Genomic DNA, 57,671 nt, shown 5'->3' with positions numbered 1-57,671 from the left:
CGATCTCGTCTACGTGGAACCCGCCAAAGCGCGAATGACCCACGCAGACAGAACATATCAGATTTTACCACTAAGTCTCAGCATTATTACCACAGTTTCCCTAGTGCTTTTCAGGGTTCTTTAAGCCTGCATTTATTGCCTAATAATAAACATCCTTTCTAATGGAAGAAAAAGGAAGTGGACTGTTCACTGGTAACCAGGACGGTCAGCAGAAGAAATTTAATCTTCGTGCTTACATTTTCAGGTATTTCAAATATTGGTACCTGTTTGTACTATTTATCCCGTTGTGCCTCGCCGGCGCTTACTACTATCTCCTCTCTACGCAGCCGGTTTTTATCTCATCAACCACGTTGCTCATTAAAGACGACGCGGAAGCGAGTGGCGGCAAAGCAATCATGGATGAAATGGTGAAGCTGAACGGGAACAAGTCGCTTGAAAATGAAATGGGCATTCTCCGTTCCAAGCTGCTGATGGGGCTTGTGGCCAAGCAACTGGGGCTAGATGTTGCGTATGAAACCGAGGATGGTTTCAGGACAGTAGACCTGTATGCACAAAGCCCGATCCGCGTGAATGCGGAAATTATCTCAGAATACGCGTTTTCGAACCCCTTAATTATACATACAACCGACAGCTCCGGGTTCACGATCAACGACTTGCCGCAACGGTATCAGTTTGGTCAGAAACTCAGGACGCAGTGGGGGCTATTTTCAGTGGAACGTGGGGTTGCTTCGCCTTACAGGGATATTTCTCTGCGTTTTCACAACCTGCCTGCCCTTACCGCAGGTATGCTGCACCGCCTGAATGTAAAGGTCCTTTATCCCGAAAGTACGCTCCTCGAACTAACCTTTGAGGATACCTCCACACAGCGCGCAAAGGATATCCTGAACAAACTGCTGGATGTATATGTGCAAAGTTCGATCAGTGATAAAAACGGCGAGGCTTCCAATACGCTTAAATTCATTGAAAGTCGTCTTAACCTGATCACAGGCGAACTGGGCGACGTGGAGAAGCATGTGGAAACGTATAAGAAAACGAGAGGATTGACCGATATCAGTGCTGAGTCGCAGCTTTATCTGTCCAATATCAAGGAAAATGACGTCAAGCTGAATGAGATCAATACCAAGATCAATATCCTGGAAAGCGTGGACAGCTACGTTGAAAATCTGAAGGGTGGTACGCCGCCACCTGCCACTTACATGATCGACGACCCGATCCTGATCCTCTTGCTAACCAAATACAATGAGCTCGATCTGCAACGCGAGCGATATGCGCAGACTACCCAGGAAGACAACCCGCTGGTGGAAACGATCTCTACCCAAATGGCGCAGACCAGACAGTCTATACGGGAGAATGTGCAAAACCTGCGCCGGGGAATGGACGTTACAAAACGCAATCTTGAAACCATTAACACCCGGTTTTCGTCAGGGCTGCGCGGAATTCCTCAGAAGGAAAGGGAATATCTTGGAATAAAAAGGCAACAGACCATTAAAGAGAACCTATACCTCTACCTGCTTCAAAAAAGAGAGGAAACTGCGCTGGCTTATGCCTCCACAGTTACCGACAGCCGCCTCATCGATGCACCCATTTCTTCCTACCAGCCGATCAGACCACGACATTCCACCATTTGGGCGGGTGCCGGAATGGCCGGAGTGGTGATCCCATTGATTCTGATCAACCTCATTTTACTGCTCAATACAAGAGTCCAGAGCAGACAAGAAATAGAAGATCTCACCCAGGCTGCCATATTGGGCGAGGTGGGAACAATGAAGAAAAAGAAGGGGCAGCGCACGTCCGAGTCGGTGTTCAAAATCGGCAGCCGGAGCAAGGTATCCGAGCAGTTCAGGGCTTTGCGTACCAACCTGCAATACCTTGGAAGCGGGAATTGCCGCATTATCATGATCACTTCTTCTATCAGTAATGAAGGAAAAAGCTTTGTCAGCGTAAACCTGGCGGCAAGTCTGGCATATACCGACAGAAAGGTAATTCTTCTCGGACTTGACCTGCGCAAGCCTTCCGTTCACGAATACCTGGAAGTGACCAACAATGTAGGTGTTACCAATTATCTGATCGGCCAGATGAATGCGCAGGACCTGATTAAGAAAACCTGGCTGCATCCCAAATTTGACATTATCCCAAGTGGTCCGCTTCCTCCGAATCCGTCCGAGCTGCTCAGCAATGGGCGGCTGGGCGAGTTGATCCGCGAGTTGCGCGCTGAATATGACTATGTTCTGATCGATACACCGCCTACTGGCCTGGTAACCGACAGCGCATTGATCGCCGAGTATGTAGAAGCCAGTCTTTACGTGGTGCGTGACAACTATACTTTGCAGGACCATCTGAAAAGTATAGCCGAACTCAAATTCTCGAAAAGATTTCCAAACCTCAGCCTCGTCTATAATGGCGTGAATTACGGCGCCGACTACGGTTACGGAAACGGACAGGGGTATTTCGATGAATCCAATGTCAAATCAGAAGCTGAGCTGGCAACCGGAAGGCAGCTGAACTAGGGCGTATAATCCTGTTTGATTGTTCGCGTATATCATCAAGCGTCAGGCTTAATCTACTCCGCCATTTAAGATCAGGCGAGAAATAATGATGAGGAAAAAATCCATAATACTACAAGTACCTGCTGTGTATGCGAGACTCATTCACCTGGCCAGGCTGGCGGCTGTGACTGCCATGTCGCAGGCGACTATTCAGGCACTGGGCTTGCTGACGGGCTTTCTGATTATCCATCTGCTGCCCGTAAAGGAGTATGCTTATTACACCATTGCCAATACGGTACTGGGCACCATGGCGCTGCTTTCTGACAGTGGTATTAACAATGGAGTAATGGCGCAGGGCGGGCGCGTGTGGGAGGATCGTGCGCAGCTGGGTGCGATTCTGGCCGCAGGATTGACGTTAAGAAAGCGATTTTCGGCGATCAACCTCTGCATTTCTATTCCGATCCTGTTGTTCCTTTTACTAAGGCAGGGAGCTGGCTGGCCCGCGAGTCTGCTGATTGTCCTCGCGTTGGTTCCGGCCTTTGTAGCCACACTTACGGACTCTATTCTCGAAATTCCATTCAAGCTCCAACAGGAAGTAAGGAGCTTGCAGGTCAATCAATTGGTGGTTGGTGCCGGCCGTTTTTTGCTGAGCGCAGGCTTGCTGCTGCTTTTTCCGTTAACAGCGGTCTCGCTCCTTGCAAACGGCATTCCCCGGGTTTACGGCAATTCGAAATTGAGGCAGCGCATGCATTCCATTGCAGACTTATCTGCGCTGCCTGATCCGGCTGCCGGGAAGGAGCTCTTGAAAACGGTCCGTCGCGTGTTGCCGCTGACTGTCTACTATGCTTATTCAAGTCAGATCGCGGTCTGGATTGTGTCCCTGTCCGGTTCGGCCTTCGCGGTTGCGCAACTCGGGGCGCTGGGCAGGATCTCCATGATTCTGAGCTTGTTCAGTATCCTTTTTGCCACGATGATCACGCCCCGCTTTGCCCGGATGAAGGCGAACAGATCTGACTTGCTGAGACGTTTTTTGCAAATATTATTGCTGCTGCTCGTGTTGATAGCAATCATCCTGTCTGCGGCATTCCTGTTTTCCGGCCAGGTATTACAGCTCCTCGGACCAAAATACACGGGGCTGGATGCTGCATTAATACTGAGCCTTGCCGCGGCTTCCATTAACCTGCTGAGCGGGGCCGTGTACGGGCTTTATTCCAGTCGCAGCTGGACGATGCAGCCGATGATTTCAATCGGCCTCAATCTAAGCTGTGTATTGATCTGCATGCTTTTGCTCGATGTTTCCACGCTGCGCGGCGTGTTGTGGTTCAATGTCTGCTGTGCATTGGTGCAGATGCTGATCGCATTGGTTTTCTGTACTTACAAAATCGCCAAAATGCCCGTGACGGGGAATACAATATGATTTACGAACTCACTTTGTTCTGCATCACATTGATTTGCTTCCTGGGCATTTACAATCTGCTGCTTTACATTTTGCCAGTCAGGAACATGTATTACGATGATATCGAAAGGGCGGAAGCTTATGTTTTTTCAAGATGTGCGTTTGACCACGTATTTGTCGGCTCGGGGCTGATCGGGCACATTGATCCGCGGATTTCGGGAAAATCGTTCAACCTGTATTTTCCCTATTACGGAAGCTGTACCGGCGTACAGGTCATTGCATTATCCAATAAGATCCCAAAGGTCCTTTTCGTCGAAACGAATTTTATATGCAAAGGCACCAATGAGCAGGTAATTGCAAATCTGTTCTCAACGCGTTATTTAAGGATCAAAAAAGTATTGCCTTTAATTCTGAGAAAAAACAATCCATTGAAGCTGATCAAACAAGTGCTGCGTGCTTTCAAATTGGAAAATGGATTTAATTCAACAGTAAAATCGAACACTGCACAGGTAGAAATAGAGGTATTAATCGAGCTTTTCAATAGAACACCTGATCTGCAAAAGCTGAGATCCGATATTGCCTGTTTGAAAAAGAATGTAGATATACTTTCAGAAAAAGGCTGCAAAGTAATCTTTCTCGAAATACCCATTGATCCCATTCTTTCAAATGCCAGGCTATTTCAGGTTCAATATGCAGAATTAAAGAAAACATTCCGGGAGAAACCTTATCGCTGGATACCGGATCACAAAGGCCACTACTTTCAGACGGAAGACGGACTGCATCTGACCTCGGACAGCCTGCAAGTTTTCAAGGCGCATTTACATACCGAGATTAACAAGCTGGATATACAAACCACCTCTTATTAACGATCATGAATTCAGTAGTTTGTACACTTTTCGAGGGTCACTATCATTACGGACTTGCCGCATTGATCAACTCACTTTATAAACATGGTTTCAAAGGTGATTTCTATGCAGGTTACCGTGGTGAACTTCCGGTTTGGGTTAAGTCAGCCAAGAAAGAGCGGATTTTTAACTGGGATAATTGCACGACCATTTCCGTGGCGAAAGACCAGCATATTCACTTTATTCCATTGCATGTTGACTATCATTTTTGCAATTACAAGCCCGACTTTGTAATTGAATTGAGCAGCAATTTAAATCAGGAATCAGCCGGGATATTCTATTTTGATCCTGATATTGTTATCAAATGCCGCTGGTCTTTTTACGAAGAGTGGCTGAGCCTCGGTGTGCCTGTTGTGCATGAAATCACGAACAACGATATGCCGCAATCACATCCGATTCGGCAGATCTGGACCAATGTAATCAGGAACAATGGGCTGGAAGTCAAAACCAATATTTGTTCATACCTCAATTCAGGTTTTTTCGCAGTTAAAAAAGCAGACTTAGGATTTGCGTATCTGTTCAAAAAGTTCGTCGAGGTCTCGCAGCAGGATTATAAAATGGATCTGACGGATTTCACCTTCGAACTGGACCGCAGTAATCCTTTTTTCGCCAAAGATCAGGATGCATTTAATATCGCAGCAATGTGCACCGACGCGGCGATCAGCGAGTACGGGCCTGAGGGAATGGACCTTACCTCCGGAGGGAAATTAATGTCCCACGCAATAGGAACGCCAAAACCCTGGAAGAAGAAATATTTCAGACATTTTCTCAAAGGTTCGCCACCCACAATGGCCGACAGGGAATATTGGAACAATGTAAATGATGCTATCAAACTGTATTCTGCACCGCGTCTTAAAATGGCCAGAATGGAATTGCAGCTCGCATCTTTTTTAGGAAGATTTTACAGGAAATATTAGCCCGACTCTTGAAAATGGACATTCAGTTTAAAAAAGGCCACATTCATTCACTGGACGGAATCAGGGGAATTGCGATCCTGCTGGTACTTTCCTTCCATTGCTTTGACAAAATAGACGCTTTTCCTTTTACGCTTCTTTCGGAGATCGGTTGGGTAGGCGTGGATCTGTTTTTCGTACTGTCCGGATTTTTGATCACCGGAATTCTTGTCGATACCAAGGGAAATCACAACTACCTGAAATCCTTTTTCGCTAAAAGAGCATTGCGGATTTTTCCACTTTATTATCTGACATTGCTGCTGGTATTTCTTGCATTAATAAGTCCTGGCGCGTCGGACTTCAATCCGATATTGGATATAAGACATTTAAAGAGCAGTATTTATTACCTGACGTTTACCCAGAATCTGTTATTTGCATTTAGTCACTGGGGAGTAACTGATCTACTCAATCATTTCTGGTCACTGGCTATCGAGGAGCAATTTTATTTGTTCTGGCCATTTGTGAACCTTTATCTGGGCACCTCCAAAGTACTTGTTGTGTGCGGATTATTGATCATACTGGCCATTATTATAAGGAACCTGAATTTGAATAGTGATTTCAGTTACGTGTTTACCTTGTCAAGGGTTGACGCGCTTGGAATAGGAGGGATGCTCGCAATCTTAATCCGTCAGTACACTTATTTTCTGGGCAAAGTTGTAGTTCCCGTATTTTTCGGATGCCTGGTTTTATTAATTATGTTATCCTTTTATTCTCCCAACCTGAGTTTCAGAAATCCGGCATTCATTAAGATAGGATATACTTTATTCGCGCTGCTGTTTGCTACGATCATTGTATTTGTGTACGATACCAAGAGAACAGGTGCGATAGTCAACCGCGTTCTTTCCTGGGGAGTTCTCCGGTTTTTTGGTACTTACTCTTATGGTATTTATGTTTATCACTGGCTTCTATATCGTGGTATTTATACGCCTTTGCGCAACAAATACCTTTTTTCAAAAGCTTACATTATCCCGTTTCTTATAGTTGTGGTGCTGGTAAGTGTCGTGAGTTTTCATGTGGTTGAAAAATTCTTTTTGCGATTTAAACCGGCATTCGATTCTAGTCCGCAGCAGCGTAAAGCAGCACTTTCGAAGGTTCCGGAAATGTCCTGAGCTGGTATTTCGCTTTGTAATTAGCAATTTAAATAGAACCAAATGAGGCGATTTCTGGCAGAACTCAGGTTGTATTTCTGTAATCATTGGATTGCCTCGCTGCCAATTACCAGGCTTCGTATGTGGTATTACAGACACATGATGCAATTTGATATTCAAAAGGGGACGAATGTATTTATGGGCTGTACATTCGATTGCACACGGCTATTGCAGATTGGTGCCAATTCGGTGATCAATGCGAGATGCAGGATTGACACGCGGGGGGGCATTTCAATCGGAGATAATGTTTCAATTTCCAGCGACGTAACAATTCTGACGGCAGATCATGATATGGAAACGATGAACCTGGAAGGAAGAACCCGCTCCGTGACGATTGAAGATTATGTCTGGATTGGCACGAGGGCGATGATTATGCCCGGGGTTTTTATCGGAACAGGCGCGATAATCGGGGCTGGCTCCGTCGTAACCAGAAATGTACTGCCTTACGATGTAGTAGCGGGTGTTCCTGCAAAAGTGATCAAAAAGCGGCCGAAAATCAGTGACTATACCTACCATTCTTCTTTCAAAAGATTGTTTCAATGAAGAAGATATTTCAGCAACTCTGTTTCATGATCCGCTGTAAATGGTTAGGAAACCCGGCTGGCGTTTTTCGAAAAAACTACTACCGGATGCAGGGAATGCGCATTGGACGCAATACAAAGTTGCCACGCATTTTTGTCACCTGGCCGCACCAGGTATATCTGGGTAATGAATGCAAACTGGAACGCAATATTTCTTTTAAATACGATGGGATCTGGAAGCCGGGAAGCGCGATTGTAATTCAGGATCAGGTCTTTGTCGGAAAGGATTGCGAGTTTAATATCAGTCAGGGAATCAGAATCGGGAAGTTCAGTAATGTGGCTTCGGGCTGCAAGTTTATAGATCACGATCACGGAATTGAGCTGGGTTCGCGGATCGGGCCGCAGCCGTCGATAGCCGCGGCGATAGAGCTGGGGGAGGATGTGTGGCTCGGTTGCAATGTAATTGTCTTGAAAGGAGTGCATATAGGGAACGGGGCGGTCGTAGCCGCAGGTGCGGTGGTTACAAAATCCATCCCGCCAAATGAAATCTGGGCGGGTGTGCCGGCGAGGCGAATTTCAGAAAGGACGAGTTATGGAAAACAGGAAGACCATATTGCACATTTCGGAAGTTGATATTGCTCTCACCGGCGGAATGGGGCGCGTAACGCATTACTGGAAAACTGCCTTTGAAAGCGCAGGTTACAACTTCATTCACGTGGGACCAGCGCAGATCGGGAAGGTCGCGCATAAGTCGCTGTTTGGCTGGAAAGCGTACCGGTACATGCAGCGGAACCGCATTAAAGCGGCTGCGATTATCGTGCACGAGCCTGCCGCACTATTTTTCGTGAGCCAGCCAATTCCTGTCTTCGTCGAAAGTCACGGGATTGAAAGCAGGAACTGGGAGCGTGAGCTGAAAAGCGGAATGCACGATCATGTATCTTTCAAAACGAGGCTACTCTATCCCGTTTGGCGGCTGCTGCCCTGCCGGATCGGTTTGAAATCGGCTACCAAGCTGCTGCTCATCAATAATGAAGACAAGCTGTATGCGAAAAGTAAATTCAGGAGGCGGGAAGAAGATATATACGTGTTTAGAAACGGCGCGGATGCTGCCGGACCGAGCGCGCAGCCTGAGCGTTTTACGGTACTTTTTAATGGCAGCTGGATCAAAAGGAAAGGTTACGAGGTACTGGTCGAATCGGCCAGGTTGCTGCTCGGGCGCGGTATACTCGTGCATTACCTGCTGATCGGGACGGGCAAGCAGGCGGAAGAGGTACTGGGCGACTGGCCCACCATCCTCAGGCAGTTTGTCCGGGTGGTGCCCGCATTTGCCCGGGATATGGAAGCTCAGTTTCTCAATGATGCATCGGTGGTTGTACTGCCGAGCAATTTTGAAGGCCAGCCGCTCAGCATTTTACAAGCCATGGCGGCCGGCAAATGCTGCATTACCACGGATTGCTGCGGGCAGAAGGATTTTATCGAAAACGGGAAAACCGGTTTTTTGTTCGAACCGGCAAATGCAGAGGCGCTGGCCGGGCTTATTGCAGGCTGTTTCGCAGACGAGCAGTTGACGCAGCGCGTTGGTGCAGCGGCGAAAGCGGCAGTGGCCGACAGGACGTGGGAACGGGTGTCCTCTGAGGTTGTACAATACGTCACAGATCATATCTGATATTTTATGAAAGTGCTTTTTATATGTTCGTCTGTAGAGCCGGGCCGCGACGGCGTCGGTGATTATACGCGCCGCCTCGCTGCGGAGCTCATCAGGCAGGGACATAGTGCATTGGTAATCGGTTTGCATGACAAACACCTGATCCCTGCCAGCCTGAAAGAACCTCAGCTGGATGGAGAACGAGAGGTAGAGGTGCTCAGGTTTTCAAGTTCGCTGGCCTGGGAAAAGCGCCTGGCGGCCGCAGCGCATTTTGTAGCGTCCGTCGATCCCGACTGGATCAGTCTGCAATATGTCTCCTACGGCTTCGACAGTCAGGGGCTTCCGTGGCGATTGCCGTGGCGTATCCGGCGGCTGTCCGAGCAGCGCAGGCTGCACGTTATGTTTCACGAGCTCTGGCTCGACAAGCCCGTGAACCTGAAAGAGCGGTTGCTTGCCAAACTGCAGAAATCGGCCATTTTGCAAAGTATCCGGCAAATGCAGCCGGAAGTCATTAATGTCACCATTCCTTTTAACCGCAGGCGACTGAAAGGGCTCAACTATACCGCTGCTCCGCTGGGCTTGTTCGGGAATGTGCCCGTTTTATTAGCGGATCAAAATGGCGACAGGAGTTCTGCTTGTGAGGAAAAACACATTCTCTATTTTGGAACACCACCTAAGACGACATTCCTGAAAAAGCTGGTCGATGACCTCGCGGAATTTTGTGCTGCCAACCGCGTGCCGGTGCGTATCACGATTGTTAGCGGCTCTTCCGAGCAGACTAACCGTTTCATTGAACAACTTACAACACAGCTGGCCGGCTTTGAGCTTACAATCTCAGACCTCGGTTTTGCATCCCTCGAAAAGCTGAGCACTCTGATGCATACCTGCGATGTAGGAATATCAAGATCGGAGCCGCACCTGCTTGGGAAGAGCGGTACCGCCATTGCAATGCTGGAACACGGACTGCCCGTTTGGCTGCCTAAGTGGAGCGGTACGAAGGATATCCGTTTCGATTTCAGGAAAGAGCTGCTCTTTTCAGACCTGCGCAAAGCGCTGAACGCACAAATACGCTGCCCGCCGGATTCACTGCTTCCGAAAACCGCGCAAAATTTTATCGATCAACTGACCCAAGGCCGATAGTACCCATGAAAATCCTCATCCTATCCCATCAATTTTATCCCGAAGTCGGCGGCATTGAAGTGAACTCGGAAGTATTGTGCGACGCATTTCACAACTCCGGCCACCAGGTCCGGTTACTTACCAGGACCAAGGAAAAAGGCAGCAGGACATTCCCGTTCAAAGTGATCCGCAATCCGGGCAAGTACTCTTTGGTTCGCGAGCATTTATGGGCTGACATTGTTTTTGAAAACAACCTTTGCCTGCGTCTTTCCTGGCCGAGGCTGTTCATCAACCGGCCCGGGGTTGTGGCGATCAGGACGTGGATCAGCCGGGTAGACGGCAGGATGGGCTGGCAGGACAGATTGAAGTTTGAGTGGCTAAAACATGCATCTGCGGTTATTGCGGTAAGTAGTGCCATTAAAAACAGCTGCTGGGACAAAGCGGTTGTGATCGGCAATCCATATCGTTCCACGCTTTTTCAAATACAAACCGAACAAGGCAGCAGGGAGCTGGACTTCGTTTTTATGGGTCGGCTGGTTTCAGATAAAGGCGTACATCTCGCTATTAAGGCACTCCGAAAATTCATCAATCAGAAAAAGGAAGTCTCTGCTGATTTCCAAACCTCATTGACCATCATCGGCGACGGACCGGAGGCGGAGGATCTCAAAATGCTCGTCCGCGAGCTGCAATTAGAACATATGGTATTTTTTACCGGCGTTTTGCGGGGGAAGGAGCTGGTTCGCCGCCTGAATGAGCACCGCTTTTTACTGGTACCCTCGGTATGGAACGAACCGTTTGGCAACGTGGCACTGGAAGGAATGGCGTGCGGGCTGATCCCCATTGTTTCGAGCGGTGGAGGATTGCCCGACGCTGTGGGAGATGCCGGACTGGTGTTTAAATCCGGCAATATCGACAGCCTGGTAGAGCACATGACGAGCATTTACGAAGATCCGCTGCGGCAGTATTCCATGCACATGAATGCGAGAAATCACCTCACCAATCACCACCCGGAAGTAGTGGCCGACAGGTACCTGGAAGTTCTTCAAACCGCTGTAAGGTCATGAAAGTGGTTTTTTCTCACCCAACCGGCAATGCGAATGTCCGGGCAATTCTCTCGGGACTTCACCAACGTGACGGTCTACATCGTTTTTACACAACTCTTGCTATGTTCCCGGGCGGTTTCTGGGACAAAGTGGGCGCACTGGGTCCATTTGGTGAATTGAGGCGGCGCAATTATGATCTTTTGTTAAAATCTAAAACAAGGATCTGGCCGCTTCGGGAAGCCGGCAGGATACTGTCTTCCAAAGCCGGGTGGGGTAGTCTTACCCGGCAGGAGAATGCGCTGTTTAGTGTCGACTCGGTTTACCGGAGTTTGGATAAAAAAGTTGCTTCAAGCTTGTATAGAGCACAAAAAGAGGGTGTCAGCGCAGTTTACGCTTATGAAGACGGCGCATTGGAATCATTCCGCAGAGCGAAGGAATTGGGTATGACCTGCGTGTATGATCTGCCGATCGCATATTGGGAAACAACACGAAAACTGATACAGGAAGAAGCCGAGAGGCTACCTGCCTGGGCTGGAACATTGGGTGGCGCAGCTACCGATTCCGAGCAAAAACTGGAAAGAAAAACGCGGGAGCTGGAATTGGCGGACCTGGTAGTAACTCCCAGCGATTTTGTGGCCGGATCAGTTCCGGTATCCCGCAGCCGGCAGGTTATCCGATCGCATTTCGGCTCGCCTACTTCGGGAGGTGAGCTCAGTAACAGGCGAGGAAATGGCGTCCCGCTCAGGGTATTGTTTGCCGGGAGTATGGGGCAGCGTAAAGGTCTGGCCGATTTGTTTGAAGCAGTAAAGCTGCTGAATACAAATGAGATAGAACTTGTAGTGCTGGGGAGCTTGCAGGAGAAGCTATCGTTTTACAAACAGCAGCTTCCATCCATGACCTACGAGGCGCCACGGCCGCATGCACAGGTACTGCAGTTGATGGCGGGATGTGACGTACTCTGCCTTCCGTCAATTATCGAGGGACGTGCCCTGGTGATGCAGGAAGCGATGAGCCAGGGAATGCCGGTGATCATCACGCCAAACACAGGTGGCGAGGATCTCGTGATTGAAGGAGAAACGGGATTTTTGGTACCTATCCGTTCACCGGAAGCGATTGCCGGCAGACTTCAATGGCTTTTGGACCACCGTGAAGCGGTACCCGACATGGGCCGCAGGGCGCAGGCGCATGCAGCCACCTACTCCTGGAACAACTACGCAAATTCGGTTATCGATCAGATTGAACAGCAAGTGAACAGCTATCAATTACAAATGTAGATATGACAACAACCTTACCTCCTCCATTTACATTGGAAAAGAGACTGATCTGGCTCTATTTCATCCTGATCATTCTTGAAGGCGCATTGCGTAAATGGGTCTTTCCGTCCCTGTCAACACCGCTCCTGGTTATCCGGGAACCGGTAGCGCTCGCATTGATCCTCACCAGCGTCCGAAACGGCATTTTTCCTCTTAATCCTTTTTTGTACGGGATGATACTGATTGGAATAGCAGGCTTTTTTGCTGCCATATTCGCCGGACATGGAAGTATGGCGGTGGCAATCTTTGGCTGTCGCGTTTTCCTTTTACATTTTCCGATCATCTTCATTATGGGCGCTGTTTTAACCCGCGAGGATGTTATTAATATGGGAAAGGTTACCCTTTCGATGGCGATCCCGATGGCAGTACTGCTGGTAATCCAGTTTTACAGTCCGCAGTCAGCCTGGGTCAACAGGGGGGTCGGAGGGGATATGCTGGGCGCCGGGTTCTCGGGAGCAATGGGCTACTACCGACCGCCTGGTACCTTTTCTTTCACCATTGGGACCACATTGTTTTTCGGTTTCGCAACGTGTTTTGTGTTTTACTTCTGGCTCAATCCGATGTACATCAGGAAGTCCGTGCTCTGGCTTTCCACCGCCGCGCTGATCGTCGCCATTCCTGTTTCCATCAGCAGGGGATTGTTTTTCCAGGTTGGCGTGGTAATGCTTTTTGCAATCATAGCCAGCGCAACGAGCTTGAAAAATACTGTCAAAATTCTGTCGTCGCTGCTGATTGTCGCCTTGTTGGTCGGCGTTTTGAGCCAGACGCCCGTTTTTCAAAATAGTACCGAAGCTTTCGTGGCCAGGTTTACCACGGCAAGCGCTACCGAAGGCGGTTTGGAAGGTACCCTGGTCGAGCGTTACCTCGGGGGAATGCTTGCTGCATTCACCGGTTCGCGGGAAATACCTTTCTGGGGATATGGGGCAGGTATGGGCAGCAACGTAGGCAGTATGCTCCTGACAGGCTCCGTTCAATACCTTGTAGCGGAAGGGGAGTGGGGCAGGATGGCCGGGGAGTTTGGGCCGATGCTGGGTTCGCTGATCATTTTTCTGCGCCTGGGGTTCGCCTGGAATCTGTCGGTCCGCAGCTACCGATCTATGAAGCGGAAAGACCTGCTGCCCTGGCTCCTTCTGGGATTTACATTGCTGATGCTGCCGCAGGGAAGCACGGCACAGCCTACTTCGCTCGGTTTTCTGGTCATGATTGCGGGACTGCTGCTTGCAGCGCTCAACAGCAAAATGCCTGCGCCCGCCGGAACTGCCGCCATTCGCTAGTATCTCGTCATCAACGAATCAAGTTAACCCTCTTCCCGTGAAAGATATCATATTCATCCATTCTCATGCAGCCCCGCATTTGGGTAGCTTTTACGCCGCTTTAACAGAAAAAGGATTGTGTGTAAAAATATGGGCCTGCACCTGCGGACATTCCTGGAAGCTGCTCTTCGGCGGCAGTTTTCTGGAACTGGTAAATCCCGGCTTAATTATAGAATTGTTCAGGATACCCAAGTCTTTGATTGTCGTTCAGGACTGGCGCTGCGTGACGCAATTTATGGTTTTGCTGCTGGCAAAAAGCTGTGGCCACGTGGTTTGTCTATGCAATGATATCGCCGGAACCTCAGCCAAAAGACAGGTTGGAATCGTTCAATTCATCACCAGCGGCACACTCAGGTACCTGCTTTTCCCGCGCGTGGACTACTTCCTGTACGCCAGTAATCACAGCCGCACTTTTTACAAACGACACGGCATTACCGCAAGAAAGCTCGTTTCATCTCCCTACCATTCATTGTTCGACAGACTTGGAAAAGTTAAAAAACGCCCTCGCAAATATGAAGATCATCGTGTTTACACATCCACCGTTTCTTGAACATAAAAGCATGCACCGGTATGCCCATATGCTCGGTGAAGGAATGAAAAAACGAGGGCATAAGGTCAGCTACTGGACAGCCAGTCCGCTGTTTTTCAAGATCCCCGTTTCAGGTGCATTGAAAAAGTGGCTCTCTTACGTGGATCAGTATATTGTTTTTCCATTGCTGCTGAAGTATCGCATGCGCCGTAATGATGAGCATACGCTGTACGTTTTTACCGATCACGCGCTCGGCCCGTGGATACCGGCTGTGGCCCACAAGCCGCACGTCGTCCATTGCCACGACTTCATGGCGCAGTTCTCGGCAGAAGGGAAATTCGTGGAAAATGCGGTGGGCTGGTCCGGAAGACAATTCCAATCGCTGATCCGGCGGGGTTTTAACAAGGGAAGGCATTTCATTTCTATTTCGGAAAAAACACAAAGCGACCTGCATTTTTTTCTGTCAGAGAAGGCGCCGATTACTTCCAAAATGATCCACAACGGACTCAATCCGATCTTTAAACCGCACAGTCAGCTCGATGCGCGCATAAGGCTCACTGTACGAACCGGCATTGATATGATGGACGGATATTTGCTCCACGTGGGGGGGAATCAATGGTATAAAAACCGGCAGGGCGTGATTGAAATTTACAATACCTGGCGCAAGTCAGCAAGGTGGCCGCTGCCCCTGCTGCTCTTCGGGAGCAAGCCCAATAAAGCGCTGTCGGATTGTTATGAGAAATCGCCTTACAAAAGGGATATCCATTTTATCTCAGGAATGCCCGATTGTGTCATCCATCTTGCTTACGCAGGTGCGAGCCTGCTGCTTTTTCCTTCCTACTCCGAAGGTTTTGGCTGGCCGGTAATTGAGGCAATGGGATCGGGCTGCATGGTGCTTACGACCGACGAGGAAACTTTGCGGGTAGTCTGTTCAGACGCCGCATTTTTGATCCCGGTGCGACCGCAGTTGCCCGAAGACATTGAACAATGGGCCGAATTCGCTGCCCATATTGTGAGCCGCGTCCTTGCTTTTTCAGATTCGGAAAGAACGCAGGTTATCGAGCGCGGTTTTGCCAACGTGAAAAGATTTGACGCCGAGGCCAAGCTGAATGAAATTGAAGAGATCTACAAAACAATCGTAAACATCCCAACAACGTGAAAATGCTCCATGTTACCGGCAGTATGCAGCCGGCCGTAGGTGGGCCCTGCCAGGGTATCCGCAACCTGATCCCTGAACTGGCCGTTCAGGGGATTTACAGTGAGGTAGTTTGTGTAGACGATGCAAACCAGTTCAGTTTTCCGGAGGATCCATTCACAGTGCATGTACTTGGGCCGGGTGTCACGCCCTGGCAATACACGGGTTTGCTCCAAGGTTGGCTGGAATATAATCTCGACCGGTTTGATATCGTCATCGTACATGGTAACTGGCTATATCCCGGGTTTGCGACCTATAAAGTCTGGAAGAAGCTTTCTGAAAGCAGCAATGGAGCCTCAAAGCAAATACGCTTGTACTATATGCCCCACGGGATGCTCGATCCTTATTTTCAGGTAGCGCCCGGGCGTTCATGGAAGGCGGTCAGAAACTGGCTGTACTGGAAATTTATCGAAAGCAAGCTGGTTAACCAGGCCGATGGTTTGTTGTTTACCTGCCATGAGGAGCTGACCCTCGCGCGATCCTCATTCAAACCTTATATGCCGAAAAGAGAACTGAATGCAGGTTTTGGCATTCCCGAACCACCGGCATACCATGCATCCATGCGGCAGGAGCTTGATTCGAAATTTCCCGAGCTGCGCGGACAGCAGTACTTTCTTTTTCTCAGTCGTATCACTGAAAAAAAGGGCGTGGAGCTGCTGCTGCAGGTATACCTGAGGTTGGTGGAGAGATATCCTAAACTTCCCAGGCTCGTGGTAGCTGGTCCGGGGCTGGACACGCCTTATGGTGAAAATGCCCGCCACTTCGTCTCTTCGCGCCTGTCTCTGCGCAGCAGTGTGACTTTCACCGGCATGCTCAGCGGCGATCTGAAATGGGCTGCATTCTACGGTTGTCAGGCGTTTGTACTACCGAGTCACCAAGAAAACTTTGGTATCGCGATCGTGGAGGCGCTGGCTTGCGGCAAGCCCGTTCTTATTTCAAATAAGGTCAACATCTGGCGGGAGGTGGCGGATGCAGCATGCGGCATTGTCAGCGCGGATACTTACCAGGGTACACTTGGTGCTTGGTCTGAATTTGTCGAAATGCCAGCCGCTGCAAAGAACACAATGGGCGTGAATGCAGAGAAAACTTTCCGGCATCAGTTTTCGGTAAAGAACGCAGTGCGTCAACTGATGAGCTGTCTGTCAATGGAGAAGGTTGTTCAGTGAGCTCACATCAGTCCGGAGCTTCAAACAGCTGCCCGTATTTGCAAAGGTTTTGTCCGTTACAGCAGCCATTTTGTCCATCTTATCGTCCTGATATTTGAATTGATTTCCGGCTTATGCATTTTTGATTACAGTATGATTTGAATCAAATCATCCGTCCTCTATCCATCCTGCTCCACACGTTTGCACCTGCAGACAGGTTGCGTATATGGTAAAACGTTATCACACTATTTCTTCAACATCCAGTCCAACCCACTGCAAAAATAGTCCCGCGCCAGTCTGGCGTGGAATACACGAGACTTTCACCCTCCAATCGTCCATTGAGATGAGTGTAACCAGTTACAGCAGAGAAAAATCTGATCTGCGAAAGCATATAGTGCTCGTAATCCTTTTCCTGACCGTATTTCCCGCCGTGGCGCAGCCGCTTGCAGGTTACGATTCGGTTAGGCTTGCAGATACCCGAGATGCTTACATTGACTTTGAAATGCTGGGTTCGTCTTCCAGGCGCCTGCCTTTCTGGCAATCCAGTAACCAATGGGGGACAGTACCTTCCTCCGCGCCTGCTGCGATGCTGGGAACCGGAATTGATTTCAGGAATGCGGTTGTACGTAAACCATCCGGGAAGGCCGTACTTACCTTTTTAGCAGGGGCAGAGGTGGTCGCCATTGCAAGCCGGAAACCGGAGATTTTGCTCCCTCAGGCTTATGCAGGCATTGCTTTCAAAGGGCTGGAACTGACGATAGGCCGGTGGAAGCAGTACGTGGGGCTGAGCGACTATTCGCTCGGAACAGGTTCTTACATCTGGGCTGGTAATGCATTGCCTCTTCCCAAAATACAGATCGGTTTTCGGAACTACACTGCGGTTCCGTTTACGCGCCAGTTCCTCGCTTTCAAGGGTTTTTATTCTGATGGAATTTTTGAAAACAACCGTGCGGTCACCAATAATCTGAAACTGCACAACAAGAGCTTTTATCTGCGGATCGGGCAACCGAAAAGTGTAATCAAGCTGCACGGAGGTTTTAACCACGCCGTGCAATGGGGCGGAAGAACACCTTATCATACTGAAAACGGACAAATGCCGCGCGGTTTTAAGAACTATGTCAATGTGGTAACCGGCTTGAAGCCGCACGGCCGCCTCGCCAATGCATCTGCATTTGACAATGGAAACCGGGTAGGGAATCATGTTGCCAGTGTGGATCTGGCAGCCGAGCTCGACCTGAAAAAAGTGCATGTTTTCCTGTATCGCCAGAACGTGGTTGAAGACGGGTCCCTGTTTTACCTCAACAACATCAAAGACGGGCTTAACGGAGTCAGTATCAGTATAAAAGATCAGCAGCGCAGCGGTTTTACAATACACAGAATAGTAGCCGAGTTTTTGTATACGAAAAGTCAGGGCGGTGACAAAATGGAGCCTGGCAGCCACATTCGCGGGAATGACGACTACTTCAATAACGGGCAGGTCAGGGACGGTTGGTCTTACCACGGTCGCGCGCTCGGTACACCTTTCATAACACCCGGCACCGACAATGACTGGGCGGCTTATGCGGATTTTTTTACAAATAATAACCGGGTCTGGGTGGCGCACATTGGCTTGCAGGGGAATGCAGGCGCTATTCTGTGGAGTTCGAAGCTTTCCTACTCTGATAATGACGGGAGCTATGCGGCGCCGTTTTCGGGACAGGTAAGTCAGTTTTCAGGCTTGCTTTCAGTGCAAAAATCGGTGAGCTGGTTTGGCAGCAGTATGCTGAAAGCATCCGTCTTCGCAGATAACGGGAAGCTGTTCAGAAATGCGGTTGGTGTCCAGCTGGGAATCAGAAAAAACGGCCTGATCAGGAAGCGGGATATGCCAGTACAATACGCCCGGGAGGCTAATCAGATCGCTTACCGATAGGTCGACATAGATTTTACTCAATGGTTCTTTATTCACTTTCCTTCACGAAGGGCTGCATCCGGCAATGAAGGCGCCTTGTTTTCCGCATGTCGCATTGCGATGTAAGGATTAGTCAAACCACAGGTTACCGCCGGTTTTTCCGGAAGCTGTTTTGGACTTATGCGTTCAGAGCGGTTTCCGGGAAGCCAGTCCGTCGGCTACGATCTCAACGCGAATCAATTAAACTTCTACCTCCAAAAAAATGGTCAACATTCTACTCATCTCATCTCAACCCAAATTAACAGACGTATCCATTCACATGATCGAACAGTCAGACGGCAACTTCCGGGTTTGCGACACTGTCTCTACTGTAAGGCAGGCGCGAACCTGGCTTTCCGAAAACAAAGTGCCTGATCTCATCATTTGCGACGTAGAGCTCGAAGACGGGCTTGGTTTCCAGATTTTCGGCGAGCTGGACATTGCGCCGCCTGTCATCTATTGCGCCGCAAGCCGCCAGTATGCAATGGAAGCATTTGCCAACAATGGGATCGACTACCTGTTGCAGCCTGTCTGCGAGGAAAGTGTCAGGAGAAGTCTTTCCAAATTTTCCAAGTTCAAGGAGTTTTTGTCATTTGAACAAACCATTGATGCATCCGCCGGAAGCAGACTTTACATTCCGCCAAATACCTATAAGAGCTTCCTGCTTTCGTATTACAAAGACAAAATCATCCCGGTAAGCCTCGAACAGGCCGAGTACCTTTATTACAACAACTGCGGCGTTACCATTCACACGGCAGATGCCAAATACGAGACGCGGGATACACTCAACAACATCATCGTAGCCCTCAATCCCAATGTATTTTTCAGGGCAAACAGGCAGTTTATCATTCACCGGAAAGCGGTGAAGAGCATCAGGCAGTATTTCGGGCGGAAACTGCTGATCGACACTAACATAGCGACACCCGAGCCGGTGATTATCAGTAAAGCCAATGCATCTGAATTTCTCCGCTGGGTGGAAGGAATTCATCACAATGCCATGCCAGTGCAATCGAGACGTTCCGCGTAAACCCTTCACCTTCTATCTTATGAGAATACTTATCTACGGGATCAACTACGATCCCGAGCTGACCGGAATTGGCAAGTATACAAGCCAGATGGCTGAGTGGCTGGCAGGGAGTAATCACGAAGTGAGCATGATCACAGGAATGCCGTATTATCCCGAATGGAAAGTAAATGAGGCTTACAGGGGGAAACTGTGGCATACCGAGCGAAAGGGCGGTGTGCGTATCTACCGTTCGCCGCTTTATGTGCCGAAGAAGATCAATACCCCGAAGAGGATTTTGCATGAATTCTCTTTCCTGCTCGGTTTGCTGCCGATCTGGCTTTTTACATTGTGCCAGCGGAAGTACGATATCGTGATGTACGTGTCGCCGCCCTTTCACCTGGGCATGTGGCCTTACCTGTACGCCAAACTCAGAGGGGCCAAGTTCGTGACGCACGTGCAGGATCCGCAGGTAGATGCTGCCAAAGACCTGGGGATGATCAAAAGCGCCGGTTTGCTTAAATGGATGTTCCGCATTGAAAACTTCATTCTGAAAAGCAGCGATGCTGTTTCTACGATCAGTCCGGGGATGTTGAAGAAGATCGAAAAGAAAGGGATACCCAGTTCGAAAATTTCGGTGATATTCAATTCGGTGGATACAAACAGCATTTTCCCGCTCCTGAAAGAGCAGTCGCTGGCCAGGGAGTTTGACCTTAGCCTGGATGATAAAGTGATTTTGTACTCCGGCAACATAGGCGAAAAGCAGGGGCTGGAATATTTGATAGAAGCCTCCAAACGCTTCCGTGACCGGCCTGAGGTAAAGTTTGTGATTGTGGGCTCGGGTGCGTTCAAGGAAAAGTTGCTTGCCTTGTCACAGCAGGAGCATTGCAGTAACGTGTTGTTCTTTCCTTTACAGCCTAACGAAAAACTGTCGGAACTGATGGCAATGGCCGATGTGCATCTCGTGTTGCAGAAGCAGCAGGCTTCCGACCTGCTGATGCCCTCCAAGCTGTCGACGATCCTTGCTGCCGGCGGCTGCCCGATCGTTTCTGCTGTTCCGGATACTTCTTTGTATAAGATCATCGACGAAAACCGGTTGGGTATCGTGGTTAAGCCTGAATGTGTCGATACGCTTTGCGAAGGAATTGAGACTGCGCTCACATCCGACCTGAAAGTGTACAAGCTCAATGCAAGAAGGTTTGCGGAAAACTACCTGCGCACCGAGGCGATCATGGATAAATTTGAAAATAATCTGATTAAAATTGTTCGATCTCCTGCGTCAATAAAACGCGAGCTTGTCGATGAAAATAATTTGGAGATTTCCAACTAGTTGGTAATCAAAACAAGGTATTGTGTAGCTGATACTATTGCGCCTGAATGCACCAAAATTCTCTTTCATTATTCATTATGAATCCACACCTATTTACCCCGGAATTTGAATCGGCGAACACACAGGATATTGCCGATGAACTGAAAAATGGAAGCGGTTACTACGTGTGCCGGGAAGCGGTTAATGCCGAAGTATTAACAGCGTTAATGAGCGGACTTCCGGCATTTGATTGTCTGGTTAACAACAATCATCTGGGATTCGTAAAGGCTTACAATAGTAATTACCTAGGACACACACTGGCTGTTTCCAGGCAGTGTTATCACATTGTTACATCCGAAAAGCTCCGTGCTATATGCCGGAGCTTTTTTGCTAATCCGCACAAATTATGTAACCAGCGCATTTATCAGACACATACGGCATCCCACCTGCCCTGGCATACGGACAATAACCTGCAATCCGGAAATCAGTTTGACGGAAAACACAATATGCCCGGACTGATGTTTATGGTTTATTTATCCGACGTAAATGAAACAAATCCATTTCAATTGATCCCATATTCTCAAAATTGGTCGCTGAGCAATAGAAATCAATTTTTCCAGGAGCAGTTTATTGAGCGGAATTACGGGAAAGATGTGGTAACCGTTCGCGCTCCGAAAGGTACCCTTATTATCTGCAGTACTAACATGGTTCACCGCGCAGAACCTTTTCATAAACAGGGATTTAAGCGATTGACTTTTCTGTTTCAGGTGGATGAGATTTCGGCGGAGCACGCCGGGCACGGAGAGAGCCTGCTGGTTAACCCCGCATTCATTACCGACAGAAATCCGGAGATCCTGAATTATCTTGGTTTTGGAATTCAATCGGATTATCCTGCATTTCCGGAGACTTCCGTTTCCACAATGCTTGTCAAAGACATTGTTTCTTTACAACGTACCATTCTGCCGAAAACCGTAAAAAGTCTCATGATTTCAGTAGCGAAGAAAGTACTACCGGGCGCGGTTTCGAATACCATCCGGATGAACCTGGCAAAAAGAAGGATACTCAAATCGGATCATGTATAGGATTATTCATGAAATTGATCTTAACTTGTAGTACTCACTCCTCTCATTTCCCCACTTCTTTATTGGATAGACGGGCCAGTTGATTCGAAAATACCGGTAGCTAAGAAAAATCGTCATTACGCGTGTTTTGGTACAGAATTTATAATTGTCGCGCGAATTGGCTGCATGTTACTTCAATGCTTTTATTTTATTATTTCGCATACCCAGATTTGGATAATTAAAGAATTTTAGTAAATTTTTTGTTCAGGAATCATTGTAGAATCCTCCGGTTTTGCGGCAGACCTGCTGTAAAAACCACAACTAATCCGTATGGATATCAGGAAACGATTGCAGGGCATCGTGCGGGTATGGCACGTTTTGAAAAATGATTATCAATTGGGTTACGGGATTTGTTTATCCCTTGTTATTTCACTGCTGGCACTCTCGGGAAGGCTGGTGGATTTGCCTGCAGGCAGTACCGCCGATCTGATCGGGTCCGAGCTGGCAATCTTGTTCTTGTGCCTTGGAACTTGGGTCGGTGTGCGCCACTTTTTACTTGTTACCAGGACCTGGCAAAAGTTTTTCACCATTGTCGCAGGTGTGGGCCTGAGCGGCGTTTTTTCGGCGTCTTTTTCCTTCCTTTTTGAAGATTACCCGCATGCAGGAGAGATGGACGACGTGCAGAAAGTAAGCTTATCCATGTACAGGGGTATTTTCATCAGCGTCGCCGGATTCTCGGCAGCGCTTTATGCCAACAAGATCATCAAGGAGCAGGAATATAAGTTGGAACATCAGCTCAGGGAAAATCTCTGGATCAACCTGCACCATCTCACCAAGGAGGTGAATCCGCATTTCCTGTATAATGCGCTTTCCGTGCTCAACTCGGGTTTGCGGGAAAAATGGGCGAAAGAGTTTGTACAAAAGCTGAGTGCATTTTACCGGCACATGATCAGTTACAGCAATAATTTGAATCCCGTAAGTGTGCAGAAGGAAATGGAGTTTACCCGCGCCTACATTTTGATTCTGAATGAACGCTTTAACCATTCTTTGAAGCTTGCAGAAAACATCAGTGAAGCTGGTAAAAAGTTGTTTGTCCCGCGCTGCGCTATTCAGCTGCTGGTTGAAAATGCAGTCAAGCACAACATGATGTCAGACCAGTTTCCCATTGATATACAAGTATTTGACGAAGATGAAATGCTCGTTGTAAAAAACAGCAAATCGTTTCAAAGGTCATCGTCGCCTGACCGGCAGGCGCACGGGATAGGGTTGCGGAATATCTATCTCAGATATAACCTGCTCACAAGCAGGCCCATTGTTATCCTGGAAAATGAAACTCACTTCATAGTTAAAATACCTCTGCTAAATGACCAGTATACTTCTTATTGAGGACGAAGTAGAAATTGCCTCAGACTTGAAAAAAATGATCGAGCACTTCGGAAACGGTTTCACGGTATGTGCAGTGCTCAGTTCAGTGCAGGAAGCGAAAAGGTGGCTGACAAGCAACAAATCTCCTCATCTGATCCTCTGCGACATTCAGCTTTCGGACGGATTGAGCTTCGCGATATTCGAGCACCTGCCGATCAAATGCCCGGTGATTTTTTGTACAGGTCATAATGACCACGCATTGGAGGCTTTTGAAAACAATGGAATCGATTACCTTTTGAAGCCTGTGGATGTGTTCAGTTTACACAAGAGCCTTGACAAGTTCAAGCGGTTCCGCGACTTTCTAAGCGAAGATTTCTCCCGTGATATGACAACGCTGCGGCGTGCTATGATGGCGCGTAATACATTCAGAAGCTCGGTTCTCGTGTATGTAAAAGACCAGATTATCCCCATTAACCTCGATAATATCGACTTTATCTACTACAACAATTACCAGGTGTCTGTGTATGCGGGCTGCACGCGGTACGAAACGCGGGATACCCTTAATAACATTCTCGAAACGCTCAATCCCAGGGACTTTTTCAGAGCCAACAGGCAGTATATCGTACACAGAAAGTCGGTGATCAACATTCAGCAATACTTTGGCCGCAAGCTGCTGATCGGCGTTTCCTGCACCACACCTGAGCCTTTGATCGTCAGCAAGGCCAATGCGAGCGACTTTCTGAAATGGATAGAAGGGCGGCATGTTGCCCAGCTCTTCCAATAGAATATACCTGCACTGCCCGCTCGAAAGCCTCATTTGTCCCTTTCGCCAACTGCCTGTTGGCGCTTCGATCTGCACCTTGCATTTTTGTAGAAATAGTAAGTTTGCCGCGTTCGCCTCATCCGAACCGGCAAGCTTACAATGGCAAACCTGCATTTACCAGGGGTAGAACTTAGCATTGTTTCTGATCGAAATACATGCAGCGTATATACATGTATGTTAGCTGTGTTTGTCGCAGGAATTTCAGGGTCGATCGAAGGATTTCAAAAGCATTCTGATTGTATATGATGGTTAATGTAGATACCCACACGGGCCCGTCTTTTTCATTTGGCAACCGGCTGGCCAGGCTAAGTTGGTCGGCTGCGGGTATTTTTTTCAAATGGTCGCCCCGTCCACTGCATTCGTGGCGGTCTTTTTTGCTCCGCTGCTTTGGCGCAAAGGTCGGCCGCGGCGTTCACATTTATCCTGGGGTCAAAATCTGGGCTCCCTGGAACCTGGTGCTCGAAGATGAATGCGGCGTGGCCAATGGAGTGATCCTGTATAGTCAGGAAAAAATTACGATCGGGCGACGGGCTGTCATTTCGCAGGGGACGCACGTTTGCACGGGTACCCACGATTATGAGCAAAAGGGTTTTCCATTGATTACAAAACCCATTTACATCGGCGATCAGGTCTGGATAGCAGCGGATGCATTCATTCATCCTGGCGTGCATATCGGCGAAGGCTGCGTGATAGGAGCACGGTCGGTGGTTAACCGGGATATGCCGGAATGGACGATTTGTTCCGGTCACCCCTGCAAACCTGTGAAGCCGCGGCTTGTTTGACAGTTAACAGTATTATTCAAAATGCATTAGCTATGGCGCTTGACCTGACTATTGTAATTCCGGTCCGGAATGAAGAAAGAAACCTGGCCGGCTGCTTGCGGGCGATCGGGAAAGACCTCGCGCAGAAGATCGTGGTGATCGACTCCATGAGCACAGACCGTACCCGCGAGATCGCCACCGATTTCGGAGCAGAAGTCCTTATTTTTGAATGGGATGGTCAGTTCCCGAAAAAGCGAAACTGGTTTTTGAGATATCATACACCCGAAACCAAATGGGTGATGTTCCTGGATGCGGACGAATACCTTACCGAATCCTTCAAGTCGGAACTGGCGCGGGCTATTTTACAGCCGGGAGATCTGGTAGGATACTGGCTCAAATACTCCATTTACTTTTTGGGTAAGGAACTCAAAGGCGGGTACCCGCTCAGAAAGCTGGCTCTGTTCAAGGTTGGATGCGGCGAGTACGAGCGGATCGAGGAAAATCAATGGAGCCACCTGGATATGGAAATCCATGAGCACCCGGTCTTGAATGGGAAAGCAGGGGTGATCGACAGTAAAATAGACCACCAGGATTTTCGCGGCGTGGCGCATTATATTGATAAGCACAATGCATACGCAAGCTGGGAAGCAGCGCGCTTCCTTAAATTATCTTCTGAAACTTTCGCACTCCAGCATTTTACATGGAAGCAGCGACTGAAATACAGGTTCTTCGCCACGCCACTGATCGGTCCGGCATTTTTCTTCGGGAGCTTCATACTTATGGGCGGCTTTCGCGACGGGGCCAGGGGATTTACATTCGCAATCCTCAAAACCGCCTACTTTGTTCAGGTCTATTGTAAAATCCGGGAACGTTCAGCTACGGACAATGAAATGCAGCCGATTGAGATCTGATTCTTCAATTGTTTGAATTTCGCAAGCATTGGTTTGAAGCGGACAAACACGCAGCCTGCCTTTGATGCCAACTTTGTGACAACAAAAAACACAAAGTTATGAGCACTCAAAAAGTATGGTTTATCACAGGCGCGTCCAAGGGACTTGGCCTTTCATTGGCAAAACAGCTCCTTGCACAAGGACAAAAAGTGGCAGCTACTTCCCGCAATCTGTCCGAGCTGAAAGACGCTGTCGGCGTTGATAGCAGCGATTTTCTTCCATTATCATTGAATCTGACCAACGAAGCTGATGTACAGCTGGCAGTAGCCAATACCATCACTGCTTTCGGGCGGATTGATGTGCTGGTAAACAATGCAGGTTACGGCCTGACGGGCGCTCTGGAAGAACTTTCGGATGCGGAAGCCAGAGCCAATTTCGATATCAACGTGTTCGGTGCATTGAATCTGATCCGTCAGGTGTTGCCTCAAATGCGTAACCAGCAGTCGGGCCACATTTTCAATATCTCTTCCATAGGCGGTTTCGCGGGTGGCTTTCCTGGCTTCGGTATCTATTGTGCAACGAAGTTCGCCGTGCATGGTTTTTCCGAATCGCTGTTTCACGAGGTGGCGCCTTTCGGAATTCATGTCACGCTGGTTATGCCGGGTTATTTCCGGACTAACTTCCTTGGCGCAGGTTCTTTGAACACGCCGCAGAAAGAAATGACGGAGTATACCAATGTACGCGAGTCACAGCAGGCGCACCAAAACAGCATTAATGCCAATCAGCCGGGCGATCCTGAAAAAGCGGCTGCTGTTTTCATTTCCGTCTCCGGGCAGGCTGCCCCGCCTTTTCATTTGTTCCTGGGCGAAGATGCATACGGACTTGCCGGGCAGAAGATCGCATTGGTGCAGCAGGAAATGGAAGCCCAGCGCGCACTTGCCACTGCTACCAACTTCTAAATCAGCCGGTACCTGCCAGCCGGCGGGTACCAATTTCATCAAACCAAAAATCACTTATGAAAACAGAAACAAGCTATATCGGAATGTGGCAGACTGCCGACGGACATATCAGGCAGCAGCTGCTCCCTGGCGGCCGCTACGACGAGGCACGCGGCAACCGGGAAAGTGCGTATACCGGCAGGTATGAAATTACGGGAGATTATATTTATTATTGGGACGATTCCGGCTTTGAAGCCGACGGCAATTTTACCGATGAAAATACGCTGCAACACGGCGGGTACACATTTTACCGCAAATGAGTTGCAGGTATATAACAATGCAAGATCATGGCAATTGAATCACTGGAAGAATTTTACCAGCACAAGTTCAACTGGATGCCCGAAAATCTGAAAAAGGACGTAGGGCATTTCAACGTGTTCAATCTGGAAGACTGGGACTGGGGATGTAATGCGCAGGTACAGTACAACCGCAGGGATTTTTACAAAATATCGATCATGCGCGGCAAGCACGTATACCATTACGCAGACAAATCGCTGGAAGTGGATGGTACCACGCTCATGTTCTTTAATCCCAGTGTGCCGTATAAGTACGAGAAGCTCACTGATAACAGCACGGGTTTCTTCTGCATTTTCAAAGAAGCATTTTTCAATGAGGTAATCCGCGGCGATATCAAGGAGCTCCCGATGTTTCAGATCGGCGCCAAGCCCGCTTACCTGCTGAATGAAGAGCAGGACAGGCAGGTTGACGCGATATTCAGAAAAATGATGGCCGAAATGGGCTCGGATTATACATTTAAGTTCGATCTCATTCGTAACTACATCATGGAGATCGTGCATACTGCTTTGAAAATGAATCCGTCGGAAAGTCTGTACCAGAATGCAGACGCCAACGCGCGGATCACAGCGGTTTTCTCAGATTTACTCGAAAGGCAATTTCCCATTGAAACACCCTCGCAACAACTCCGCCTGCGCTCTGCCGGTGATTATGCCGCGAGTCTTAACGTACATACCAATCACCTCAACCGGGCCGTGCGCCTGACTACCGGAAAAACAACTACCGCGCACATTGCAGAGCGGGTAGCTGCCGAGGCAAAAGCATTGCTGCTGCATACCGACTGGAACATTTCACAAATCAGTTTCTGTCTGGGATTTGACGAACCAGCCCATTTCAATCACTTCTTCAAGAAGCAAACCAGCACGACACCGGGCGCATTCCGGTTGTAGGAATTTTGCCAAAAAGCGTGGCGCATTTTATTCTGTGAGTAGCTTTGGATAAATTATCAGCATTTATCAGGGCTACTCACTCTCTTAATATAACTCCTGTTACTATGTACGTAAATCGTTACCTGTCTCCTGTAATCATCTACTTCTATTCGTGGCGGATGGTTTTATTCTCGCTCGCCACTGGATCTACCGCCATTTTTATTTATCAATACCTCGGCTGGCAGTGGGTGGCAGTTCCATGGCTGCCGGTGTCGCTGGTAGGTACGGCTACTGCTTTTTTTGTGGGTTTTAAAAACAACCAATCGTACGATCGCAGCTGGGAAGCACGCAAGATCTGGGGCGCGATCACAAACCACAGCCGGTCTTTCAGCGCGGCTGTCCGGGCATTTTCCCAAAGTAATTCGGATCATGAGACCGGTGCCGAAGTGAGAAAGATCATCTACCGGCACATCGCGTGGCTGTATGCATTGCGCAACTCGATGGCGAGGCGTACCAGCTGGGAACATGAAGACAGAGCCAGCCAGCGGCAACGGACTGCATTGAACCGTGTCAAGATCATTTGTGACGCAGAGATCGCGCGGCATTTACCTCCCGACGAGCTGGCGAATTTGAAAGATAAGACGAATATGCCCACGCAACTGCTCGACTGCCAGGCCAGGAACATCGCTGCATTGCGCAAGGATGGACGCATTGACGGATATCAGCATGTTGCATTGCAGGGATTGATTTCGCAGCTGTACGACGAGCAGGGTAAAAGCGAGCGAATCAAAAACACGCCATTTCCAAGGCAGTACGCCACTACCTCCAACCTGTTCATCTTCGTTTTCATGACCCTGCTTCCATTTGGCTTGCTGCCGCAGTTTGTCGATTTGGGAGAGCGTTATATGTTTTTGCTGATCCCGTTTAATATGATCGTTTCGTGGGTATTTATGTTTATGGAATACGTCGGCGATATCAGCGAGAATCCTTTTGAAGGTCTTTTAAATGATACGCCGCTGGCTACAATCGTCCGCAACATCGAGATAGACCTGAAAGAAATGCTGGATGAGGATGAGATACCGGAGCGGTTTGCGCCTGTGGCGGGGATATTGTTTTAGTAAAAAGAAGCTGATCATGAAAATGAAAACAGGTTTGTGCCTGCTGCTGTTTGTTTTTTCAAATGCGTTACTCGCACAGAAAAAACCAAATGTACTCTGGATCACCATCGAAGACACCTCGCCGCATTTCTTGGGCTGTTATGGTAATCGAGATGCAAAAACACCGGTGATGGACGCGCTGGCAGGCGCCGGGATCAGGTTTACCAATGCATTTTCCACTGGTACCGTGTGCTCCCCGAGCCGCACCGCATTGATCACAGGTGTGAAAACCTATGAAACAGGAACAGGCAATCACCGCAGCAATTACCGGCTTCCGGCAGATATGCATGGTTTTCCTTATTATTTGAAACAAGCGGGATACCACACTTCAAACAATGCGAAGACCGATTATAATGTAGCCGACGAAAAGGAGTTCATCGCCGATGCCTGGGACGAAAGCTCGGGAAAAGCGGGCTGGTGGAACCGGGAAGCAGGACAGCCATTTTTTGCAGTGTTCAATTTCAACGATTCGCATCAATCGAGAACGATGACGGATCCTTATGCCAAATATGAAAAGGAGGTGCTCGCCGAGCTTTCAGAAGAGGAGCGCATTGGTGAAGACGCATTTGATATGCCGCCCATTTACCGGGACAGTCCGGAGATGCGGAAGCAATTTGCACGCGTGTACAATTCGCTGAAACTGACGGACAAAAAGATCGGAAAGCTGCTGAAAAGGCTGGAAGATGAAAAGCTCAGGGATAGTACCATCATTTTCTTCTTTGGCGACCACGGCGAAGGCATTCCGAGAGGCAAGACAAACGGAATAGATCTGGGGTACCGTGTACCGTTCGTGATCTGGTTCCCGCCGATGTACCAGCACCTGTCGCCCTGGGGGGCTGGCGGTATCACCGACGAACTGATCAGTTTCGAAGATCTCGCCCCGACGCTGATCAGCATTGCAGGCGGCCGGCAACCCGCTTACATGAAAGGCAGAAAGCTGATCGGTCCGCAGCGGTCTGCGCCTGTGGATCACCTCATTCTATCATCCGATCGCTCCGACAACGGGATTGATATGGTACGCAGCGTGACGGACGGAAAGTATATGTACTCGCGCAATTACATGCCGTTTATGCCTGAATTGCGCTACATCAGGTATATGGAAATTGCGGATATCAAGCAGCAAATGCGGAAGGATCTGGCAGGTAAGGAGCTCAATGATTGGCAGGCCAGTCTCTTTGCGCCGAGACCGGCCGAGTTTCTTTTTGACATCCATGCGGATCCCTGGGAAACAAAAAACCTGATCGACGAGCCGCGTGCTCGTACGGTAGCCGACCGGATGCGAACAATGCTGCGCACTGACCTGACCAGCGCGCGCGATGTAATGTTTTTACCCGAATATGAAATCGCATTGATCTCAGCCAAGTCCACGCCTTATCAGTTCAGGTTATCGGAAAGGGAATATGCTTTGAAGGAAATCATGAATGCGGCGGAGCTTTGCGGGAGGAGAGGGAAAAGTGTGGTTGTTCAGCAGCTGAAACTGTTATCGAGCCCGGACAAGATCGTTCGTTACTGGGCAATGCTCGGGCTCCGTGCGCAGAGTGCCGCATTATTAAGGCCTTACCAGGAAATGATTCAGCGTTCGGTAGGGGATACTTACCCGCCGGTAGCTGTTACCGCAGCTGCTATTACCTTTGAACTATTCGGTTACGCGCCGGCAGCTGATCTGTTGAAAAAATCAATGCAATCCGACAACGCAGAACTGGCTTTGATGGCGATCAATTACCTGCTCTACATTCCTGAAAAGCAGCCTTTTATCGATACAGTGAAAGCGGTACAGAAGTCGGGGCGAACGTATGGAGATGAAAATAAAAGCCGTGCATACAAGGTGAAAGCGGGCTGTATGGACTTTTTAGGAATATTAGGGCTGGTCCCCAATACGCCTGATTACGCGGAATGACAGGATTACCAAACCCGGCTTTTTTTAATTGAATAAATAAAATGATGCGAATTTTTAAACGGAAGAAACAAAGCGTACTGCTCGGCGCTACATTTATTGCATGTACTATCCTGTTGAGCAGCCAGTTTGCAGCGGCCCAGCAGGGATTAAAAATTTGGTATAAACAGCCTGCGCGCAACTGGAATGAGGCACTGCCGATCGGAAATGGGCGAATTGGGGCGATGGTTTTTGGAGGGGTGGAAAAGGAGCTGATCCAGCTGAATGAAGAAACACTGTGGTCGGGTGGACCGGTGAACAGGAATCCTAACCCCGAAGCTGTGAAATACCTCCCGCAGGTGCGGAAGGCGCTTGAAAACGAGGATTACAAGCTTGCAGAAGAACTTACCAAGAAGATCCAGGGCCCGTTTACAGAATCGTACGAGCCGCTGGGCGACCTGCTGATCAGCCACGAGTTAAAAGGGACATCCAGTGCATACCGCCGCGAGCTGGATATATCAAATGCATTGTCACTCACCAGCTTCACGGTCGACGGAGTAGATTATACCCGCGAAATATTCATCTCAGCGCCGGATCAGGTGATGGTGGTCAGGCTGAAAGCCAGCAAAAAGGGCGCATTGAATTTCACGGCTTCGGCTACAAGTCCGCTGGTACACAACCAGCAGGTGATCGCACCCGACCAGGTTGCTATGAAAGGCCAGGCGCCGTCGCATACCGATCCAAGCTACCTGCAATCGATGGAGATACCCGTTATTTACAATGATCCAGCGCAATGCCGGGGGATGCGTTTTGAGCTGCGCGTGAAAGTGAAGGAAAGCGACGGTCAGGTAAAAACCGACAGTGCCGGCGTGCATGTAAGCAATGCCAGCGACGTGATATTGCTCGTTTCTGCCGCTACCAGTTTTAATGGTTTTGATAAATGTCCAGATAAGGAAGGAAAGAACGAAACCGAGCTTGTGGAACGCTATCTGGCAGGGGCAGGAAGCAAAACTTTTGACATAATAAAAAATGCACACATTGCTGATTATCAGTCGCTGTTCAATCGTGTGAGTCTGGTGCTCAATGGTAACCTGGTGCAGGACAGACCCATGGACGAACGCCTGAAAAACTATGCGGAAGGCGGGAAAGATCCTGGTCTGGAATCATTGTATTTTCAGTTTGGCAGGTACCTGCTGATTTCAAGCTCGCGGCCGGGCGGTATCCCGGCCAATTTGCAGGGAATATGGAACCGGGAAGTAAGACCGCCGTGGAGCAGCAATTTTACCACCAACATCAATACCCAGATGAATTACTGGATGGTAGAAACGGCCAATTTGTCGGAGCTGCACACACCTTTGCTGGATATGATCGGAAGGATGCAGGTGACGGGTACGGAAACCGCGAAGAACTTTTACAATGCAAAAGGCTGGGTGCTGCACCATAATTCAGATATCTGGGCTACGGCGAACCCTGTCGGCGGCAGTCCGTCGTGGGCCAACTGGCCAATGGGAGGTGCGTGGCTTTGCCAGCATTTGTGGGAGCATTACCAGTTTACGGGCGACCAGGCATTTTTAACCAAAACTGCTTATCCGATCATGAAGTCGGCTGCATTGTTTTGTCTGGACTGGCTGATAGAAGACAAAAGCGGCAGACTGGTCACTTCGCCGGCAACCACGCCCGAAAATATCTTCATAGACGAAAAAGGCTACAAAGGGTCGGTTTCAGTGGCTACCACAATGGATATGGCAATTATCTGGGATCTGTTTACGAACCTGATCGAAGCCTCGGAAAAGACAGGTACCGATGCGGAATTCCGCCAGATGCTGATTGAAAAGCGTAGCAAGCTGTTCCCGATGCAAGTTGGCAAGAAGGGGAATTTACAGGAATGGTATAAGGATTGGGAGGAAGCAGAACCTGAGCACCGTCACATATCGCATTTGTATGGTTTGTTTCCCGGCCGCCAGATCTCGCCGGTATACACGCCGGTGTACGCACAGGCGGCGCGCAAAACCATGGAACTGCGCGGCGACGGCGGCACCGGGTGGAGCAAAGGTTGGAAAATCAATGTATGGGCGCGTTTGCTGGATGGAAACCATGCTTATAAGCTGATCCGCGAACAGTTGAAACTGACCGGCGTGGAAGGTACCGACTATGCGAACGGCGGCGGGACTTACCCGAACCTGCTGGATGCGCACCCGCCATTCCAGATCGACGGTAACTTTGGCGGTACCTCCGGCATAACAGAAATGCTGCTGCAAAGTCACGATGGTATTGTCAATGTACTTGCGGCGATCCCCGACAATTGGGAAACCGGTGAGGTGAAAGGCCTGAAAGCCAGGGGCGGGTTTGAGCTTGATGTTACCTGGGCAAAAGGCAGGATCACCAGGCTGGCAGTTCGCTCGAAACTGGGCGGGAATTGCCGCATCGCAGTTCCAAATGCATTGAAGCTGAACAAAAAAGCGCTTAAAGCAGCTACTGGCGAGAATGCCAATCCTTTTTACAAAAACATACAAACAGCTGCCAAACCCGAAAAGCCGCTGAATAAGCTTTCGTTCGATTTCATGACAGAGCCAGGCAAAGAGTACGTTTTGACAGCTAAATAGATCGAGACGCTCAGTCGCTATGCGGCTGAGCGTTGTTTTTCTACATCGGGAAGAAAATACGTTAAAATGCCGATCAGCGGCAGATAGGAGCACACATCAAACACATAGCTGATGCTGGTTTGATCGGCCAGCTTACCCAGCAATGCAGAGCCCAGCCCGCCCATTCCAAAAGCAAAACCAAAAAACAGTCCGGCGATCATACCCACTTTGCCCGGCATCAATTCCTGGGCATACACGATAATCGCTGAGAATGCAGAAGAAATAAGCAGCCCTGTACAAATGGAAAGAATGGTGGTCCAGAAAAGATTGGCGTAGGGGAGCAGCAGTGTAAATGGCGCTGCGCCGAGAATGGATATCCAGATAATGTATTTGCGGCCGAACTTATCTCCCAGCGGACCGCCCGCGAAAGTACCCACCGCAATTGCAGCAAGGAAAATGAACAGCTGGATCTGCGCACTTTTCACGCTCAGATCAAATTTATCCATGAGGTAAAAAGTGAAATAGCTGGTCATCCCGGCAAGGTAAAAGTACTTTGAGAAGATCAGCAGCAACAAAATCAGCATGGAAATGGCCACTCTCCTGCGACTCAGCCCGGTAGATACCTCCTTGATCGCTTTTGCAGCTTTGGGCAGTGCAACGCTTTTGTACCAGTTTCCGATCCGGGTGAGAATGAATATGGCGAGTATCGCAGGAATTGTAAACCACATCACGCTCTGCTGACCATAAGGTACCACGATGAGCGCAGTTAATAACGGTCCTAATGCACTCCCCGCATTTCCACCCAACTGAAAAATGGACTGCGCCAGTCCGCGCTTGCCGCCCGACGCCAGGTAGGCAACGCGGGAAGATTCAGGGTGAAATACGGAAGATCCCATTCCAATTAGACTGACTGAACCAAGTATCCAGTAGTAGCTGGACGCGTAGGAAAGACTTACAAGCCCGAGCAGTGAAATGCCCATTCCCACCGCCAGTGAAAATGGTTTCGGGTATTTGTCGGTATAAAATCCCACGAACGGTTGAAGAATGGAGGCGGTAAGCTGAAATACCAGTGTTACCATCCCGATTTGTGCAAAATCAAGATGAAAGCTGTTCTTGATCAGCGGGTAAATCGCCGGGATAACGGCCTGCAACATATCATTGAGCAAATGCGCCAGACTGATTGAATACAGAACGGAGTAGGCAGTTTGCTGGGCCGCACCTGTGGTGATTCCAGCGGGAGTTCCTTTTGTCATCATAATTATTGGCAACAAAAAACGAGATTAACACCTGATTAAGCAAGGATCTTTCGAAAGGATTGGACAAATCCGGTAATCATCTTTGAATGCAGGTTGAGAAAGTAAGATCGCTGCTACGTAATGCATCCGCCAAATTGGAACGGTTTTAATGCTTTGGCGGCGAATTGTGCTTTAATCCACCACAGCATGTCAGATACAAATCGGCGCAGCAGAAGAATATTTCAGATCGTACTGTCCATTTCGGCATTGGCCCCGCTGCTCACGGGCATTCTGGGTTTATTGGGAATAGAAAATCCGCTTTACCGGAGCATAAAGTCGCCGGACTATGTGCTCCTGGATAGTAATCTCAGGTTTTTAAATGGGATTTCGGTCGGTCTGGGCATTTCCATTTACGCGATCATTCCGACTATTGAAAAGCAGGTAAGTGCATTGAGGATCATCTGCGGCGTGATTTGTTTGGGTGGTATCGCTCGTCTCATCTCGGTTTACAACTACGGGTTACCGCCCTTTCCCTTCAATTTTTTCATTCCGGTCGAGATACTGGCGCCGGTACTTTTTGTTGTTTGGCAAAATCGAATTTCGCAGGAAACAAAACGGTAGCCGTCTTCATTCTCTAATGCGCTGGAACTTGAAACTGCGCAGGATTTGCTTCTTCATATCCCGCGCAGCCGAGCTTTATAATGCAGATTTGAGTTTCGAATATTTCACGTTTGATAAGGTAGTTCCTGAAACAGACTTCACGCGTAACTCTGACATCGGCTCGTCAGGGAAAAAGATCTCCGTCATCGCGGTGAGTCCGCCGTCAGCAAAAAGCTCGATAGAAGCTGCGTCAGCAATGAGCGTGAGTGAGATGTTCTTGTCTTTCGAAATGCGTGGCGCAGTGTGTTTTACACCAAATCCTTTTTCAAAATCGACTTTGCCGGATCTGGAACGGTCGGTGTAATATTGATTAGCGGCCTTGTCGAACCCGATCGTCAACTCATTCCCGGCTTTATTGGACAACACAATACTGAAATCTGCGGCTGAACCCGCTTCAAAATCCAGCCTGAACAATCCGGTGCTGTTTTTTGCTTTGGATGTGAGGTTTGTCTCTCCTTTTACTTGCACACTTTTCTCGGAAAAGCCGCCGCTGGCAAGCAGGTCGAGCTCTTTGACAGGTACCGAAGTTAGGTGCAGTTCTTTGTCAACCGCCTTCAAACCAAGCTCCCTCGCTACTGTGTTCGCGCTGCGCCACGGGTGAGTAGGTACCTGGTTTGCGTATTGCCAGTTGCTCATCCAACCCATCAGAATGCGGCGGTTACCAGTGTTAGAAAATGTGACAGCTGCATAATTATCAGCGCCGAAGTCCAGCCATTTTGTTTCTGCCGAGTTCGATTTGAAGGTTTTTCCATCAAAGTCTCCCAGGAAATATTGTCCAGCTGAACCTTTATTCGGTCCGCCAGGATTGATGTTGACGATCAGTACCCACACTTGTTTCCCATTGTGCGTGATCGGGAAAAGGTCGGGGCATTCCCAAACGCCGCCGTGCGCGCCTTCATTTGCACCAAACTCACTTTCACGCGTCCAGTCTTTCAGGTTTGGGGAAGAATAGAACGTGATCCTGTCTTTGGCGGCCAGCGTCATGATCCACTTTTTTTGAGGCTCGTACCAGCTTACTTTCGGGTCGCGGAAGTCGGTAATTCCCGGATTCGGCAGTACAGGATTGCCGCTGTATTTAGTCCACGTTTTGCCGTCATCAAGGCTGTAAGCCAGACTTTGATATTCGTGTTTGCCTGTTTTTTGTTTTTCGAGAACGGGATTATGGTGCGTGAAAATGGCAACCAGCGGCGCTTTACCATCTTTGCCAAAGCCCGATGTATTTGCCGCATCTACCACTGCACTTCCTGAGAAAATGTAACCCAGACTGTCTGGATATAAAGCAATGGGCTGCTCTTTCCAGGCTATTAGGTTCTTGCTTGTAACGTGCCCCCAGTGCATTGGCCCCCACACTTTATCATCGGGATAGTACTGAAAAAAAAGATGGTAGGTGCCGTTGTGGAAGACCATTCCATTGGGATCGTTCATCCAGTTAGACCTGGGTGAAAAGTGAAATTGAGGGCGGTATTTTTCCTGCATATCCTGTGCAAAGGCGGGCTTTACAGCTTGGATTGCAATGAGGAAGATCAATGGGAGCAGCACTTTTTTCATGAGCGGCGAGCGTTTGGTTGGTTTGAGAAGCGGCTGGCTTTCACTTTGCTATTTACGAGAAATTTTTGTGAGATAAGTAGAATAACGGCACTTATGCATTCCTCTATTCGGTCTTGAACTTCTTTATTCCAATGAAAAAAAGTGTTTTCCTGCTGCTGTTGCTGGCGGCTGTTTGTTTTAGTGCCGCGCCGGCGAAAATAACCTGGGTGGCAATCGGCGATTCCATTACTTATTTGAACGATCACAAAGACGAAACCGGCAATCGCGTCACCAAAGGGTACCTCAGTCTGATCACCGAAAAACATCCTGATATCGAGTACATCAACCAGGGGCACAATGGCTGGACTTCCATTAATATTGCCGAAAGGATCGAGTCGCTCGGACTGGTGAAAGCGGATGTTTACACTATTTTCCTGGGAACGAATGACTGGTGGCAAGGTAAGCCGATCGGTACCATGGCCGATTATGACAACCAGAATGGCGCTTCAACCGTGTATGGTGCGTTCAGGGTGATTACTAACAAACTGCGCGATCTGAACAGGAATGCGGATATCATTTTGATCACACCCATGCAGCGGGGCGATTTTGTTTATATCAATAATGCCAAAAACAATGCTTATGGATCCTACAAGTCCAAACGTGATCAGACGCTGGAACAGGTAGCGAATGCGATCCTGGAGATCGGATTAAAAGAGAAGCTGTCGGTCGTGGATTTATATCACGAAAGCGGGATGACGCACGAGAATATGGTCAATTTCAAAAGGCTGAAAAATCCAGAGACTGGCCAGTACCAGAACTATACTTACCCCGACTATACCAACATTCCATTCGATCCTGAAAAAGACGAATATCCATATCCTCCGGAAGCGATCAACATGACCTACGACGGTCTGCATCCATCTGACAAAGGATATGAAATAATCGCCGATATGGTCTTAGCGAAGTGGAAACGTCTTAATTAGTAAACTGCTTGATGCTCCCCAGCAGGTTGTACATCGCGGTATTGATTCCGTCATTATCGGCTTTCATGAGTTTGAGCTCATCTTCCATTTCGCCCTTCTTTTTCTTACTGTTTTCAGCATTGATCAAGACTTCTTTGGCTGAAATGCGCTCATTATCTTTTGCGGTGAGCCGCACCGGGCTGTGAATGGTGGAGATACCGTCGAGATTAGAGATAACTGCCTGATACTGATTGTCTGCGCAGCTGATCGTGAGGTCGAAGCGGACGTAGGCGTAGTCTGCGTGGATCACAGGTACGTAGCTGGTGATGCGCAGTTTGCCCGCAGCTGCATCTTCAAAGGTGACTGCATTCTGATAGTTTCCGAATGTTTTGGAAACCCAATCCTGCATTTTCTTGTAAATCTCGGCTTTGGAAAGCTTGGGCTGACCAGAGTCTGAATAATAGATATTTTTTTCCTGGTCTAAAGGAAGCATGCCGTTTTGGGCGAAAATCGGACTGGCAGAGATAAAGAAGAAAAGTGCGAGAATGTATTTCAAAATTTACAAGAGTTGATTGGTTGGTAAATATAGTCAAAAGGTTCCGGTTCGGATTTTGGCAACGATTAATTTCAAATGATGAGAAGTTTGGTTAACTTTAATTACACTAAAATCAGCATGTTATGACTCACCTGAAAAAGCTTGGCCTGGTATGTACCGTATTGCTGCTGGCCTCATTTACCTTTTTACACCACGGCTGGGCAGATTATGATCAGACCAAACCGACTGAATTCAAGACGAAAATTGAAGAATCGATTTTTGAAAATCCGCATGTACTGGCGAAGGTGAAGTATAAAAAGGAACTGGTCACCGTTTTTCTCGCGCCTACCAGCCGCATGACCGACCGCGGTCTCACGGCAGATATGATCACGAAAGGCACTGATGTGAGACTGGTGGCATATCCGCACAAAACAGAGAAAAATGAAATGCGGGCGGAACGCATTTTTGTTGACGGGAAAAAATTTGAGCTGCGCTAGTGGAGCTACTTGAATGGCTTGAAAAATCATCCTGGGCTGTTGGCATCAGGCAATCTTTGTACCTGTACCCGGTATTGGAAATCATCCATATACTGGGTATAGTTATGCTAGTGGGCGCAGCTTTTCTCTTTGATCTGCGCCTGCTGGGCTATTCCAGGGACTTGCCGGTGAGTGGGATGGCAAAATATCTGCTGCCCTGGTCCCAGCGTGGACTGATCCTGATTATACCATCAGGCCTGCTGCTTTTCATCACCAATGCACAGGCGCTGGGTACTGATTTTACATTCTGGTTAAAGCTCGCATTGATTGCGGTAGCTGCATTGAATGCCTGGATTTTCCATAGGTTCATTTATAAAATCACCCAAGCCGAAGGAGAAATGACCGCACTTCCGGCGTCTTCAAGACTTTCTGCATTGGTCTCTATCTCTGTCTGGGTCGCGGTGATTGCGTGCGGCAGGTTGCTGGCTTATTAGTGCATAATTACCTCCACCAGCATATCGTAACGCGGATCGTGCAGCGATCCTTTGAGCCAGTCTCTCACAATGTATTTGAAAAAAAGCATCGGCGGCTCGTGCTGACTGATGGCAGTCTGGAAATATTCAACTGCGATGTCGGCATCGCCTAATGTTGCGTGCACAATGCCCATATCGTAATTGGAAACCACCTGCGTTTTGCTGAGCGCATTCATTTGAGTAAGTATGTCGCGCGCACTTTCATGCTCGCCCGATAATCCGAACAATGCGCCGCAGGCACTTAGGGTAATGCCATTGTAATTGATCTCCAATGCAGTTTCGAGTGCTTCCTGGGCGGCAGCGTAGTCCTGCATCGTAATCAGGTTTGCGCCGGTGATCATGTGTCCGCCCCAGAAGTTGGGTTCCAGCGCCGTGAGCTTTCTTCCTTGTGCAACTGCCTTTTCGAAATTAGCCGAAAGCCAGTATACGTAACCTGCATAGAAGTTGTTGATCAGCGAGAATGGTTCGAGTTCCAGTGCTGTCCCAATCTCTTTCTCCGCCATGGAAGCGTGGCCCAGCAGGCCCCAGTACAATGCAAACTGCACGTGCAGCTCGGCAGTATTCCAATTCAGGTCGGTTGCTTTTTTAAATGCGTCTGCCGCGCTGCCAAAATCCCATTCATAGAGCATCCGCATGCGGGCCAATGCAATGTAGCTTTCTGCAATTTCACTGTCCAGCGCAAGTGCCTGGGCTGTCGCTTCCTGCATGAAAGGCAGTGCTTTGGCGGCTGGCATATGTCTGTAAAACCACATATTCAGGTAACAGGAGGCAATACCGGCGTAAGCTATGGCGTAGGTGGGATCCAGTTCAAGCGCTGCTTGGAAGTAGCTGATCGCTTTGTGGTACTCGTCGCTTCCGGCGAACTTGTTGTGATAAAACCGGCCGCGCAGGTAAAGCTGGTAGGCGTCTTTATTATTGGTATATCGTTTAAATGTTACGGCAGGTTCTTCGCCGAGAAGCTCCACTTTGATCGCACTCAAAATAGCCAGCGCGATTTCATCCTGTACATCAAAAATATCATCCAGCGTACGGTCATATTGCTCCGACCAAACCACTGTTTCCTCAGCCGCATTCACGAGTTCTGCATTGATCAGCAACTGGTTACCAGCGCTCGACACACTTCCTTTGAGGATGTGGTTTACATTTAATTGCGCGGCTACGGCACGTAAATCGTCGCTCGTTCCCTTGAAAGTAAACGAAGAAGTTCGTCCGGTTACCTGCAAGCCCGGAACGCGGCTGAGCACGTTGATGATTTCTTCGGTAATACCGTCGCTGAAATATTCCTCCTCGGGATCATTGCTGAGGTTAACGAATGGAAGTACGGCAATGGATGGTTTCATAGTCACGCTTAATTTCTTTCAATACTGCCAAGATATGCATTTTCTCAGTGTTTGAGGACTAAAATCGGCAGCAGGTTGAATGCGGAACCTGGCAGCAGGTTTGGCGGTTGTAAAAGGGAACGTTCTTCATTAATTAAATCAAAAAACGGATTTGTATGAAAATTGAGCCATTATATACCGCCAAAGCAACTGCTACCGGCGGCCGCAACGGAAAAGTGAAATCAGAAAATGGTGTCCTGGATATCGATGTGCGGGTACCTAAGGAAATGGGCGGCCCGTCGGGCGAGTATCTGAACCCTGAAATGCTTTTTGCAGGTGGATATGCAGCCTGCTTCGACAGCGCGCTGGGCGTAGTAATGCGTCAGGAAAAAATCACCGGCGTAACCAGCACTGTGACTGCCGAGGTAAGTATTGGCAAGATCGATAATGGGGGCTTTGGTCTGGCTGTTATCCTGGAAGTGGAGATACCAGGTGTAGAAAAAGAGAAAGCGGAGGAGCTGGTTGAAAAAGCGCATCAGATCTGTCCTTATTCCAATGCGACACGCGGAAATATCGATGTGCAGCTGGTCGTGAAGTAAGAAGTTAAGGTTGAAGGTGTTATTTCCAAAGACAGAAAAGACGTTTATCGCTAGCCAAAAAGCCAAATTAGCGTTACCTTTGCGCCATAATTCGATACCATGATCTACTTCTTTGCAGACAAACAGAACACTGTTTTTGCGGTCCAGATAGAGAGAACGCTAACAGAATCAGATACTTCCAAATTAAGCTGGCTTTTTGGCGGCGCAGAACTCCGGGATGAGCAAACCATCACGGAGTTTTTTGTTGGTCCGCGTGCCGCAATGATCACGCCGTGGAGCACCAATGCTGTGGAAATCACGCAGAATATGGATATTCAGGGTATTATCCGCATCGAGGAATTCAAGAAAGTCGATGCGGATTACGCCGGTTTTGATCCCATGCTTTCGCAGAAATACAGCGAGCTGAACCAGGATATCTACACGATCAACATTCAGCCGGAACCGATTCTTGAAATTGAGGATATTGCTGCTTATAACAAGCAGGAGGGACTTTCGCTAAGTGACGAGGAGGTTGACTATCTCAACAAACTCGCTGAAAAGCTCAATCGCAAGCTGACGGATTCAGAAGTTTTTGGCTTTTCGCAGGTCAACTCCGAGCATTGCCGCCACAAGATTTTTAATGGTGTATTTGTGATTGATGGCGAAGAGCAGCCGGTTTCTCTTTTTAAGCTAATCAGAAAAACGTCGGAAGCCAATCCAAACTCGATCGTTTCGGCTTACAAAGACAATGTGGCTTTTGTGAAAGGTCCCGTTGTGCAGCAATTTGCGCCCAAGAGACCTGATGTTCCTGAATACTATGAAATCAAAGATTTTGAATCCGTACTTTCCCTGAAAGCGGAGACGCATAACTTCCCTACGACGGTAGAGCCTTTCAATGGAGCAGCGACAGGTTCTGGCGGCGAAATCCGGGACAGGTTGGCGGGCGGACAAGGTTCTTTGCCATTGGCGGGAACTGCGGTTTATATGACTGCATTATCACGTTTGGAAGAAAATCGCCCGTGGGAAAATGGGGTAGAGGAGCGTCAATGGTTGTATCAGACACCGATGGATATCCTGATCAAAGCTTCCAACGGAGCAACCGATTTTGGAAATAAATTTGGCCAGCCCCTTATCGCAGGTTCGGTGTTGACATTCGAACATGAAGAGCAGGGCCGCAAGTTGGGTTACGATAAAGTGATCATGCAAGCGGGCGGTATCGGTTACGGAAAGGCGGATCAGGCTAAAAAATCAACTCCCGAAGTCGGCGACCAAATTGTGGTAATGGGAGGGGAAAATTATAGAATCGGAATGGGCGGTGCGGCGGTTTCGTCTGCTGATACCGGTGCATTTGGCTCAGGAATTGAGCTGAATGCAATTCAGCGTTCCAATCCTGAAATGCAGAAACGCGTCGCTAATGCAGTGCGCGGGATGGTGGAAAGTGGTAACAATACCATTGTTTCCATTCACGACCACGGCGCAGGCGGTCATTTGAACTGTCTTTCTGAGCTGGTGGAAGAAACAGGCGGTAATATTGATCTTGATAAACTTCCGGTTGGCGACCCAACGCTTTCGGCCAAGGAAATCATTGGTAACGAATCCCAGGAAAGAATGGGACTCGTGATCAGCAAAGAGAATCTGGAAACACTGAAACGAATTGCGGAACGCGAGCGCGCGCCGCTATATAATGTGGGCGAAGTAACTGGCTCACATCGGTTTACATTCGAGTCTGCGAAGACAGGCGCGAAACCAATGGACCTGGAAATGGAGGACATGTTCGGCAGCTCGCCGAAGACGATCATGGACGATAAAACCATCGACAGGAGCTATGAACCAGTGACTTACGAAATTGAAAAGCTGCATGCATACCTTGAACAAATGCTGCAACTGGAAGCTGTCGCGAGTAAAGACTGGCTTACTAATAAAGTAGACCGTTGCGTGGGTGGACACGTTGCCAAGCAGCAATGCGCTGGTCCGCTGCAGTTGCCTTTAAACAATGTTGGCGTAATGGCGCTGGATTTTCAGGGTAAAGATGGAATCGCAACTTCCATCGGTCATGCGCCACTTTCGGCGTTGATCGACCCGGCGGCGGGGAGCCGGAATGCGATTGCTGAGGCACTTTCCAACATCGTTTGGGCACCATTGCAGGACGGTCTGAAAAGCGTTTCGCTCTCGGCTAACTGGATGTGGGCTTGCCGGAATGCGGGAGAGGATGCCAGATTGTACAAAGCCGTAAAAGCTTGCTCGGATTTTGCGATCAGTCTGGGAATCAACATCCCGACTGGCAAAGATTCGCTTTCGATGAAGCAGAAATACAAAGGCGACGAAGTGATCGCGCCGGGTACTGTGATTATTTCAGCGGCCGGGCATTGTGATGATATCCGTGCGGTTGTGGAGCCTGTTTTGAAGAAGTCGGGCGGTTCGATTTACTATATCAATTTATCGGGCGATACTTATAAGCTGGGCGGATCTTCGTTTGCACAAATCCTGAATAAGATTGGTACAGAAACACCTGATATTCAGGATGCGGATAAACTTAAAATTGCATTCAATACGCTTCAAAGTTTGATCAAAGAAGGAAAAATCCAGGCTGGCCACGATATCGGCAGCGGCGGATTGATTACGACTTTACTGGAAATGTGTTTTGCGGATCGTGACCTGGGCGCTAGCATCGACTTGTCTGGCCTGGGTAACCAGGATATTATAGAAAAGCTTTTTGCAGAAAACATAGGGATCGTTTTTCAAGCAGACGAATCTGTCGAAGCGATTCTGGAAGCGAATGAAGTTGCTTTCCATAAAATCGGAAATGTAAACCTGGCTTCAACATTAACAGTTAAAGACGCGACTGGCAAGTGGGACTTTGATATCGATCAACTGCGCGATGTCTGGTTTAAGACTTCTTATTTGTTGGATAAAAAACAAACGAAGCCGGAGCTGGCGAAAGAACGTTTCGATAACTACAAACACCACGTATTGCGCTACAAATTCCCTGCGCAGTTTGACGGCAAAAAGCCTGCAATTGACGAAACCAAACCACGTCCAAAGGCAGCAGTACTTCGTGAAAAAGGCAGTAATTCTGAAAGGGAACTGGCGAATGCGATGTACCTGGCTGGATTTGACGTAAAGGATGTTCACATGACCGACCTGATCTCCGGTCGCGAAACTCTGGAAGATATTCAGTTTATAGGCGCAGTAGGAGGGTTCTCCAATTCTGATGTACTGGGCTCTGCCAAAGGCTGGGCTGGTGCATTCCTGTACAATGACAAAGCAAGAATCGCACTCGAAAACTTCTTCAAGCGCGAGGATACCTTGTCGGTCGGAGTCTGCAACGGATGTCAGCTTTTCGTCGAGCTCGGCCTGATCAATATGGGGCACGACGTGAAGCCGAAGATGCTGCACAATGCAAGCGGCAAGCATGAAAGTATTTTCACTTCGCTGACGATCCAGCCAAACAAATCGGTGATGTTATCCTCACTGGCCGGTTCCACACTCGGCGTTTGGGTCTCCCACGGCGAAGGCCGCTTTGACTTCCCGTATACCGAAGACCGTTACAGTGTTGTTGCCAAGTACGGCTACGAAACATACCCGGCTAATCCAAATGGCTCCGGCTTCAACACCGCGATGCTTTGCGACGAAACCGGCCGCCACTTAGTGATGATGCCGCACATTGAGCGGTCACTATTCCAATGGCATTGGGCGAATTACCCAGAGGGAAGGAAGGATGAGGTAAGTCCTTGGATGGAAGCGTTTGTGAATGCTCGGAAGTGGGTGGAGAATAAATAGCTTTTGGCTATCAGCTTTCGGCAGTCGGCTTTCAGATCTTTGAAGGCCGGCTGCCGAAATACTTTAGGCCAATGGCCGACAGCCGAAGGCCGGAGTCACTTCCTCACATACACCTCCCTAATCTCCCGATCAACCCCCAAACTATCAATCTTCTCCACGCCGGTTTGCACGATGGTATCTCCATTAACACGCAGCTTGAAGTGAAAATCATGGTTTTCCCATTCACGCGCGCTGCAATATTGTAGCTTCTCGGTGTAATCGTCGCCTTTCAAAGTATAAACTCCGGCGCCAGCGTCGAAGACTGCGGTGTCACCTTTTCCCTGCCGAGTGTCGTGTTTCATGAAAGTGAAGTGCGTTTCGGTAAAGCTTTTGATCATTTCCTGATCCTTAACAGGAAAGGTGTTGATTGTGTCACCTTTTTCGATGATTTGACTGGATTGAAGTTGCCAGGTGCCGGCTAGGGTTGGTTCTTTGGTTTGGTTAGCTTCTTCGTTTTTGGAAGTACATTGGGTTGCAAGAAACAGAAGTACGAGCGATATTGGTTTGAGGTTCACGTTTATTTAGGTTATGTTTTTCTGAAAAGTCTCAATTTGACATTCTTTACCTGCCCACATGTGCTTTCCGCCTTTTTAGATTAGCCCGCCCATTGCACCAGCTTATTCAACATCTATGTGTTCGCCGTTTTCGTCGCGGTATCATATACATCTACAAAACTTATTTAACGGTTTCCGATCAGTCACTATCCTTCTTAAATAGGAAGTTCATTAATCCCGCTATCATGACCGCTGAATTGCTTAATACTCAATTGCTGAAAATCAATAAAGAATACACCGAACTCGTTTATGCCGAGACCTGGGAAGATAATGTCTCTGCGCCGCTGCTGATGCATGTTTTTGACGAATACTGCGCAATGGAGAACAAAATCCTGTTCGTAGGGCAGGAGACGCACAGCTGGGGACAGATGAATTTGAAACCTAGCCCCGAAGATCTGCTAACAAAATACCGCGAGTTCAATCTCGGCAAAACGGCGGATTATGGGGATGGAAAACCTTTTCGATATCTGCGGAGCCCATTCTGGAACTTCAACCGCAGTCTATTTTATAAGGGAAATTGGCAGAACAGCGAGGTGACCAACAAAACGAATGGGTTTCTCTGGACCAATATTTCGAAGTTCGATTGCAAGAGCACCACGCCCTCCGAAGAATTGCAGAACCGTAACGAGAAAGGTTTTGAACTGCTGAAAGCCGAAATCGCCATTTTGAAACCCGACGTTGTAGTATTCCTCACCGGCTCCAAATACGATGAACGCATTAACAAGGTGTTCAATCCCGTGCGCGAAACCATTTTGCCCGAAGGCTATTTATACCAGCTTTCCACCAGCGACGGCTCGCTGGCGCCACGCACTTTCCAAACCAAACATCCCAGAACATTACTAGGCTCCCGCCGGAATAAAATGCCGAATAGGTATCGGGAGGTTTTGGAGAAGATTGTGGAGTGTGCGTTTCGCTGATTAACTAGCAGAGAACGAAATTATGTCAATCGTCAAACTTACGTCCTCTTAATTCCGCTTCTTCGATTAACTTGGTTACTATTGCTCTTACCTGCGCTTCGGGCACCTGCTTGTTCTCCAATGCCATGCTGCCGCTCACTGATTCGGTGATCATTGAAGTGACATAGGCTTTGTGGCGGAGTTTGGCGTATTTTTCAAATAGTTTCATAATTTGAATGTAAGAGTTTGAAGCTGAGATTTTCACTAACTTCCAGTGTTTAAGTAGTTGTAAACCAAACTAAATTTTAGCTGATCAAGAATATGCAGAGAGAAAACATGATAACAGTGTTCAGTAGCATTTCTAACTGTAAGGTGATTGGAACATTGCCAAGAATACGAGGTCTATTAAACATTTGCCCGGCAAACACAAAACTGAAAGATGATCCTCGCTATGACGAAGATATAATAGGAAGGCTTGGAACTATGGTTATTAATCATTTGCGGATGGAAACATTCATCAAAAAAACTGATATGGAAAAAAAGGTGCTAAATGCATTTAACTTGGAAGATATCAGCCATGTCCCATCCATTGTATCCGACTTTCTTTTGGGATATATTAATAGTTTTTGGTTTCAGTTTGATAATAGTTTCATGCTGAAAAGTGTTTATGTAGATTCATGCTCAAGAAAGTTTGCTTTTAATCAACAACGTGGGATTGTGTCTACTGCCGACGGGCTTTCTGAGACAAAGCCTATAACTCTAGAAGCATTCCGGCAAGCAGAAAGTGATTTTCAAGTAGTTTCTAGCTGGGATGACTCAAAAGGTGCAGACATGGATCCTAGACCAGAAGTGCAAATTTTAACCTATATACCCGTTAGAGATAAGTTTTACTCTTACAACAAATTGAGCCGAGCATACTTGCTGATTACACAGGCAAGAATGAGTCAGTATGTTCCTATAAAACTTGCTTTTTATGTAATTGCATTAGAGTGTTTGTTTTCAAATGATGATAAATCAGAAGTAAATCACAAGGTTTCAGAAAGGGCGTCACATTTTATTGGTAGCAGCCCAGAAGAACGAATTGAATTATTTAAGAAAATCAAAAAGCTCTATGATGTCCGATCAAAGTTTGTACACGGCCAAAGCATTAAATCAGCTATCAAAGATTTAAGTTTACTTAGTATTGAGATAGACGAAATTCTGCGAAGAATATTTAGGAAATTGATTGATAACAAGGGAATCGTTGATACATTTTTAGGTAACCAGAACAGGCTAGATGAATATTATCTAAAAATGATTTTCTAAATTCAAATCATCGGATTTGCTACAAGGATTCTCGAGAATAGGTGTAGACCCTCAGCTGTAGCGAAGTCTTACCGTTAGAAAAATTCCCCCGCCCTCAACTTGCATCCAAACAATTTTCTCCCGAATATGCGCATTCCCAAAAAATGCGCGTAAAATGAAAAATCTCAGAAGTATTGCCCTGTTATGGTGTGGATCAGGCGAAAGCCCCAAGGCGCTTACGCGAGCGCGGGACACCTAAGACAGGGCATTTTAATTTTTTATCCATCCCAAAAAACGCGTTTATGTACAACAAACCAAACTCCCCAGAGTCTGCGGACTCGACGTGTATGGCCTACGGTCAAATGGTCAATGAATTGCTGAGTGCCAGCTCGGCCGACACTTGGTGCGAACATCTTTGGGCAATGTACGGCGGGTACGTCATCGCCCAGAAGGAATTGGGCTACGGCCCCGACGCTTCAAATGTCTTCTGGTCATTCCGTGATCTGCTGTTTTTCTTTCACGAGTTGAAGGGCAATGATTGAATGATTAGATGTGTGTTGTCACCCTGAGCGCAGTCGAAGGGTTGTGCAGCGCGCCCTTGATCGTAGCGCCCTTCGACTGCGCTCAGGGTGACAAGTCCTTGAAAAATGCACTCGCGTTCCTTTATTACTATTTTATAACATTTATTAGCTACTGAAATAATGCGGAAATTGGTTCTTTACATTGCAACAAGCGTTGATGGCTACATTGCTGCGCCGGGGGATGATCTGGCGTTTTTATCAAAAGTGGAAAAGGAAGGGGAGGATTATGGATATGCGGATTTCATTGCGGAGGTGGATACGGTGATCGTCGGCCGGCGGACTTATGATTGGGTCATGCAGCACGTGCCGGAGTTCAGCCACAGCGATAAGGAGTGTTACATCATCACGCGGACACCGCAGGAAAGTAACGGCAACATGCAATTTTACACGGGCGATATCGGCGAGTTGGTTCACACATTAAAGGCGAAATCCGGTGGCACAATCTTCTGCGACGGTGGTTCCGAAGTAGTACACCAGCTTCTGACGCGCGGCTTGATCGATGAATTTGTCATTTCAATTATACCGACGTTTGTAGGTGACGGTATCCGGCTTTTTAAAGACGGGCGACCGGGAGGAGATTTGAAGTTAATGGATGTGAAGAGTTTTGATACGGGGTTAGTGCAGTTGTTTTATAGGAGGGTTTAGGCGGGCGATTTGCTAGTTAGGAGGCTCCGCAGGAGCCTTTTTTTTTTGTGGGTGACTCTTTTCTAGAAACAGGTAGCCCCTCAGGGGCTGCGTTTCGTCATTGAAAGAGGCTCCGCAAGAGCCTCTTGTTTCCAGAAAATGATCGATCCCGACTCAGGTTAGGCTCCCAGAGGAGCCTTCTGTTTCTAGAAAAAGATCGATCTCGACTCACGTTAGGCTCCCAGAGGAGCCTCCTGTTTCTAGAAACGAGATGCACCCCATTTCGCCAGGCTCCTGCGGAGCCTCCTGTTTATCCCGCATTCGACATTAACGCATACAACAAACCACTCACTGCTCACGCAACGATATCTCCACCCGGCGGTTTTTGCTCTTATTCTCCTCATTATCATTCGAAGCAACAGGAAAATAAGAACCTTTCCACTCAACCCGGATCTGCCCGGGGCGCACTCCGTTTGTTTTCATATAATGCTGCACAACCCGGGCGCGGTATTCTGATAATATGAGATTCAAATTCTGCCTGCCAACATTATCGGTATGGCCGGTTACCCGGGCAACCAAATGATGCCGACGTACCAATACCGCGCACACAGAATCCAGAACAAGGCGGCTGTCTTTCCGGAGATGATAGCTGCTTTGATCGAAATACAAAGTCTTCGGTGTCAGCAATTGAAGCGCGACCTGACTGTTTGTTTTTGCATTTTCATAACGAACAGACAAGAAATTAAAACCTTCATTGAGCACTACCTTTTCGTTCGAAAGGCTATTTTCAACCTCCTTTTCATTTTTGTCAAAAGTACCTGTATAGAGTGTGTACGCACCAGGAAGAACGTAGTTTGTGGTTATGTTCCGGTGTTTTGGCGAGCTTACGATCGGCCTGTTCTCCTGCACTTTGCGGCTGGTATCGTCCATGAGCACTATTGACATTTTTACGCTATCAGGCGCGTCAACTTGCACGAACAGTTGACTTTTTGGGAAGATCGTTTCGTCTTCCTTAATGGCCGGGTCCAACCCGTTTTTCAGCATCGGTACCTTGATTTCAAATGTACCTTTTGCACGATTTTTCCCAATTCTGTTTACTCCAACGTTTCTTGTTTCGAATCCAGCTGCCTCAAAATTCAGTTGTCTCGTTGAGTCGGGCAACTCAAATGCAAACTTTCCGGATCTGTCCACATTAATTTTCTGCTTGCTTGTACTGAAAACTACTGTGATATTGCATTTCAAACTGGTTTGGTCGGCGACATTGTAACAGCTGCCGGAAATGCGGAGTGAATCAGAAGTGAATGCGAGAAACGACAAAATGAGCGTGGTGAGCATAGCCGTGACGATGAGTTTAGAACTTTAAGGAGAAGGAAAAAACAGGCAGAGGTTACTTGAAAGTGCTGCAAATCAGTCATATAATTTACATCGATTACAGAGTCACAACATGTTAGAAACCATCAAGGAAAGCCTCTGGCAGCAATTTGGAGCTGCCATTAATACATTAGGCAATGCAATCGAGCACTGCCCGGAAGCAGTTTGGCAAAGTAAGAAACGCTTTTTTTACATCGCCTACCATTCCATCGTTCTGGCCGACTACTACCTTACGATTCCGGCACCAGAGGAATTTCACTCGGTACTTCCTTTCTCGTTTACAGAACCTGACGAAATCCCTGACGGAGTCGTCGGAGATATGGTGCCCGATAAGCATTATACGCAGCCCGAAATGCTGGGTTATATAGAGGAGGTGCGTGCAAAGCTCCGGGACGTTGTTTTTAGCTTGTCCGAAGAGAAAGTGAGTGAGCGCTGGGTAGAGCCTAGCGGCGATATGGATTATTCAGTTTTGGAAATCCTGTTATACAACTTGCGGCATGTTCAGCACCATGCGGCACAGCTGAATATGCTGCTGCGGCAGGAGGCAAATATGCGGTCGGAATGGGTTTTCCGGGTTGAGGAGTAAGGCGTAGATTTTTTACAATATATTTGATCAAACAGAAGAGTTATGGATCGTAAAATAGCAATGGTAAGGCAGCAGATCAACATGAAAAATGGTGATCAAGCAGCAGATGACCTTGATTATTGGTTAGCAAAGACACCTCAGGAAAGGATTGCGGCAGTTACTTTTCTAGTTAGTCAAATGTTAGAGCCTTCGCAACGTATGGACAAGACTTACTTTTCTCAAAGAAATATGAAATAATGACACTGGCGACCGATTTCAAAGATTTTATTAACCTGTTAAATAAACATCAAGTCGAGTATTTGGTTGTCGGGGGGTATGCGATGGCATTTCATGGTAGGCCGCGGTTTACAGGTGACCTTGACATTTGGATCAAAGTTTCTGAAACCAATGCTGAAAAAATGCTGACTGTTCTTAAAGAGTTTGGTTTCTCTTCATTAGGTTATAGTAAGGAAGATTTTTTGAAGGATAACATCATCAATCAGATTGGTTATCCGCCTTTGCGAATTGACATATTAACATCTATCGACGGTGTAACTTTCTTAGAAGCGGTTCTGCAAAAACGAACAATTGTAATCGATTCGATTGAAGTTTCCTTTATTGGAATTAAGCAGCTGTTAGAAAATAAGACTGCATCTAACAGGCCGCAAGATATCGCTGATGTAGCTACATTAAAGAAAAGCGAAAAGGTGCCGGAACCCGATAAAGCTATTGGATCAATTCCAATCGCCAGCTCGCAAACCCTCGCCACTTACTCCCTCGCCATCATGCCCAGCGCTGCAATCCTACAGGAAGTGGCCGAAATGAAGCAGCAGTACCGCATTGCGACTGGTAAAAGCTACGGCAGCGCCAATGCGGAGGCCCATATTTCTCTTGATGGTTTTGAGGCCAGTGAAGAAGATTATCCATATGTTCTGGCAGAGTACCGCCGCATTGTATCTGAGCTCGATCCCTTTGAGATTGTCTTTTCCGGTTTCAATGACTTTGATCGAGGCAACTTTTCGGCTTTTTACGTTAAACTCACGGAAGAATCTTCTGAGGATATTCGTAAGCGGACTGCGGTTGTAATGAAGACTTTTGACAAAAAGATCAAGAAGCAGTATATGCGAAAGTGGGCCGATGAATCTAAAAACCCGCATATGTCCATTGGGAGGCGGCTGTCGCGGGAATGGATTGCGCTGGCTTATTCAATTTTTACCACCTATGAGGCGCGCTTTCATTGCAATGCATTTGCGATCAGGAAGTATAATGACAAAAGGCACCAGTATGATGTTGTAGATGTACTTCCGCTGCTGGGCGCTCCTGCGGTGCAGCTGGATCTTTTTCAACCCTAGCAGAAAATGTCTCCACGAATAGAGAATATGCCGGAAAAGAAACTGGTCGGTCAGCACATGCAAATGTCTTTGACGAAGTACAAAAACAATGATCCGGAGTCGGAGGAAGAGATTTGGGTTCCTATCCGGGTCAAAGATCTGGTAACTTAGTTTATCACCCCACTTTCAGCCAGCCTGTAATACTCAGTCGCGGCTTGTTGGTGAGCATAACTTCATGTTCCAGCTCGCTGCTTTTGAAGAAAATGCTTTTCCCATTCGTCGGCGAAATATCTTGCAGACGATCCATATGATGAATGCGCAGCTCTCCGCCGTCGCCTGGCTGCCAGTCTTCATTCAGGTACATGATCATGGAATATTGCCGGCTGGGGTCACTACGGAACTGGTCGAGGTGCTTTTTGTAAAAACTGCCCGCAGGATACATCGCATAATGAAATTCGTAACCCGTGATCCCGGTGTAACACGTACTGTTTAAATGCAGGACAAAAAGATCCATTAAGGTAAAGAACTCCTCTTCAACAGGATCCTTATGCTCGCGGTCGAGCCAGTAAATCATGTCGCTCCGGTACAATTTGTCATGAAGGATGATCTTTTCATTCCCGGTACCAGCTGATTGAAATTGGCCCTGGGAATGCAATGCAGCCAGCTTTTCTCGTAGCTGGTTGGCAAGTGCAACTTTCAGGAAATTTTCCGCTATCCCCACTTTATCATCGATGTAGCTGTCGATAAGTGTATCAAATGCAGTTTGCAATTAGTGAAGATTAGATGTGATTCCGGTTGCCGGATTTAGTGAAGGTAACCTATTAAATCTAGAAAACGGATCATGCAGATTATCGGGATATTTTTTGGGATCCTGTCGGTGGAAAAAGAGAATACCTCGTCTATGTACATGTAAATATCCATGCATGTATTTCCCGACCGCGGAGCCCATTCATTCTTCCACCGACGACGCTGCGCTCTGGCTCGCTTACCGCGGCGGCGACAATAAGGCACTTGGCATTTTGGCCGAGCGGTATTTCACGACTTTGAAGCGCTACGGGTTGAAATTTATGGTCGATGAAAGTGTTGTGGATGACTGTATCCAGGACCTTTTTCTCGAACTCTGGCAAAACCGGCACAAAATCTCTCAAACGCCTTCGGTTAAATTTTATCTGCTCAAATCAGTCCGCAACAGCATTATTGAGTACCTGCGCTACCAGAAACGATTCACAAATGAGGAATCGCTGCATTGGGACACTGCTCTACCTGATCACTTCAATGCAGAATCACTGCTGATCGAGCAGGAAACGCTGGACAGCCTTGTATCGCAGGTTAATGCACAAATGTCAGATCTGCCTAAAAGAGAGCGTGAGGCACTTTACCTCCGTTATTTTGAAGACCTCAGTGTAGCAGAAATATCCGAGATGATGGGCGTCAATAAGCAGTCGGTTTCAAACTTTCTTCAAAAAGCATTGGCCAAAATCAGGACCAAGTGGCTGGTGACAATTGTACTATCTCTATTCTTTTTTTAATTTTTTTCTCTCGCGAAGGGTATCCCGGGCTATGCTATTCATAATATCATAGAAATCATTCCAAAAGTCAAGAATGGAGATACCCGGTATGGAGATACCCGATAATGCCTTCGAATCCGTAGAGGATTTCCTGGGAAGCGCGCGTTTCAGAAAATGGGTGCGCGGCAATGCAGCGGAAGACACATTTTTCTGGCAGGAATTTTTGATCCAAAATCCCGAAAAAGTGGTGCTCTATGAGCAGGCAGTAGCTATTCTGCTGGTTGTGGGCGGAGAGCAGGTACCCGAGCTGCAAGCCAGCTATCAGGCCGGGCAGCTCAGGAAAGCACTTGAAGAGGAAGTGCCGGCTCAAAAAACCGCTTCGATCTGGCAGCTATTGCGGTGGGGCGTGGCTGCAATGCTCATTATTTCCATTGGATTTTGGTGGCAGTACGCATTCAATGAACGCCCGTTTCAGGCTGCGGCTAAATTTCCGGTAATCGCCGGCCAGGATAGTCTCTTGATAACAAAACAGAACTCCGACAGGGAAACAATGCTGGTTAACCTGCCTGACGGTTCTTCGGTGCTTTTGTCAAAAGGGAGCAGCGTTTCTTTTGATGCAGAAATGAAGGGTGATGAGCGGATTGTCCATCTGGTAGGCGAAGGTTTTTTTGAAGTTGTAAAAGATGCAAAGCGGCCCTTTTTCGTGTATGCCGACAAGCTGACCACCAGAGTAGTAGGTACCAGTTTCAGGATGAGATCTTTTCCCGGCAGCAGCGAGGCGATTGTGGCTGTGAAAACCGGGAAGGTTTCTGTTTCAAAAGGTCACCAAACCAAGGGTATGCTTTCAGCAGTGACCTTGCTGCCTAACCAGCAGATGAAACTTTTGGTACAAAACAACAAGCTGGTCTCCCGGATCACGGAGCAAGTTGCACCTGCCCAAATGTCGCCTTTACAGAAGGAAGATTTTGAATTTCGTTTCACGCCCGTGGCCGATGCATTTAAAGTACTTGAATCCAATTATGCGGTCAGGATCAGCTACAATGCAGATGAAATGCGCAATTGCACGCTTACAGCTTCACTCAAAGACGAACCTTTTCTGGAAAAGATAAGACTGATCTGTCTCGCAACTGAATCCACTTACCAGGTAGCCGGCGATCAGATTATTATCTCCGGTACAGGCTGTCCCTGAATATAAGCCAACTAAAATTTCAATTCTAAACCCAGATCAATATGAATAAACCAACCAGTTAGCCATTTCCCAAACACCTTTAATCATTAACCATTTACCCAGGAAAATTTGAAATGAAAATCTACAAACCTGCTTTGACAAAGAATACCGGCAGCTTGCTTGGCCTGCAATGCATATTGCTCTTGCTGGTAGCCAATCTCAGCTGGGCGAGCATCGGCAATGCCCAGGAAATGCTCAATCAGCGGATCAGTATCGCCATTGAAAATGAAAATATTGAAACTGTTGTTTCCAAACTCGAACAATCCGCAAAAGTACGTTTCCTGTACAGCCGCGAGATTATCCATTCAAAAAGAAAAGTCTCTTTTGCAGCTCAGGACCAGCCACTTTCGAGGATCCTTGACGGGATACTCAAACCATTGAACCTTAAATACGAAGTATCGGGAGATCAGATCGTACTGAAACGCCAGCTCGCCGAGAAGGAGGCTGAAACGAATGCGAAAACAAGCGTTGCATCGCCGGCGACTCCGACTGAAACCAATGCCGATATCGACATTTCAGGTAAGGTAACCGACGATGCGGGCAGCGTATTGCCGGGTGTAAGTATCCTGATCAAAGGCACGGCCCAAGGCGCGACAACGGATTCGGAAGGTAACTACAAGCTCAGCGTGGTAAGCGGCGATGCGATACTCGTTTTCAGTTTCGTAGGATATGTTACCCAGGAAATTCCGGTGGGTACCCGCAGCAGCATTGAAGTAAAATTGCTCATCGACGATAAGGCGCTCGAAGAAGTAGTAGTTGTGGGTTATGGTGTTCAGAAAAAGGCAAACCTGACCGGCGCAGTTTCTACCATTGATTCCAAAGCGATTGAAAACCGTCCTTCCAGTAACCTTTCAACGGGTTTGCAGGGCGTAACGCCTGGTTTGATCATTACCCGCCAGACAGGTCAGCCTGGTCGCGAAAACATTGCGATCCAAATCCGCGGCGCTACTTCTGCGAATGGGAATGTAAACCCGCTTGTGCTGCTCGACGGCGTGAGCGTGCCGATCAGTACCATGCAAACCATGAACCCGAATGATGTCGAAAGCATCAGTGTATTGAAAGATGCGGCAGCGGCGGCTATTTACGGCGCACAGGCTGCGGGTGGTGTAATTTTGATTACTACCAAAAAGGGAAAAGCAGGGAAAGTTACATTCGACTACTCCGGCCAGCAGGGGATAGACTGGTCTACCAACGTACCCGACAGAATGTCGCTGCTTGACGAAGCTTTGTTTTCCAACCAGGCACGGATTAACTCCGGTTCAAGCCCTGAATATACTGACGAAGAGCTTCAAAGAATCCGTGACGGGGTACCTTATGTGGTTAATCCGGCCGATACTTCTTCTTATTTGTACTACAATCAAAAACCTATTGCCGACGAGCTGCTAAGGAAATTCACTTCCATGAGCACGCACAATATCACGGCGCGCGGCGGTACTGAAAAGCTCAACTTTTTGATTTCAGGAGGTTATTACAACAAACAGGGAGTTTTCAAAGTAGGCCCAGACAGCTACGACCGTTACAATGCGCGCATTAACCTGGGCGCTGAATTGTCGAAACATCTGACACTGGACAGCCGCCTTTCCTACACCCACGAATTCACAAACAGCTCTTATGCAGATGCAAATGGTAGCGGGTTGATTTACCAGGTATATCGTTTTCGTACCAGAAACCCGGCATTTACGCCCGAAGGAAGGTATAACACTTCCAACAGTACTTACGCACAGCTGGCAGAAGGTGGCTACAACCGCTACAAACGCAACTTCTTTGATGGTGTATTTACATTGACGGCCGCCAACTTTGTAAAAGGATTGCAGATCAGGGCAGTAGCCGGAACACAGTATCGTCGCGGCGATCGCCAGCGGTTCAACCGCACGGTTCCATTGTGGAGCAAGTCGAAAGTGGCTGGCTGGGTTAATCAGATTAATTCTTACAACATTGAAAACGAGCTGACTAAAAATACAAACCTGCAATTCCTGGTCAACTACGATTTCAAGATTGCTGAAAAGCACAATTTCGCACTCTTCGGAGGTTATCAGTGGGAAGAATTTCGCGAGGACTTCTTAGTATCAGGTGCTACCAACCTGGTAAGCAACGATTTGCCGACTCTTAATCTGGGAGATGACAAAACGAAAACCAACAACCAGACTATCCGTACGAATGCTTTTCAGTCAGTTTTTGGAAGGTTTAACTACAATTTTAGCAATAAATACCTGTTTGAGGCGACGGTGCGACTTGATGAAAGTTCGAAACTCGCGCCGGGGTTGCGGAAGAAGTTTTTCCCGTCAGCATCTGTGGGCTGGAACATGCACCAGGAAGATTGGTTTTCCAGTGCAATCCCATTCTTTTCCGAGTTTAAGCTGCGCGGATCGTGGGGTCGCCTTGGTGGTGCATTGGGTGATGCTATTGGTAACTATGATTATTTAAGCCAGCTGAACAGACGAAACGATCTTGTGCTTGGAGAC

At 48.0% G+C, this 57,671-nt stretch carries 55 protein-coding genes (2 of these 55 cut by a window edge); 47 read left to right on the top strand and 8 right to left on the bottom strand.

Going from position 1 to position 57,671, the window contains the following annotated elements; genetic code table 11:
* From ASG33_RS21250 to ASG33_RS21105, 30 genes are all read left to right on the top strand, one after another.
* Positions 1-124, top strand: the 3' end of a protein-coding gene (locus tag ASG33_RS21250; protein WP_229238771.1) for a polysaccharide biosynthesis/export family protein. Its footprint begins 581 nt before the window's first position; 124 of the gene's 705 nt are visible here — the last part of the coding sequence; its start codon lies off the left edge, out of view; its stop codon occupies positions 122-124.
* Between the two features lie 37 nt (positions 125-161).
* On the top strand, positions 162-2,507 hold the full coding sequence (locus ASG33_RS21245) for a tyrosine-protein kinase (RefSeq protein ID WP_056290256.1): 2,346 nt from the start codon (positions 162-164) through the stop codon (positions 2,505-2,507).
* A gap of 85 nt (positions 2,508-2,592) precedes the next feature.
* On the top strand, positions 2,593-3,903 hold the full coding sequence (locus ASG33_RS21240) for a polysaccharide biosynthesis protein (protein ID WP_157474883.1): 1,311 nt from the start codon (positions 2,593-2,595) through the stop codon (positions 3,901-3,903).
* Complete coding sequence (locus ASG33_RS21235; RefSeq protein ID WP_056290250.1) at positions 3,900-4,748, top strand: hypothetical protein; 849 nt, start codon at positions 3,900-3,902, stop codon at positions 4,746-4,748. Before ASG33_RS21240 ends, ASG33_RS21235 begins: the two co-directional genes overlap by 4 nt.
* Positions 4,749-4,753: 5 nt before the next feature.
* Positions 4,754-5,704, top strand: coding sequence for a hypothetical protein (locus ASG33_RS21230; RefSeq protein WP_056290248.1), 951 nt, complete (start codon positions 4,754-4,756; stop codon positions 5,702-5,704).
* Between the two features lie 14 nt (positions 5,705-5,718).
* The gene (locus ASG33_RS21225; protein ID WP_056290245.1) at positions 5,719-6,849 is read left to right on the top strand and encodes an acyltransferase; all 1,131 of its coding nucleotides are present in this window, start codon (positions 5,719-5,721) and stop codon (positions 6,847-6,849) included.
* A gap of 42 nt (positions 6,850-6,891) precedes the next feature.
* On the top strand, positions 6,892-7,431 hold the full coding sequence (locus ASG33_RS21220) for a DapH/DapD/GlmU-related protein (RefSeq protein WP_082489351.1): 540 nt from the start codon (positions 6,892-6,894) through the stop codon (positions 7,429-7,431).
* Positions 7,428-8,042, top strand: a complete 615-nt coding sequence (locus ASG33_RS21215) for an acyltransferase (RefSeq protein ID WP_056290239.1) — start codon at positions 7,428-7,430, stop codon at positions 8,040-8,042. The genes ASG33_RS21220 and ASG33_RS21215 overlap by 4 nt, the downstream gene beginning before the upstream one ends.
* The gene (locus ASG33_RS21210; protein ID WP_056290237.1) at positions 8,002-9,075 is read left to right on the top strand and encodes a glycosyltransferase family 4 protein; all 1,074 of its coding nucleotides are present in this window, start codon (positions 8,002-8,004) and stop codon (positions 9,073-9,075) included. Before ASG33_RS21215 ends, ASG33_RS21210 begins: the two co-directional genes overlap by 41 nt.
* A gap of 6 nt (positions 9,076-9,081) precedes the next feature.
* On the top strand, positions 9,082-10,194 hold the full coding sequence (locus tag ASG33_RS21205; RefSeq protein WP_056290234.1) for a hypothetical protein: 1,113 nt from the start codon (positions 9,082-9,084) through the stop codon (positions 10,192-10,194).
* A gap of 5 nt (positions 10,195-10,199) precedes the next feature.
* A complete protein-coding gene (locus ASG33_RS21200) occupies positions 10,200-11,237 on the top strand; it encodes a glycosyltransferase family 4 protein (RefSeq protein ID WP_082489349.1) in 1,038 nt (345 codons plus the stop codon).
* The gene (locus tag ASG33_RS21195) at positions 11,234-12,490 is read left to right on the top strand and encodes a glycosyltransferase family 4 protein (RefSeq protein ID WP_056290231.1); all 1,257 of its coding nucleotides are present in this window, start codon (positions 11,234-11,236) and stop codon (positions 12,488-12,490) included. The genes ASG33_RS21200 and ASG33_RS21195 overlap by 4 nt, the downstream gene beginning before the upstream one ends.
* A 2-nt stretch (positions 12,491-12,492) precedes the next feature.
* Positions 12,493-13,803 (top strand): hypothetical protein, encoded by a 1,311-nt coding sequence (locus tag ASG33_RS21190; protein WP_056290228.1) that lies wholly within the window; start codon positions 12,493-12,495, stop codon positions 13,801-13,803.
* Positions 13,804-13,840: 37 nt separating this feature from the next.
* Positions 13,841-14,392: a hypothetical protein gene (locus ASG33_RS21185; protein WP_157474881.1), complete on the top strand. Its 552-nt coding sequence runs from the start codon at positions 13,841-13,843 to the stop codon at positions 14,390-14,392.
* Positions 14,355-15,530 carry a glycosyltransferase gene (locus ASG33_RS21180; RefSeq protein WP_056290222.1) on the top strand — a complete coding sequence of 392 codons (1,176 nt, stop codon included), beginning with the start codon at positions 14,355-14,357 and terminating at the stop codon, positions 15,528-15,530. Before ASG33_RS21185 ends, ASG33_RS21180 begins: the two co-directional genes overlap by 38 nt.
* Before the next feature lie 2 nt (positions 15,531-15,532).
* The gene (locus tag ASG33_RS21175) at positions 15,533-16,732 is read left to right on the top strand and encodes a glycosyltransferase (protein ID WP_229238770.1); all 1,200 of its coding nucleotides are present in this window, start codon (positions 15,533-15,535) and stop codon (positions 16,730-16,732) included.
* Between the two features lie 322 nt (positions 16,733-17,054).
* On the top strand, positions 17,055-18,620 hold the full coding sequence (locus tag ASG33_RS21170) for a capsule assembly Wzi family protein (RefSeq protein ID WP_056290220.1): 1,566 nt from the start codon (positions 17,055-17,057) through the stop codon (positions 18,618-18,620).
* A gap of 241 nt (positions 18,621-18,861) precedes the next feature.
* On the top strand, positions 18,862-19,665 hold the full coding sequence (locus ASG33_RS21165; RefSeq protein ID WP_082489345.1) for a LytTR family DNA-binding domain-containing protein: 804 nt from the start codon (positions 18,862-18,864) through the stop codon (positions 19,663-19,665).
* A 19-nt stretch (positions 19,666-19,684) separates the two neighbouring features.
* Positions 19,685-20,971, top strand: coding sequence for a WcaI family glycosyltransferase (locus ASG33_RS21160; protein ID WP_056290214.1), 1,287 nt, complete (start codon positions 19,685-19,687; stop codon positions 20,969-20,971).
* Between the two features lie 77 nt (positions 20,972-21,048).
* Positions 21,049-22,032 (top strand): phytanoyl-CoA dioxygenase family protein, encoded by a 984-nt coding sequence (locus ASG33_RS21155; RefSeq protein ID WP_162242767.1) that lies wholly within the window; start codon positions 21,049-21,051, stop codon positions 22,030-22,032.
* Between the two features lie 309 nt (positions 22,033-22,341).
* On the top strand, positions 22,342-23,397 hold the full coding sequence (locus tag ASG33_RS21150) for a sensor histidine kinase (protein ID WP_056290208.1): 1,056 nt from the start codon (positions 22,342-22,344) through the stop codon (positions 23,395-23,397).
* The gene (locus tag ASG33_RS21145) at positions 23,375-24,160 is read left to right on the top strand and encodes a LytTR family DNA-binding domain-containing protein (RefSeq protein WP_056290205.1); all 786 of its coding nucleotides are present in this window, start codon (positions 23,375-23,377) and stop codon (positions 24,158-24,160) included. Before ASG33_RS21150 ends, ASG33_RS21145 begins: the two co-directional genes overlap by 23 nt.
* Positions 24,161-24,441: 281 nt before the next feature.
* Complete coding sequence (locus ASG33_RS21140; protein WP_056290202.1) at positions 24,442-24,981, top strand: WcaF family extracellular polysaccharide biosynthesis acetyltransferase; 540 nt, start codon at positions 24,442-24,444, stop codon at positions 24,979-24,981.
* A 32-nt stretch (positions 24,982-25,013) separates the two neighbouring features.
* The gene (locus tag ASG33_RS21135) at positions 25,014-25,871 is read left to right on the top strand and encodes a glycosyltransferase family 2 protein (protein ID WP_056290200.1); all 858 of its coding nucleotides are present in this window, start codon (positions 25,014-25,016) and stop codon (positions 25,869-25,871) included.
* Between the two features lie 98 nt (positions 25,872-25,969).
* Positions 25,970-26,809: an oxidoreductase gene (locus ASG33_RS21130; protein ID WP_056290198.1), complete on the top strand. Its 840-nt coding sequence runs from the start codon at positions 25,970-25,972 to the stop codon at positions 26,807-26,809.
* 56 nt (positions 26,810-26,865) lie between these two features.
* Positions 26,866-27,108 carry an Atu4866 domain-containing protein gene (locus ASG33_RS21125; RefSeq protein ID WP_056290196.1) on the top strand — a complete coding sequence of 81 codons (243 nt, stop codon included), beginning with the start codon at positions 26,866-26,868 and terminating at the stop codon, positions 27,106-27,108.
* Between the two features lie 27 nt (positions 27,109-27,135).
* The gene (locus ASG33_RS21120) at positions 27,136-28,032 is read left to right on the top strand and encodes an AraC family transcriptional regulator (RefSeq protein WP_056290193.1); all 897 of its coding nucleotides are present in this window, start codon (positions 27,136-27,138) and stop codon (positions 28,030-28,032) included.
* Positions 28,033-28,136: 104 nt separating this feature from the next.
* Positions 28,137-29,129, top strand: coding sequence for a bestrophin family protein (locus tag ASG33_RS21115; protein ID WP_056290188.1), 993 nt, complete (start codon positions 28,137-28,139; stop codon positions 29,127-29,129).
* Positions 29,130-29,145: 16 nt separating this feature from the next.
* Positions 29,146-31,065, top strand: a complete 1,920-nt coding sequence (locus tag ASG33_RS21110) for a sulfatase (protein ID WP_056290186.1) — start codon at positions 29,146-29,148, stop codon at positions 31,063-31,065.
* A 41-nt stretch (positions 31,066-31,106) separates the two neighbouring features.
* Positions 31,107-33,644: a glycosyl hydrolase family 95 catalytic domain-containing protein gene (locus ASG33_RS21105; RefSeq protein ID WP_229238769.1), complete on the top strand. Its 2,538-nt coding sequence runs from the start codon at positions 31,107-31,109 to the stop codon at positions 33,642-33,644.
* A 17-nt stretch (positions 33,645-33,661) separates the two neighbouring features.
* Here ASG33_RS21105 and ASG33_RS21100 read toward each other — a convergent pair whose 3' ends face one another.
* Positions 33,662-34,879: an MFS transporter gene (locus tag ASG33_RS21100; RefSeq protein ID WP_056290183.1), complete on the bottom strand. Its 1,218-nt coding sequence runs from the start codon at positions 34,877-34,879 to the stop codon at positions 33,662-33,664.
* Positions 34,880-35,065: 186 nt separating this feature from the next.
* Between ASG33_RS21100 and ASG33_RS21095 the strand changes: the two genes are divergently transcribed.
* Positions 35,066-35,479: a DUF4345 domain-containing protein gene (locus ASG33_RS21095; RefSeq protein WP_162242766.1), complete on the top strand. Its 414-nt coding sequence runs from the start codon at positions 35,066-35,068 to the stop codon at positions 35,477-35,479.
* Between the two features lie 75 nt (positions 35,480-35,554).
* Here ASG33_RS21095 and ASG33_RS21090 read toward each other — a convergent pair whose 3' ends face one another.
* Positions 35,555-37,066 (bottom strand): glycoside hydrolase family 32 protein, encoded by a 1,512-nt coding sequence (locus ASG33_RS21090; protein WP_056290178.1) that lies wholly within the window; start codon positions 37,064-37,066, stop codon positions 35,555-35,557.
* A gap of 131 nt (positions 37,067-37,197) precedes the next feature.
* On the opposite strand from ASG33_RS21090, the gene ASG33_RS21085 reads away from it, so the two are divergent.
* The gene (locus ASG33_RS21085; protein WP_056290174.1) at positions 37,198-38,028 is read left to right on the top strand and encodes an SGNH/GDSL hydrolase family protein; all 831 of its coding nucleotides are present in this window, start codon (positions 37,198-37,200) and stop codon (positions 38,026-38,028) included.
* Here ASG33_RS21085 and ASG33_RS21080 read toward each other — a convergent pair.
* Positions 38,021-38,563 (bottom strand): DUF4468 domain-containing protein, encoded by a 543-nt coding sequence (locus tag ASG33_RS21080; protein WP_056290172.1) that lies wholly within the window; start codon positions 38,561-38,563, stop codon positions 38,021-38,023. The two genes, ASG33_RS21085 and ASG33_RS21080, sit on opposite strands and share 8 nt — an antisense overlap.
* 122 nt (positions 38,564-38,685) lie before the next feature.
* Here ASG33_RS21080 and ASG33_RS21075 point away from each other — a divergent pair, with 122 nt between their 5' ends.
* Both ASG33_RS21075 and ASG33_RS21070 read left to right on the top strand, forming a co-directional pair.
* Positions 38,686-39,039: a DUF6152 family protein gene (locus ASG33_RS21075; RefSeq protein ID WP_056290168.1), complete on the top strand. Its 354-nt coding sequence runs from the start codon at positions 38,686-38,688 to the stop codon at positions 39,037-39,039.
* Positions 39,039-39,512 (top strand): DUF6644 family protein, encoded by a 474-nt coding sequence (locus tag ASG33_RS21070; protein ID WP_056290165.1) that lies wholly within the window; start codon positions 39,039-39,041, stop codon positions 39,510-39,512. Before ASG33_RS21075 ends, ASG33_RS21070 begins: the two co-directional genes overlap by 1 nt.
* On the opposite strand, the gene ASG33_RS21065 is transcribed toward ASG33_RS21070, so the two are convergent.
* On the bottom strand, positions 39,509-40,891 hold the full coding sequence (locus tag ASG33_RS21065) for a FlgO family outer membrane protein (RefSeq protein WP_056290159.1): 1,383 nt from the start codon (positions 40,889-40,891) through the stop codon (positions 39,509-39,511). The two genes, ASG33_RS21070 and ASG33_RS21065, sit on opposite strands and share 4 nt — an antisense overlap.
* 155 nt (positions 40,892-41,046) lie before the next feature.
* Between ASG33_RS21065 and ASG33_RS21060 the strand changes: the two genes are divergently transcribed.
* The gene (locus ASG33_RS21060) at positions 41,047-41,469 is read left to right on the top strand and encodes an organic hydroperoxide resistance protein (RefSeq protein ID WP_200942832.1); all 423 of its coding nucleotides are present in this window, start codon (positions 41,047-41,049) and stop codon (positions 41,467-41,469) included.
* 99 nt (positions 41,470-41,568) lie between these two features.
* Positions 41,569-45,228, top strand: a complete 3,660-nt coding sequence (gene purL / locus ASG33_RS21055; protein WP_056290156.1) for a phosphoribosylformylglycinamidine synthase — start codon at positions 41,569-41,571, stop codon at positions 45,226-45,228.
* 95 nt (positions 45,229-45,323) lie between these two features.
* Here purL and ASG33_RS21050 read toward each other — a convergent pair whose 3' ends face one another.
* The gene (locus tag ASG33_RS21050; RefSeq protein ID WP_056290152.1) at positions 45,324-45,782 is read right to left on the bottom strand and encodes a lipocalin family protein; all 459 of its coding nucleotides are present in this window, start codon (positions 45,780-45,782) and stop codon (positions 45,324-45,326) included.
* A 224-nt stretch (positions 45,783-46,006) separates the two neighbouring features.
* Between ASG33_RS21050 and ASG33_RS21045 the strand changes: the two genes are divergently transcribed.
* Positions 46,007-46,738 carry a uracil-DNA glycosylase family protein gene (locus ASG33_RS21045; protein ID WP_056290150.1) on the top strand — a complete coding sequence of 244 codons (732 nt, stop codon included), beginning with the start codon at positions 46,007-46,009 and terminating at the stop codon, positions 46,736-46,738.
* A gap of 25 nt (positions 46,739-46,763) precedes the next feature.
* Here ASG33_RS21045 and ASG33_RS21040 read toward each other — a convergent pair whose 3' ends face one another.
* Positions 46,764-46,946 (bottom strand): hypothetical protein, encoded by a 183-nt coding sequence (locus ASG33_RS21040; protein ID WP_056290147.1) that lies wholly within the window; start codon positions 46,944-46,946, stop codon positions 46,764-46,766.
* Positions 46,947-47,038: 92 nt separating this feature from the next.
* On the opposite strand from ASG33_RS21040, the gene ASG33_RS21035 reads away from it, so the two are divergent.
* From ASG33_RS21035 to ASG33_RS21025, 3 genes are all read left to right on the top strand, one after another.
* On the top strand, positions 47,039-48,022 hold the full coding sequence (locus ASG33_RS21035) for a HEPN domain-containing protein (RefSeq protein ID WP_056290143.1): 984 nt from the start codon (positions 47,039-47,041) through the stop codon (positions 48,020-48,022).
* Positions 48,023-48,303: 281 nt separating this feature from the next.
* Positions 48,304-48,543: a hypothetical protein gene (locus tag ASG33_RS21030; RefSeq protein ID WP_056290139.1), complete on the top strand. Its 240-nt coding sequence runs from the start codon at positions 48,304-48,306 to the stop codon at positions 48,541-48,543.
* A 159-nt stretch (positions 48,544-48,702) separates the two neighbouring features.
* Positions 48,703-49,227, top strand: a complete 525-nt coding sequence (locus tag ASG33_RS21025) for a dihydrofolate reductase family protein (RefSeq protein ID WP_056290136.1) — start codon at positions 48,703-48,705, stop codon at positions 49,225-49,227.
* A 327-nt stretch (positions 49,228-49,554) separates the two neighbouring features.
* Here ASG33_RS21025 and ASG33_RS21020 read toward each other — a convergent pair whose 3' ends face one another.
* A complete protein-coding gene (locus tag ASG33_RS21020) occupies positions 49,555-50,541 on the bottom strand; it encodes an OmpA family protein (RefSeq protein WP_056290131.1) in 987 nt (328 codons plus the stop codon).
* Between the two features lie 109 nt (positions 50,542-50,650).
* On the opposite strand from ASG33_RS21020, the gene ASG33_RS21015 reads away from it, so the two are divergent.
* Genes ASG33_RS21015 through ASG33_RS25840 form a run of 4 tightly spaced genes read left to right on the top strand, consistent with a single transcriptional unit; the run spans position 50,651 to position 52,644 of the window.
* A complete protein-coding gene (locus tag ASG33_RS21015; protein WP_056290128.1) occupies positions 50,651-51,163 on the top strand; it encodes a DinB family protein in 513 nt (170 codons plus the stop codon).
* A gap of 42 nt (positions 51,164-51,205) precedes the next feature.
* On the top strand, positions 51,206-51,400 hold the full coding sequence (locus ASG33_RS21010; protein ID WP_056290126.1) for a hypothetical protein: 195 nt from the start codon (positions 51,206-51,208) through the stop codon (positions 51,398-51,400).
* Entirely contained in the window at positions 51,400-52,494 is a 1,095-nt protein-coding gene (locus ASG33_RS26130; RefSeq protein WP_229238768.1) for a 2'-5' RNA ligase family protein, read from the top strand. Before ASG33_RS21010 ends, ASG33_RS26130 begins: the two co-directional genes overlap by 1 nt.
* A 6-nt stretch (positions 52,495-52,500) precedes the next feature.
* Positions 52,501-52,644, top strand: a complete 144-nt coding sequence (locus ASG33_RS25840; RefSeq protein WP_157474877.1) for a hypothetical protein — start codon at positions 52,501-52,503, stop codon at positions 52,642-52,644.
* A 4-nt stretch (positions 52,645-52,648) separates the two neighbouring features.
* Here the strand turns inward: ASG33_RS25840 and ASG33_RS20995 are convergent, their stop codons facing one another.
* On the bottom strand, positions 52,649-53,242 hold the full coding sequence (locus tag ASG33_RS20995) for a 2OG-Fe(II) oxygenase (protein ID WP_056290123.1): 594 nt from the start codon (positions 53,240-53,242) through the stop codon (positions 52,649-52,651).
* A gap of 154 nt (positions 53,243-53,396) precedes the next feature.
* Here ASG33_RS20995 and ASG33_RS20990 point away from each other — a divergent pair, with 154 nt between their 5' ends.
* The 3 genes from ASG33_RS20990 to ASG33_RS20980 all read left to right on the top strand — a co-directional run.
* Positions 53,397-54,002 carry an RNA polymerase sigma factor gene (locus tag ASG33_RS20990; RefSeq protein WP_056290120.1) on the top strand — a complete coding sequence of 202 codons (606 nt, stop codon included), beginning with the start codon at positions 53,397-53,399 and terminating at the stop codon, positions 54,000-54,002.
* Positions 54,003-54,075: 73 nt separating this feature from the next.
* Positions 54,076-55,170: a FecR family protein gene (locus tag ASG33_RS20985; protein WP_056290116.1), complete on the top strand. Its 1,095-nt coding sequence runs from the start codon at positions 54,076-54,078 to the stop codon at positions 55,168-55,170.
* A gap of 113 nt (positions 55,171-55,283) precedes the next feature.
* A protein-coding gene (locus ASG33_RS20980; RefSeq protein WP_056290114.1) for a TonB-dependent receptor crosses the window boundary here: on the top strand, positions 55,284-57,671 show its 5' portion. The gene runs 1,062 nt beyond the window's last position; 2,388 of the gene's 3,450 nt are visible here — the first part of the coding sequence; the start codon lies at positions 55,284-55,286; its stop codon lies off the right edge, out of view.

The sequence above is a fragment of the Dyadobacter sp. Leaf189 genome, from assembly GCF_001424405.1.
Lineage (GTDB): Bacteria > Bacteroidota > Bacteroidia > Cytophagales > Spirosomataceae > Dyadobacter.
Note: the sequence above shows the minus strand (reverse complement) of the source record. Positions and strands in the feature narration are given on the sequence as shown.

Excerpts from the sequence above, each read along its gene's own strand:
- ASG33_RS21245 (WP_056290256.1), top strand. The coding sequence starts at position 162 with ATGGAAGAAAAAGGAAGTGGACTGTTCACTGGTAACCAGGACGGTCAG.
- ASG33_RS21240 (WP_157474883.1), top strand. The coding sequence starts at position 2,593 with ATGATGAGGAAAAAATCCATAATACTACAAGTACCTGCTGTGTATGCG.
- ASG33_RS21235 (WP_056290250.1), top strand. The coding sequence starts at position 3,900 with ATGATTTACGAACTCACTTTGTTCTGCATCACATTGATTTGCTTCCTG.
- ASG33_RS21230 (WP_056290248.1), top strand. The coding sequence starts at position 4,754 with ATGAATTCAGTAGTTTGTACACTTTTCGAGGGTCACTATCATTACGGA.
- ASG33_RS21225 (WP_056290245.1), top strand. The coding sequence starts at position 5,719 with ATGGACATTCAGTTTAAAAAAGGCCACATTCATTCACTGGACGGAATC.
- ASG33_RS21220 (WP_082489351.1), top strand. The coding sequence starts at position 6,892 with ATGAGGCGATTTCTGGCAGAACTCAGGTTGTATTTCTGTAATCATTGG.
- ASG33_RS21215 (WP_056290239.1), top strand. The coding sequence starts at position 7,428 with ATGAAGAAGATATTTCAGCAACTCTGTTTCATGATCCGCTGTAAATGG.
- ASG33_RS21210 (WP_056290237.1), top strand. The coding sequence starts at position 8,002 with ATGGAAAACAGGAAGACCATATTGCACATTTCGGAAGTTGATATTGCT.
- ASG33_RS21205 (WP_056290234.1), top strand. The coding sequence starts at position 9,082 with ATGAAAGTGCTTTTTATATGTTCGTCTGTAGAGCCGGGCCGCGACGGC.
- ASG33_RS21200 (WP_082489349.1), top strand. The coding sequence starts at position 10,200 with ATGAAAATCCTCATCCTATCCCATCAATTTTATCCCGAAGTCGGCGGC.
- ASG33_RS21195 (WP_056290231.1), top strand. The coding sequence starts at position 11,234 with ATGAAAGTGGTTTTTTCTCACCCAACCGGCAATGCGAATGTCCGGGCA.
- ASG33_RS21190 (WP_056290228.1), top strand. The coding sequence starts at position 12,493 with ATGACAACAACCTTACCTCCTCCATTTACATTGGAAAAGAGACTGATC.
- ASG33_RS21180 (WP_056290222.1), top strand. The coding sequence starts at position 14,355 with ATGAAGATCATCGTGTTTACACATCCACCGTTTCTTGAACATAAAAGC.
- ASG33_RS21175 (WP_229238770.1), top strand. The coding sequence starts at position 15,533 with ATGCTCCATGTTACCGGCAGTATGCAGCCGGCCGTAGGTGGGCCCTGC.
- ASG33_RS21170 (WP_056290220.1), top strand. The coding sequence starts at position 17,055 with ATGAGTGTAACCAGTTACAGCAGAGAAAAATCTGATCTGCGAAAGCAT.
- ASG33_RS21165 (WP_082489345.1), top strand. The coding sequence starts at position 18,862 with ATGGTCAACATTCTACTCATCTCATCTCAACCCAAATTAACAGACGTA.
- ASG33_RS21160 (WP_056290214.1), top strand. The coding sequence starts at position 19,685 with ATGAGAATACTTATCTACGGGATCAACTACGATCCCGAGCTGACCGGA.
- ASG33_RS21155 (WP_162242767.1), top strand. The coding sequence starts at position 21,049 with ATGAATCCACACCTATTTACCCCGGAATTTGAATCGGCGAACACACAG.
- ASG33_RS21150 (WP_056290208.1), top strand. The coding sequence starts at position 22,342 with ATGGATATCAGGAAACGATTGCAGGGCATCGTGCGGGTATGGCACGTT.
- ASG33_RS21145 (WP_056290205.1), top strand. The coding sequence starts at position 23,375 with ATGACCAGTATACTTCTTATTGAGGACGAAGTAGAAATTGCCTCAGAC.
- ASG33_RS21140 (WP_056290202.1), top strand. The coding sequence starts at position 24,442 with ATGATGGTTAATGTAGATACCCACACGGGCCCGTCTTTTTCATTTGGC.
- ASG33_RS21135 (WP_056290200.1), top strand. The coding sequence starts at position 25,014 with ATGGCGCTTGACCTGACTATTGTAATTCCGGTCCGGAATGAAGAAAGA.
- ASG33_RS21130 (WP_056290198.1), top strand. The coding sequence starts at position 25,970 with ATGAGCACTCAAAAAGTATGGTTTATCACAGGCGCGTCCAAGGGACTT.
- ASG33_RS21125 (WP_056290196.1), top strand. The coding sequence starts at position 26,866 with ATGAAAACAGAAACAAGCTATATCGGAATGTGGCAGACTGCCGACGGA.
- ASG33_RS21120 (WP_056290193.1), top strand. The coding sequence starts at position 27,136 with ATGGCAATTGAATCACTGGAAGAATTTTACCAGCACAAGTTCAACTGG.
- ASG33_RS21115 (WP_056290188.1), top strand. The coding sequence starts at position 28,137 with ATGTACGTAAATCGTTACCTGTCTCCTGTAATCATCTACTTCTATTCG.
- ASG33_RS21110 (WP_056290186.1), top strand. The coding sequence starts at position 29,146 with ATGAAAATGAAAACAGGTTTGTGCCTGCTGCTGTTTGTTTTTTCAAAT.
- ASG33_RS21105 (WP_229238769.1), top strand. The coding sequence starts at position 31,107 with ATGATGCGAATTTTTAAACGGAAGAAACAAAGCGTACTGCTCGGCGCT.
- ASG33_RS21100 (WP_056290183.1), bottom strand. The coding sequence starts at position 34,879 with ATGATGACAAAAGGAACTCCCGCTGGAATCACCACAGGTGCGGCCCAG.
- ASG33_RS21095 (WP_162242766.1), top strand. The coding sequence starts at position 35,066 with ATGTCAGATACAAATCGGCGCAGCAGAAGAATATTTCAGATCGTACTG.
- ASG33_RS21090 (WP_056290178.1), bottom strand. The coding sequence starts at position 37,066 with ATGAAAAAAGTGCTGCTCCCATTGATCTTCCTCATTGCAATCCAAGCT.
- ASG33_RS21085 (WP_056290174.1), top strand. The coding sequence starts at position 37,198 with ATGAAAAAAAGTGTTTTCCTGCTGCTGTTGCTGGCGGCTGTTTGTTTT.
- ASG33_RS21075 (WP_056290168.1), top strand. The coding sequence starts at position 38,686 with ATGACTCACCTGAAAAAGCTTGGCCTGGTATGTACCGTATTGCTGCTG.
- ASG33_RS21065 (WP_056290159.1), bottom strand. The coding sequence starts at position 40,891 with ATGAAACCATCCATTGCCGTACTTCCATTCGTTAACCTCAGCAATGAT.
- ASG33_RS21060 (WP_200942832.1), top strand. The coding sequence starts at position 41,047 with ATGAAAATTGAGCCATTATATACCGCCAAAGCAACTGCTACCGGCGGC.
- purL (WP_056290156.1), top strand. The coding sequence starts at position 41,569 with ATGATCTACTTCTTTGCAGACAAACAGAACACTGTTTTTGCGGTCCAG.
- ASG33_RS21045 (WP_056290150.1), top strand. The coding sequence starts at position 46,007 with ATGACCGCTGAATTGCTTAATACTCAATTGCTGAAAATCAATAAAGAA.
- ASG33_RS21040 (WP_056290147.1), bottom strand. The coding sequence starts at position 46,946 with ATGAAACTATTTGAAAAATACGCCAAACTCCGCCACAAAGCCTATGTC.
- ASG33_RS21035 (WP_056290143.1), top strand. The coding sequence starts at position 47,039 with ATGCAGAGAGAAAACATGATAACAGTGTTCAGTAGCATTTCTAACTGT.
- ASG33_RS21030 (WP_056290139.1), top strand. The coding sequence starts at position 48,304 with ATGTACAACAAACCAAACTCCCCAGAGTCTGCGGACTCGACGTGTATG.
- ASG33_RS21025 (WP_056290136.1), top strand. The coding sequence starts at position 48,703 with ATGCGGAAATTGGTTCTTTACATTGCAACAAGCGTTGATGGCTACATT.
- ASG33_RS21020 (WP_056290131.1), bottom strand. The coding sequence starts at position 50,541 with ATGCTCACCACGCTCATTTTGTCGTTTCTCGCATTCACTTCTGATTCA.
- ASG33_RS21015 (WP_056290128.1), top strand. The coding sequence starts at position 50,651 with ATGTTAGAAACCATCAAGGAAAGCCTCTGGCAGCAATTTGGAGCTGCC.
- ASG33_RS21010 (WP_056290126.1), top strand. The coding sequence starts at position 51,206 with ATGGATCGTAAAATAGCAATGGTAAGGCAGCAGATCAACATGAAAAAT.
- ASG33_RS26130 (WP_229238768.1), top strand. The coding sequence starts at position 51,400 with ATGACACTGGCGACCGATTTCAAAGATTTTATTAACCTGTTAAATAAA.
- ASG33_RS25840 (WP_157474877.1), top strand. The coding sequence starts at position 52,501 with ATGTCTCCACGAATAGAGAATATGCCGGAAAAGAAACTGGTCGGTCAG.
- ASG33_RS20990 (WP_056290120.1), top strand. The coding sequence starts at position 53,397 with ATGTATTTCCCGACCGCGGAGCCCATTCATTCTTCCACCGACGACGCT.
- ASG33_RS20985 (WP_056290116.1), top strand. The coding sequence starts at position 54,076 with ATGGAGATACCCGGTATGGAGATACCCGATAATGCCTTCGAATCCGTA.